The following is a 57,671-nucleotide window of genomic DNA, read 5'->3' on the forward strand; positions in this document are numbered from 1 at the left end:
GCCGTTACCTCACCAACTAGCTAATCAGACGCGGGTCCATCTTGTACCGAAAAAACTTTTCACACTGTACCATGCGGTACTGTGCGCTTATGCGGTATTAGCAGTCGTTTCCAACTGTTGTCCCCCTGTACAAGGTAGGTTACCCACGCGTTACTCACCCGTCCGCCACTCAGTCAATAATCCGTCACCACGAAGGGATCGTAGAAAATTGCTTCGTTCGACTTGCATGTGTTAAGCACGCCGCCAGCGTTCATCCTGAGCCAGGATCAAACTCTCATGTTAAAAGTTTAATTCCGAATCAGTATAAAACTGACTTGTTTACTAATAAAGGTTTCGTTTCATTAAGAAACTTAAATGAATTTCAAGGATACATGTTTTAAAACTTGTATTAATTCAAGGTTTGTTTCACTGTTCAGTTATCAATCTTCGCTTTGTTGTTGCTCTCAGCAGCAACTCGTATATATTATCATGAGAAGCTATCTTTGTCAACAACTTTTTTATTTATTTTTCAAACTTTTCAGGATTTCAAAATTGTTTATACAATTCTTTCAACTTCCTGTTTGTTCTCAGCACTTCGTTTCCCTCAGTGCTCGATTATAATATCACCTAGAACCTACAGTGTCAACAGATATTCTGTGATTTTTTAAAGTAAATCTATTTAGGTCACATACAAGCAATTGTGTGAATTGTACTAATTATTTTTGCAATTTGTTTCTTAAGCCCAAAATGTGGCATTATACACTTATAACTTAACGAGATATAGCATCCACCGCTTCTTTAATATTAGACACACCAACTACTTCTATCCCCTTTATTCCATTTGCCACCGAAAGATTAGAAGCTGGAATAATCGCTTTCTTAAAACCAAGTTTCTTCGCCTCACTTACTCTTTGTTCTGCCATTGCAACAGAACGCACTTCCCCAGACAAGCCAATCTCGCCAAAAACCACAGTGTCTGCATTTATAGCAATTTCTTTTTCACTGGAGTAGATTGCAAGAGCAATAGCCAAATCAATAGCTGGCTCATTAATTCTAATGCCACCTGCAATGTTTACATATATATCAGAACGTCCCAAGAATATACCACAGGATCTATTTGCCTTTGTATCGCGCATTCGTTCCAAAACTGCCACTAAAAGGTTTACTCTATTATAGTCGCAGCCTGTTGCCATACGTCTAGGTATTTCAAAGGCCGTCTTGCTGACAAGAGACTGTATCTCCACTAGAATCGGACGGGTTCCTTCCATAGAACATGTAACAATAGAACCTGTTGCATTTTCTGGTCGACCATCAAGCATGACCGCAGAAGGATTTTTTACCTCATCAAGACCTGTATCTCTCATTTCAAAAACGCCTATTTCATTTGTAGAACCAAAACGATTTTTCACTCCTCTAAGTATTCTATAGGAAGCATGTCTATCTCCCTCAAAGTAAAGAACGGTATCTACCATATGTTCTAGCACTCTTGGGCCAGCAACAGTTCCCTCTTTTGTTACATGACCTACAATAAATACTGCAATTCCTTGAACCTTTGCAATTTCCATCAGCACACTGGTAGACTCTCTTACCTGGGAAACAGAGCCTGGAGCCGAGCCAACAGACTCATTGTACATTGTTTGGATAGAGTCAATTATTAGCACTGTTGGCTTTTCTCTTTCTACCACAAGCTTGATGGTATCAAGATTTGTATCACATAACAGATCAAGCTTATCATTAAAGGCACCTATTCTATCTGCACGAATTTTAATCTGCTGAAGGGATTCCTCACCAGAAACATACATAACATTTATATTTGAAAGACATAATTGTCGACAGGTTTGAAGTAATAAGGTGGACTTACCTATTCCTGGGTCACCTCCCACTAATATCATAGAACCTGGAACTATTCCACCGCCAAGAACTCTGTCAAACTCTTCTATATTTGTAGAGATTCGATGCTCATTGGACGCAGTTACATCTATCAGCTTTGTAGGCTTTACCTCCGACACCTTAGCACGAGCTTTTACTGTGGATTTATCTACCACCTCTTCCACTAGTGAGTTCCAAGCGCCACAGGCTGGGCACTGGCCTGACCATTTTGAAGTTTCATTCCCACATTCCTGACAAAAGAATACTGATACGTTTTTCTTAGCCATTTTGTTCTCCTTATAGAAAAATCTTCCCATTTGAAAATGGGAAGATTGATTAATTACTAAAACTGATATTAAATTCTCTTAACCTGAACCTGAACAGCAACCCCTGGGTCTAACTCAACTGAAAGATTAAGCTTTCCTCCAAGATTTGTCTTCATCTGTCCAGCGTTTGCTCCACCAACTGTGATAGCATATTCTGTCTCTGGTTCGAGCTCCAAGGTAATCATTGCATCTCCCTTACCTTCAACAGAAAAAGAAACGGAATCAGATGAACAAGTAAACTTTTCAACTGCTGTACCTGGAACTGATTCATATACGAACATTCCATTACGCTCCAGCTTTGTGATGTCGGAAAAAGTCTTTACCTTGTACAAATCCCCATCGTGCTTGTAGTCTTCAAGTTTCTTCTTATCAGCCAATGTGTAATCACCAAAGCTGATGGTTCCGTCTGCTTCGCTGCGAATTAACTCGCTAATTACAGCCATCCTTATTCCTCCTATGCTCTGCAAAATGCAGATTGTCTAACGACTATGTTGTTTAATAATTATAGCAAAGGATTTTTATTTTAACAATAAATGGCCTGAATAAAACTAACATTTTTCAAAAACTACAACATCACCTTTGACTTTTGCTTTAACAGAATCAGAGGATTTGATTTTTCCAGCCAATATCTCTTCTGCCATAACATCTTCAAGTGCAGTCTGAATCTTTCTACGGATAGGTCTTGCGCCATACTTATGATCGAAGGATTTTTCCACAATCCATGTCTTAACTGAAGCAGGAATAGAAACAGTGATATCCATCTGCTCCTTACATCTGGCTGCAAATTGCTTAACCTGAAGACCTGCAATTTCCTTCATATCATCTTTATTGAGAGCCCTAAATACAATTGTCTCGTCAATTCGGTTTAAGAACTCTGGCTTGAAGATACGTTTTACTTCTTCCATAACACCATTCTTCATGAATTCGTAGTCTTTGCTAGCATCTTCTTTTGAAGCAAAACCAAGCTTCTTTGGCTCGATAATAGCCTGAGCGCCTGCATTAGAAGTCATGATAATAATTGTGTTTTTAAAGTCAACCTTTCTTCCCTGAGAATCAGTTACATGGCCATCATCCAAAATCTGAAGAAGAACATTGAATACATCAGGGTGAGCCTTTTCTATTTCGTCGAAAAGAATAACTGAGTAAGGATTTCTTCTGACCTTTTCTGAAAGCTGACCACCTTCATCGTAACCAACATATCCAGGAGGTGAACCTATCATTTTAGACACTGAGTGCTTTTCCATGTATTCACTCATATCTACTCGAATCATTGAATTTTCTGTTCCAAAAACTGCTTCAGCTAAAGCCTTAGAAATCTCAGTTTTACCAACACCTGTAGGTCCTAAGAATAAGAAGGAACCAATCGGTCTACCTTTTTCTTTAAGACCCACACGACCACGACGGACAGCTCTAGCAACTGCTGAAACAGCTTCCTCCTGTCCGATTACACGCTTATGTAAGATAGATTCGATTTTTCTAAGTCTAACTGACTCTTGTTCTGTAAGCTTTGCCACTGGAATCTTGGTCCAAAGGGCAACTACATTTGCAACATCGTTTTCTGTAAGGACGGCCGGTTTTGTTTTGCGCTTGCGATTAAGTTTTTTATCCTCAGATTCTTTTTGCGCAACCAAGTCATCCTTTTCTTTTTTAATTGAACTTGCAAGAGCAATATCACCAGCAACAATGGCATTTTCCATTTCTTGAGCAAGCGCTTCTATCTTATTTAAAAGATCATCATCTTTTGTGTTTTTCTTAACAAAGCTAAGCTTTAATGATGCAGCCGCCTCGTCCATTAAATCAATAGCCTTATCTGGCAAAAATCTGTCTGCAATGTATCTCTCTGATAAGGTAACGCAAGCAACAACCGCTTCGTCTGGTATTTCAACACCATGATGTTCCTCATAAAGATTGCGAACACCCTTGAGGATTTCGATAGTCTCCTCAGCTGTAGGTTCTTCAACCATAACAGGCTGGAATCTACGTTCAAGAGCAGCATCCTTTTCTACGTATTTACGATATTCAGTGATAGTGGTAGCACCAAGGATTTGGATTTCCCCACGTGCCATAGCAGGCTTTAAAATGTTTGAAGCATCGATTGCTCCCTCAGCTCCACCTGCACCAATAAGTGTATGAATCTCGTCGATAAAAAGAAGGATATTACCCTCCTCAACAACTTCCGCAATAACTTTTTTGATACGCTCCTCGAATTCACCTCGGTATTTTGAGCCTGCAACCATTCCTGATAAATCCAGTGATAAAACTCTAAGGTCTCTAACAGAATCTGGGACAATTCCCTCAACTATTCTCTGAGCAAGACCTTCAACAATTGCGGTTTTACCAACGCCAGGTTCACCAATAAGACATGGATTATTCTTTCCACGTCTTGATAAAATCTGAATAACTCTTTGAATTTCAGAATCACGACCAACAATAGGGTCTAGCTCTCCCTCTGCAGCCATCTCTGTAAGGTCACGAGAGAATTGGTCTAGATAAGAGGCTTCATTACGGCGACGACCACTGTTCATGGCCTGCATTTCCTCTTTATAGACTGCACCCTCAGCCCCCATTCCTGCAACAAGCTCTGAGAAAAGCTTGTGTGGATTCACATCAAGGGAATTTAAAAGTCTGGCGCCAGAACAATCCTGCATGCGAATCATTGCAAGCAAAAGATGTTCTGTTCCGATTGTTTTTGAATTACATTTATCTGCTTCCTCTGCAGCATGCTCTAAGAGCTGCTCCATTTTAGGTGTATATCCATCTCTATCCTGAAGTGCCACTTCTCCGCCTGGTGAAATCAATTCCTCAACCAGCTTAAGAAGAGCCTCTTTGCTGACACCATTAGATTCCAAAACCTTGGCAGCAAGAGAATTCTCCTGTTCGATAATAGAAATGAGAAGATGCTCTGTTCCAACATAACTATGCTGCAAAGACTTTGAAAGCTTCGATGCACCTGAAATAGCTCGTTTCGCCTGTTTTGAATATTCCATTAGCTTCTCCTTTTATTTATAGGTCGTTAAGATCCATCATATTTAAGCTCGAACTTCTGCGAGCATCATAGTTTGAAACTGTTTCAGCTGGAGAAATAGAAGGTTCTTCCTCAACCTCCTCTTCGTACTCGTCGTAGTCTCCATCCTCGTAATACTCTTCCTCAGCTTCGTCGTAATCCTCTTCCTCTTCTTCATAATCATCGTCATTTTCAGCCTTACGCTTTAAAGGATTTCCAAAAGCGATTGGACGAGGAAGCTTTCTAACAGATTTCTTAGGCGCTGTTGCGAAAACATCACCGTCGAAATCGTCATCTCTATCTCTAGATTTAACAAGTGAATTGATGATTACAAAAACAAGAAGCACACAAAGAACAATAAGTCCCATTATTACCTTGCGATAAGTGTTGAGCTTGTTTATGTAAAGATCTGAGTTGTCATTTGAAGATGTTACACCTGAATCCTCTGAATCTGAAGCTGATGAGCCTGTGCCGATGGCATTAACTAAGCTTTCGTCAACACGAGAAACTGTATTGTTAGCACTGTCGTATACAAACCAACCTGTAGTGCCAGCCTTATTTGTTCCATATAAATAGTAGAACTCGCCACCATCAAGGGTGTATACAGAGGCACTACCGCCAGTAACATCAAGTGCAATATTCTGGAAAGCAGAAGATAATGGTTCCCCTGCATCTGAAAGCATAATTAAATCGTTAGATGCATTAAGCATTAAAAATTGTGATACTGTACCTTCATCAGCATTGTAAGAATAGAAAACACCAGAACCTGCAACGTTGTCAGCTGGCTTTAAATAAAGAAGTGTAACATTTCCATTGACTGGCTCGCTGTAAGTGCTTGAACCAATTGTGATGGTCTTCTTTTCAAAGCCTGAAGGAACTTCTGAGTCAGCGTATCTTTCAGAAACAACATAAGAAACGCCATTGATATCAAAGCCACCATTAGCATTGAGAGTACCAACTGCCCCTGTGGATGGAGCTGCTGCTACCTCAGGAGTCTCTGCTGGAGCCTCTTCAACTGGCTGTTCCACAGGCTCCTCTGCTGCTGTTTCAGCTGGTGCCTCCTCGGCAGGCTTTTCCTCAACAGTGGTCTCTGTGCTGTCAGATGAACCACCACCGATAGTGATGTTAGTGCTGCTGCCAGAGCAAGTTGTAGATGAAATAATAACTGAGGCAGTACCTGCGCTAGCCGCATTGAAAACCACATCACCTGACTTACCTGTGAAGGTGATAAAATTGCCTGAAGCTGTGTAATCCTTACCTGTACAGCTAACAAGATTTAACATGCTGGCTGTGTATTTTACAGTGATAGTGCCTGACTCTGAGGCTGTAACAGACACAGTCACCTTGTCCCCTACGGCAGGAGATTCTTTAGACACTGCAATCATGGTGGTGCCCTGAGCCAACGCAACAATATTCATAGTACAAACACAAAGTGCTATCGCAATAATATTTAAAGTCCTTTTAAACGCTTTATTCATAACAATTACCTTCCATTTCCCGTGAGGGGCTTTAACACAAGAATTTGCTATCAAGCCCAAACTATCACACTATATATAGATAATTTAATTATAGATAAACGTTTATTTATAGTCAACAATTTCGGCAAAGTAAAAGGAGCCAGATGCCACCTGAAAGGCCCGAATAAGAACCCACAATTTTGGTGATATTTTCACCTATATTTATGTCGAAAGCAAATAAAACAAAAAAGAGAATTCCAACAGCAAACAACAGCGCCAATGCGCCAAAGGATAGGATTAATTCTTTATCAAGTCGTTTATTATTCATTATGAACACCTCCATTAAATAAGCTCGTTCTTAACTGATGGAGAAAGTATAAAAGATTTTAGTGTCCATATTTATGGGCAGATTTTCAAGTGAGCCGTTGAGATGGTAAAATTAAGCTAGTAAAAAAGTTTTATAGGGAACGGATTGGATTATGAGTTTTATTATTACAATGTGGGAATGGATTAAAATAATATTTGCAATTGTATTTTCAGTCGGTAGTATTACTTGGGTAATCTACAACTATATCAAAGGTCATAGACTTGGAATTGAAGCACTATGTCAGGTGGATACAACCTTCACTGTAACTTGCACCGTTTGTGATAATACCTACGAGGTTGCTCCTAGAGATTTTTTGAAGATTTCTAGTTTCAGAATTCAAAAAACCAAGTATGTTCAAAAGGGATTTGTAGGAAGTGAGCAGGCATTAGCTCTGCAAAGGTACTGTCCTTGTCCTTATTGCAAAAGAGATGAACTTGCAAAGTTTCACGATGTAGATAAAGTTCAAGAATTGGATAAAGCTGTAGCTTGGCCTATAATGATTAAGTATGCAGCCATAGGATTGTTGCCTCCAATAATCATTGGATCGATTATTATGAGGTTTTAGAAATTAATACTGATATTTATATGCATAATTAAAGCCCCCTATTCAACTGAATAGAGGGCTGTTTTTGTATGCTATGTTTTTCTGTTGAACCAACAAGAAGTTACTATCAATCCACTACATTAGTTTTTCTGTAAGGAGTCTAAAGTAAATTCCTTTTCCCGAAGCAATAGATAAAAAACCAGTTATAACTGCAATAGTAAGCTGAGCAAAATCCACATTGCTATAAATATAAAAATGAGTCGCTACATTTAATAATGCCATGAATGCAGTTGTCAGAATCGCAACAAAAGCTGCATATAGCACTGGCTTTGGCCAAGCACCGAAGAAAACTCCCAGCTTGTTAACAGGTCGCTTGCTTCTTCTCAAAGAATTCTTCCAAACCTTTATCATAACAATGAGCTCTTCAAAATCGTCTGGGGTATTCTTAAAGTTAATGCTCTTCCTTAACATATCAATAGGTGCATTTGGTACAAGCTCTGGTCTAGCATTGAAGGTAAGAATTGCCTCCTGAAAAAGAAGGAGCTTATCTTCTGCTTCCATAGAGCCAGATTCCTCATTGTAAACCTGCTGGAGATTTTCGATAAACACTCTCTGATTGTATGTAAGCTTCATCTTAAGGCGAGCCAAATTGTTTGGGTCCGCCATGAAGCGACTAAATTCTTTATCAATTGTTTCTCTTGTCTTTTCGCTAACTACTATTTTCATGAGTAAAATTTTAATACAACAAGGATGTAAATTCAAATGATATACATCACATTATTTTCCAAGAGGAACGATAGCCAATGTTTTCCCTAACGCAGCAAGAAGCTTTAATACTGTTTCAAGCTGTGGCGAAGATGTTCCTGCTTCTATTCTTGCTATCACAGGCTGTCTAACCCCAGAAAGTTTCTCTAATTCACGTTGACTTATGCCTTTTTCAGTACGAGCTTTAACAAGCTCGCCCATCAAGGCCACACGCAAATCACTCTCTGCAATTTCTTCTGGCGTATATAGTTCATTTCTTACTTCATTCCAGTTTTTAAATTCTTTCATTTGCTTTGCTCCTCTCTAAATAGTCCTCTAACTCTCTTTTTGCTTGTTCAATTTCTCTCTTCGGTGTTTTTTGAGTCTTCTTCATAAACTGATGTAATAACACGAATTTACCATCAACCAATCCTGCGAATAGAATTCTGTTCGCAAGAGGTCTCAACTCCCAAATATCACCATCTAAATGTTTACATATAGGTTCACCAATATATGTTCCATAGACAGACAATGCTTGAATATAATCATTAACTTTATTTGCGTTAATTCTAGCATCTTTGCCCTTTTTCGAAGTTATATCCTTTAAGAACTCATACACCTGAGAATAGCCATTTCTATCTTCATAAAATATTATTTCGTACAATATTAATCCTTTCTTTTATGATAACTTTCTAGTTATCAAACTGTCAACAGTTTATTTGTAATTCATTTATGCATTTATTCTCAATAAATTGGGTAAATCAAAAGAATACCGAAACTTGTACTCAGTTCGGCAATATAAGTTCTACTTAGAATTATAGAATTGCAGTATCAATAGCATTTATACTACTAGCATATATTCCATCTGTCTACTGTCATTTGCTAATAACATTTATGCATTATTAAAAAAGATTTTAGCAAGAATGCATTAGATTAGTACGATGATTATGGTTAAAAAAAGGATTTATCAATATTGTCTATGCTAAAGCCTATGTTATCGTTTGTTTATGATAAAACAATTATAGAGAATATAAAGTTTTATCAACGCAGACGCTATAAGCGCTGATTATTCATAGGCTTTTTGATAATCTAGAATGAGAGCAGAAATCATTTATCAATCAAGCCTATTACAAACAGCGTGCGAGCGTTTCTGATTGATAAATGTCAAAATTGCTTATCGATGCAAAACGAGAGCATGCGCTGTTGAAAATAGTCATTTTGATAAAGTTACTTCTACATCATGACTTCTGGACAGGATTAATCAAACATCAATGTTTATGGCAAGATATTTTACCCAATTACTCTCAAGCGTGCGAGTTTGCACTAGAAAATATGGAAGACAATAAAAAATAGCGTATTGCATTTTGCAATACGCTATTTTTATTTACACCTCATCAGTCACCTACGGTGACAGCATGTCTCGCCTCCCGGCTCGGTCGTTGCTAAACAGGCTCCACTGGAGCCTAGCAACCCTCTAGGGGAAGCCTCCTTTTTATTATACTGCTAAGAAGAACTTGATAAGGAAAAGAGCTGCGATTACATAAGTAAGGCCAGAAACCTCTTTTGCCTTTCCTGTGAAGACCTTAATGAATGTGTATGAAATCATTGCAAGGCCGATGCCGTGTCCGATTGAACCAGAGATTGGCATAGCGATGAGCATGATTGTTACAGGAACACAAACTGAAAGATCATCGAAGTTAACCTTCTTAAGACCTGTCATCATAAGTACACCAACATAGATAAGCGCTGCTGATGTAGCTGCTGCAGGGATAACTGCTGCGATTGGTGCAAGGAACATACAAAGAAGGAAAGCAATACCGCATGTAAGAGCTGTAAGACCTGTACGTCCACCTGCCTCAACACCTGATGCAGACTCGATGAAAGTTGTAACTGTTGAAGTACCTGTGCATGAACCAAAGATTGTACCGATTGAATCTGAAAGAAGAGCTTCCTTCATGTTTGGCATGTTGCCTTCGCGGTCTGTCATACCAGCACGTGAAGCAGTACCAACAAGTGTACCGATTGTATCGAACATATCAATTACACAGAATGTAATAACAAGAGTGATTGCTGTGAACCAACCCATATCAGCAAGACCCTGGAAGTTGAACTTGAAGAGAGTTGTTGATGCCATATCGCCAAAAGCTGGAACGAAAGAAGCACCTGCTAATGAAGCAAATGGATTGTTGCCAAGGAATGCAAAATCGCCAACCCAGTAAATAACTGAAGCTGCAAGCATACCGATGATAACCGCACCCTTAACACCCTTAGATGCAAGAACAACAATAATGAAAAGACCAACAAACATTGTGATTGCCGAAAGAACCATAACTGGGTAAGCAGAACCCATTGTATCCTTTGCATAAGAAGCTGTAAGTGCTCCAAAGAAATCCTTCATAACAAAGAACTGATTGAAGTTCTCATCTGCAATATATACGTTTGAACCAAAACCAATGTTGAGAAGCATAAGACCGATAGCTGGTGAGATACCAAGTCTGATACCAAGTGGAATAGCATCTACAATCTTCTCTCTGACATTTAAAAGAGAAAGGATTAAGAAAACGATACCTTCAATAAGGATAATGCAAAGCATTGCCTGGAAGGACTGAACATAATCCATAGTTGTTGCTGCTACAAGGTTACCAATTACGATTGCCATGAATGAGTTAAGACCCATACCTGGTGCAAGACAGAATGGCTTGTTTGCAAGGAACGCCATTACGAACATTGCCACTGCTGATGAAAGACAAGTTGCAAGGAATACACCATTCCAAAGTGCCTGTCCGCCAGCGCCATAATTAGTAATGATGTTTGGGTTCAATGCAATGATGTAAGCCATTGTCATGAATGTGGTGAGTCCAGCGATGATCTCTGTTTTCACAGTAGTGTTGTTTTCGCTGAGTTTGAAACGATTTTCTAACATAGTTTCCTCCCTTAGTTAAAAGAAAATGTTTTATTTAAAAAGGCTGAAGCCTCTTTATCTCAAGCTTGCTTTGATGAAAGCTGCAAATAATGGGTGTGGCTTGTTTGGACGACTCTTGAATTCTGGATGGAACTGAACACCCACGTGGAACTTGTTTGCAGAAACTTCTACTGCTTCTACAACCTCATCGTTAGGTGATGTACCAGAAATTGTAAGTCCCTTTTCAGTCATAAGCTGTCTGTATGAGTTGTTAAACTCGAATCTATGACGATGACGCTCTGAAATATTGTCTGAGCCATAAGCCTCATAAAGCTTTGTATCTTTACGAACTGCGCAAGGATAAGCACCAAGTCTCATTGTGCCACCTTTTCTAAGAACAGCCATCTGCTCTTCCATAAGGTCGATAACGCAATTCTTTCCTGTGCTGTTAAACTCTCTTGAGTTAGCATCTGCAAGACCACAAACGTTTCTTGCGAACTCGATAGCAGCCACCTGCATGCCAAGACATATTCCAAGATAAGGTATATCATTTTCACGGGCATATTGGCAAGCAGCAATTTTTCCTTCAACACCTCTATCGCCGAAACCACCTGGTACTAAGATACCATCACACATACCAAGTTTTTCTTTAACGTTATCTTTAGTGATATCTTCTGAATCAACCCACTCAACTTCAACATGAGCATTGTTTGCATATCCGCCATGATAGAGAGCTTCACGAACTGAAAGATATGCATCGTGAAGAGCAACATACTTTCCAACGATGGCAATCTTTGTAACCTTCTTAAGACCCTTAATAGTCTTAACCATCTTCTCCCACTCTTCGATATGAGGCTCACGATCTTCAAGACCAAGCTCGCGACAAACCACACTATCAAGGCCGTACTTGTGCATCATAAGTGGTGCTTCATATAAGCAATCAAGTGTGTCGTTTTCAATTACGCAGTCCTTCTTAACATTACAGAAAAGAGAAATCTTATCCTTGATTGACTGCTCAAGAGGATGATCAACTCGACAAACAATAATGTTTGGAGCAATACCAAGTGACTGAAGTTCCTTAACAGAGTGCTGTGTTGGCTTTGACTTGTGTTCCTCTGAGCCTGAAAGCCATGGAACAAGTGTTACATGGATAAACAAGCAATTCTCACGGCCCTTTTCAAGAGAAACCTGACGAATAGCCTCAAGGAATGGCTGAGACTCGATATCACCTGTTGTTCCACCAATTTCTGTAATAAGAACATCGCAATCAGATGTCTCTGCACCCATATAAATGAAACGCTTGATTTCTTCTGTGATGTGAGGAATAACCTGAACAGTCTGTCCAAGGTACTCGCCCTTACGCTCGCGATTGAGAACGTTCCAATATACTCTACCAGAAGTAAGATTTGAATATTTGTTAAGACTTTCGTCGATGAATCGCTCATAGTGACCAAGGTCAAGGTCAGTTTCTGCTCCATCATCTGTAACGAAAACCTCACCATGCTGATATGGACTCATTGTGCCTGGGTCTACGTTCATGTAAGGATCAAGCTTCTGTGAAGCAACCTTATATCCTCTCATTTTAAGTAATCGTCCTAAAGACGCTGCTGTAATACCTTTACCTAAGCCTGATACTACGCCACCTGTAACAAATACGTGTTTTGTCATGATATACCCCTTTGTCTAGTTTAGTACTTGCTTTTTTTCTTTCAAAAAAAGAAGGAGTCGAAAGGTACACCTATAAAAAGGTGCTTTCAACTCCTGAAAATCAAATATGATATTCAACTATAGCGAAACGGGATAGCTGTAACATTTTTCCTCCTGAAATAAAAAAAAGCGTTTTTTTTTATGAGAGATAGGTCTCACAAAAAATGTACGCCTTGTACTTTCAAATATTACAACAGGGCTGAATAAATGTAAAGCAAAAATTTTTTTACACCTCATCAGTCACCTTCGGTGACAGCTTCTCCTCAAGGGGAAGCCTGAAATTTTAACACTTTGTAATTTTTGTTTATTGTATATTTACCTCGTAACAATTATAATATGGAAAGTTGCAAAATTTGCATTTTAATAAGAAGAAAAACACCTGATCCGGCCTTTAAGGCCAGCTTTTTCCTTAGAAAAAGTCAGGTTAGGAGAATTGAGAATTATGGAAAAGAATCTATTTAAACTCGGTATTGATATCGGCTCTACCACTGTAAAAATTGCCGTTATGGATGACGAGAACAATCTGTTATTTTCAGATTATCAGAGACACTTTGCTAATATCCAGCAGACTCTCACAGATTTGTTAACCCAAGCTAAGTCAGCACTTGGTCAGATTGAGGTTCGACCTATGATTACAGGTTCCGGCGGACTCACCCTTGCTAAGCATCTTGGCGTAGAATTTGTACAGGAAGTTATCGCTGTTTCAACAGCTCTCACTCATTATGCTCCACAGACAGATGTTGCCATCGAGCTTGGTGGTGAAGATGCCAAAATCATTTATTTTGAAAATGGTAATGTTGAGCAGCGTATGAATGGTATCTGTGCCGGTGGTACGGGTTCCTTTATTGATCAGATGGCTTCTCTCCTTCAGACAGACGCTCCTGGTCTTAATACATATGCTAAGGATTACAAGGCTATTTATCCAATCGCTGCCCGTTGCGGCGTTTTTGCAAAGACAGATATTCAGCCTCTTATTAACGAAGGTGCTTCAAAGGAAGACCTTTCTGCATCAATTTTCCAGGCTGTAGTTAACCAGACAATTTCTGGTCTTGCATGTGGTAAGCCAATCCGTGGTCATGTTGCTTTCCTTGGTGGTCCTCTTCACTTCTTGGATCAGCTTAGAGAAAGCTTCATTCGTACTCTCAAATTAGATGAAGACCATGCTCTTCTTTTGGACAACTCTCATCTTTTTGCTGCCATCGGTTCTGCCCTTAATTCAAAGGAAGAAAGCCATGTTCCTATGGACGACCTTATTGATAAGCTTTCTGATGGAATTAAGATGGAGTTTGAGGTAGCTCGTCTTGAGCCATTATTTGAATCTGAAGAAGACTTTAGAGCTTTTAAGGATAGACACGCTAAGGCAGAGGTCAAGAAGGGAGATTTAGCAAACTATCATGGCAACGCGTACCTTGGTATTGATGCTGGTTCTACCACTACAAAGCTTGCTGTTGTTGGTGAGGATGGAACACTTCTTTATTCCTTCTACTCAAGCAACAACGGTAGCCCACTTGCTACATCTCTCAAGGCTTTGAAAGAGATTTATTCTATCATGCCTGAGGATACACATATTGTACATTCATGCTCTACAGGTTATGGCGAGGCTCTTTTAAAGGCTGCACTTCAGCTTGATGACGGTGAGGTTGAGACAATCGCTCACTATTATGCAGCTGCATTCTTCAATCCAGATGTTGATTGTATCCTTGACATTGGTGGTCAGGATATGAAATGCATCCGCATTAAGAATGGTGTTGTAGACAGTGTACAGCTTAACGAAGCATGTTCTTCAGGTTGCGGTTCCTTCATCGAAACTTTCGCTAAGTCCCTTGATTTTAGCGTGCAGGATTTCGCAGAGGAAGCACTCTTCGCTCTCAACCCAATCGACCTTGGAACACGCTGTACTGTATTTATGAATTCAAAGGTTAAGCAAGCACAGAAGGAAGGTGCTTCAGTTGCAGACATTTCTTCAGGTCTTGCTTACTCAGTTATAAAGAATGCATTGTTTAAGGTTATTAAGCTTTCTGATGCGTCAGAGCTTGGAACAAACATTGTTGTTCAAGGTGGTACCTTCTACAATGACGCCGTTCTTCGTTCTCTTGAAAAGACTGCAGGTGTGGATGTTGTTCGTCCTGACATTGCAGGTATTATGGGTGCCTTTGGTTGTGCACTTATTGCAAAGGAGCGTTACGAAGAAAATCCTACCACCACTACACTTGGCATCGAAGAGATTAACAACCTTACTTTTGATACAAAGCTTACTCGTTGTCAGGGTTGTGTTAACCACTGTCTCCTTACTATCAACCGTTTCTCTGGTGGACGTTCATTCATCACTGGAAACAGATGTGAAAAGGGTGCTGGCGGAGTTAAAAATAAGGAAAACATTCCAAACCTTTACGATTATAAGTACAACAGATTATTTGATTACGAGCCTCTATCTGAGGAAGAAGCGACACGAGGAACTGTTGGTATTCCTAGAGTTCTTAACCTCTATGAAAACTACCCATTCTGGGCTACCTTCTTCAAGGCTTTGAAATTTAGAGTCGTTTTATCTCCTCGTTCAAACCGAAAGGTTTACGAGCTTGGAATCGAATCTATCCCATCAGAGTCTGAGTGTTACCCAGCAAAGCTTGCTCACGGACACGTTCAGTGGCTCATTAACGAAGGAAACGTTGATTTCATTTACTATCCATGTATTCCATACGAAAGAAACGAGTTCCCAGATTCTAACAACCACTACAACTGTCCTATCGTTACATCCTACGCTGAAAACATCAAGAACAACGTAGATGAAATCACTAGTGGTAAGGTTCGCTTCCTAAATCCATTTATGGCCTTTACTAGCGAAGAAATCCTTGCTGGACAGCTTGTTAAAGTATTTAAAGAAGAATTTAATTTACCAGAATCAGAGGTTAGAGCCGCTGCAAAAGCTGCTTGGACTGAACAGGAACATTTCAGAAATGATATGTATGCTAAGGGTGCTGAGGTTCTTCAGTATCTTAAGGAAACAGGAAAGCACGGTATCGTCCTTGCTGGTCGTCCATATCATGTGGATCCAGAGATTAACCATGGTATTCCTGAGCTTATTAACAGCTATGGCATTGCAGTTCTTACCGAGGATTCCATTTCAAACCTTGGTGAGGTTGAGCGTCCTCTTATTGTTATGGACCAGTGGATGTTCCACTCTCGTATGTATGCTGCAGCAAACTATGTTAAGAAGCATGACAACCTTGATTTGATTCAGCTTAATTCATTTGGTTGCGGCCTTGATGCTGTTACAACAGATCAGGTAGCTGATATCCTTACAAACTCTGGTAAGATTTACACTTGCCTTAAGATTGATGAAGTAAACAACCTTGGTGCTGCAAGAATTCGAGTACGTTCACTTCTTGCTGCTCTTCGTGTTAAGAAAAAGAAAAAGCAGGAACGTAAAATCGTTCCAGCAAACTATAACCGTATCGTATTTACGGAGGAGATGAAGAAGAATTACACAATTCTTTGTCCACAAATGTCTCCTGTCCACTTTGATTTGATTGAGCCAGCCTTTAACGCTGCTGGATACAATCTTGTGGTTCCAGACATCCCAACACGTACTTGCGTAGATGTTGGTCTTAAATATGTAAACAACGATGCTTGTTATCCATCACTTATGGTTGTTGGTCAGCTTATGGCTGCTATCGACACTGGTGAGTTTGACATGAGCCGAACTGCCCTTTTGATTTCTCAGACTGGTGGTGGCTGTCGAGCATCAAACTACATTGGATTCATAAGACGTGCTCTTGCAAAAGCAGGCTATCCAGATGTTCCAGTTATTTCATTAAACCTTAGCGGTTTAGAGAGCAACCCTGGATTTAAGCTTTCACCAAGCTTGATTCAGCACGGTTTATACGCACTCACCTTTGGAGATATCCTTCTTCGTTGTATATACAGAGTTCGTCCTTACGAAGCTGTGCCAGGCTCTACAAATGAGCTTCATGAAAAGTGGAAGGAAAAGATTATTGATTTCATCTCTAATAAAAAGATTCTTTCTCATAGAAAGTTTAAGAAGATGTGTAGAGAGATGATTAGAGACTTTGATAATCTTCCAATTATTGAAGGTTTAACAAAGCCACGTGTTGGTATTGTTGGAGAGATTCTTGTTAAGTTCCTTCCTGCAGCCAACAATCACTTGGCTGATTTGTTAGAGCAAGAAGGTGCTGAAGCTGTTATTCCAGATTTAACAGACTTCCTTCTCTACTGCTTCTACGACGCAACCTTCAAGGAAGAAAATCTTGGTTCAAGCAAGAAGACACGTATTGCTTGTGATATTGGAATCAAGTTCTTTGAATGGCTTAGAAGTGCCGCTAGAGACGAATTTAATAAGTCTAAGCGCTTCACTGCTCCTGCTTATATTCACAATACTGCAGAACAAGCTAAGGATATCGTATCAATCGGTAACCAGACTGGTGAAGGTTGGTTCCTTACAGGTGAAATGCTTGAGCTTATTGAAACCGGTGCAAGCAACATCGTATGTATTCAGCCATTTGGATGCTTACCAAATCACGTTGTTGGAAAGGGTGTTATTAAGAGAATTCGTCATGAGCACCCTAGCGCAAACATTGTAGCCATCGACTACGATCCAGGTGCATCAGAAGTAAACCAGCTTAATAGAATTAAGCTTATGCTTTCTACAGCTAATAAGAATTTAGATAAAAAAGAAGCATAACACAATACTAATAATACAAAGAGCCCACAAGTTACGGCTACAAGCCTTATATCTCTCAGTTCAGCTAACATGCTTCACTTGAGAGATACAAGAGCTTGATGCCTACTTGGGGCTCTTTTTTAGTATATTTTTATATTAGTTGTGATAAAGCTTGTTGCCTTCGTAGCGTGGCTCACAGGTAAGGTGAACACCAAGCTGCTTAAAGACACTAACATCAACTGATGAAAGAATAACTGATGAATGCATTTCTGAACCAACCAGTTCAGGAAGACAATCGTATGCCTTTCTAGCATTTTCACTGCTAATGGCCTCCATTGAAAGAGCAATCAAGAGCTCATTTAAATGAAGATGAGGATTGTGATCTCCTAAATAATTTGTCTTTAGATTCATGATAGGTGTAAGTGTCTCTGGAGAAATCAACTTAATCTCGTCAGGAATACCTGCAAAATGCTTTAGGGCATTCAACATCATAGCTGAAGATGCACCTAACATTTCAGAGGTTTTACCTGTAATAATCTGACCATCAGAAAGCTCTATAGCTGCACATGGTACACCAGTCTGTTCTGCCTTAATGTTAGCAGCTGAAACAACTGGACGATCTGCCACTGAAATGCCTGCTTTTTCCATTAAAAGCTCCAGCTTCTGGATTGCAGAATCGCTTCCTTCGCCCTTACGTCTTGCAACTGCAGCTTCGTAGTAACGGCGAATAATTTCCTGATTAGAGGCGTTTCTACATGCCTCATCATCTATAATGGCATTTCCGGCCATGTTTACACCCATATCTGTAGGTGATTTGTATGGTGACTCTCCTGAAATCTTTTCAAACATTGCCTTAAGCACTGGGAATACTTCAACATCTCTATTGTAGTTTACTACTGTATCTCCATAAGCCTCCAAGTGGAATGGGTCAATCATATTTACATCGTTAAGATCTGCTGTAGCTGCCTCGTAAGCAAGATTTACTGGATGATTTAATGGAAGATTCCAAATTGGGAAAGTCTCGAATTTAGCATATCCAGCTTTTACACCACGCTTTGATTCATGATAAAGCTGAGAAAGACATGTGGCCATCTTACCACTTCCTGGTCCTGGTGCTGTAATAACTACAAGTGGACGTGTTGTCTCGATGTAATCATTCTTTCCAAAACCTTCATCTGAAACAATAAAAGGAATATTAGATGGATAACCTGGAATAATATAGTGTCTAAATACCTTGAGACCTAAAGCCTTAAGTTTCTTCTCATATGCCACTGCTGATGGCTGCTCTGCAAACTGAGTAAGAACAACTGAACCTACGTAAAGGCCATAGCTTGTGAAGGCGTCAATAAGTCTTAATAAATCCATATCGTAAGTTATGCCTATATCTCCACGAACCTTGTTCTTTTCAATGTCGCCTGCCTTTATAGCAATAACTATTTCTGTCTTATCAGCAAGCTCCTTCAGCATTGTGATTTTAGCATCTGGCTTGAAGCCTGGTAAAACGCGGGAAGCGTGATAATCATCAAAAAGCTTTCCTCCAAATTCAAGATAAAGCTTTCCTCCAAACTGATCGATTCGCTCACGAATTCTCTTTGATTGCATCTCAGTGTACTTTTCGTTACTAAATCCTATGTTTCTCATACTTACTTCCTTCTATTAAGCTTATTTAATTTCAATTAGTTAATATTATATTATTATCATTAATCAGGCAAGATAAAAATCAAAAACCACCAGCAAAAGCCGGTGGTTTTATTAAGTGTTCAACATGTTATATATTAGAAGCCACGATGCGATATTCATATGGTTTGAGACAATTTAAAATTTGCTCGTCTTCATCGTAGTTCCCAAAGATTATTCTGTCACCGTAAAATTCCACGTTTTTATTGTAGCTCGAAAGATTACAGTATATGTAAAGCCGTTCTTCCTGTGATTCACGTGTAAAAATATACACATCATTTGGAGAAGCTACCCTTCTATAGGTTCCTTCAGAAAGCCCCTTTGAGTTCTTTCTGAAATCTATCATTTTTTTATAGAAGGATAATATGCTGTTTTCATCCTCAAGCTCTCGTTTTACATTTATGTATGACTTGTTTTCATTAATCTTTAGCCATGGGCTGCCCTCCGTGAAACCTGCATTTTCCGAACTATCCCATTGAACCGGCGTTCTGGCATTATCACGACTGGTTCTAAGTATAATCTTTCTTCTTAAGGAGTGTCCTAAAAACATCTTCTTTAGGGATTGATTAATACTGTAGGATTCTATATCTCGAATATCACGGAGACCTCTAAAATCTCCGTTGGTCATACCTATTTCTTCCCCTTCATATATGAAAGGAATTCCTCTTAAAGATAGGTTTAGACCACACAAAAGCTTTGCGCTCTTTTCCCAATACTCTTTTGTATTTCCAAAATGATTAACTGAACGAATATTGTCGTGGTTCTCCAAATAATTTGATGGAGTTTCCAAAGCGTTTTGCCACTTATCAAGGACCTTAACCAGTTTATAAGGCTTGTATTGTCGCTTAACCCACTTGTTCCATCTGGCATCAACATCCATATGCTCGAAGAAGAAAAGTGTATTCAGCTCATTCCTATCCTCATCACATAGAAGCTTTGCATCCTCTGGAGAAACCATAACTGCTTCACCAATAATAAAAGACTTGTAATTGGACCATACATCCTTGTAGAACCTTTTTAAAAGCTCGTGACACCCTTCAGTGTTAAGGTAGTGCTCTTTTCCCGTGAGGGATAGTCGTCTTTTGCCATTGTCCAATGTATCTTTATAAATTATATTTACCAAGTCACATCTAAATCCAGCAATCCCCTTGTCTAACCAGAAACGCATTATATCTGCTATCTCATTATATACATCAGGATTATGCCAGTTTAAATCTGGCTGTTTATTACTAAAAAGATGTAGATAATAATCTCCGTTTTCAGCTTTTGACCAGGCTGGACCACCAAAAAAAGAATGCCAATTATTAGGCTTTTTATTGCCTGATTGAGTCTTAAAATAATAGTATTCCCTATATTTAGGGTCACCAGCCACAGCCTTCTTAAACCACTCGTGCTCATCTGAGGTGTGGTTGATAGCTAAATCTAATATTATTTTAATACCCATTCTCTTGGCACGGCTTATTAGTCGTTCCATATCTTCCATTGTGCCAAATTCTGGATTTACGCCCTTATAATCAGAAATATCATAGCCATTGTCATAGCCTGGGCTTGGATAAATAGGGCTTAACCAAATAACGTCAACGCCCAACTCCTTAAGATAATGCAATTTAGAAATGATCCCAGGAATATCGCCTATTCCGTCACCATTACTATCGCAAAAAGAACGTGGATAGATTTGATAAACGATAGCATTTTTCCACCATTTTTTTATACTAGCTGTCGCCATACTTTTCCCCCGAACTCCTCCCCTATGACAATAATATAAATTAGCCGAACACGAAATGCAACAATTTCATCACAGTTTAATCACAAAATTTCACGAAAACGATTTAAGTTGTTTGATAATACACATGTAAAATTTTGAATATTAAAAAAACGGCAGACCTTTCCGTCTGCCGTTATAGAAATATGAATTTTAAATACCGGTTATTACCAGTGATTATTTTGCTAACAACATCATAATCTTATTAGAACGTGCTACAAATTCTGTCATAGCCTCTGGAGAAAGTGGAGCATTTGCAATCTTTGCAAGATCATAGAGCTGTGCAGCAAATACTGGAACATTCTCTGAATCCTTGTTGTTGAAGATATACTGAACAAGGTCGTTGTTTGCATTAAGTACAAGTGTCTCTGATGCAGAACCAAACATACCCATATCCATTCCGCCCATAGCATACATCTTCATCATATCCTGCATACGACGACTTTCCTCAGATACAGTAAGCATTGAAGAAACATCCTTGTTCTTGAACTTCTCAACCTTAACCTCAAGGCCTTCGTTACCTAATGCTTTACGAAATACCTCTGTAAGAGTCTCTGTCTCTGATTTAAGCTCATCCTCTGAGGTCTCTTCTACCATTGTATCTGTAACATCTGCATCGATACGGCAGAACTTGTAATTCTCATTACGCTGCTCAAGCTGAGTGATGAATGAGGTATCGATAGCATGGTCAAGAATAACTGCGTTCTGTCCCTGATCTTTGAACATATTTACATACTGTGATTGCTGCTGAAGGTCTGTGACGTAATAAACTGTCTTTCTTGTATCCTCTGGAGCCTTGTTGTCATCAGCATCCTTTGCTTCGTCAACAACCTCAGCCTCAACTGTTTCACCATTTTCGTCAGTAGCTTTTTCCTCTTCCTTAATAAGAAGCTCTGGAAGTGTGATGTAAGCATCGTTAATATCTTTAAATAAGATATAATCGTTCATCTTATCACAGAACTTGTTATCTTTTAAGCAACCAAACTTGATGAATGGTGCAATGTCATCCCAATACTTCTCGTAAGATTCCTTTTCAGTTTTGCACATACCAGTAAGCTTGTCTGCAACCTTCTTTGTGATATACTCAGAAATCTTTGTAACGAAACCATCATTCTGAAGAGCTGAACGAGATACGTTAAGTGGAAGATCTGGGCAATCAATAACACCCTTAAGGAGCATTAAGAACTCTGGAATAACTTCCTTAATGTTGTCAGCGATAAATACCTGGTTGTTATAAAGCTTGATTATGCCTTCAATTGAATCATACTCAGTGTTAATCTTAGGGAAGTATAAAATACCCTTAAGATTGAATGGATAATCCATGTTAAGGTGAATCCAGAAAAGTGGCTCCTTATAATCATGGAATACATCACGATAAAATGCTTTGTAATCCTCATCTGTGCACTCTGATGGAGACTTTGTCCAAAGTGGATGTGTCTCATTGAGAGGAACTGGACGCTTAACAATCTTAAGCTTGTCTTTTGCAGGAGAAACTTCTACCTGCTCCTTCTCTCCATTTTCATTTTCCTTTTCTTCGAATTTTGCTTCCTCATGAATCTCTTCGATGACCTTATCTGTGTCTCTCTTGTCAGCTGCATCGATAGTCTCATATTCCTCTGGAGCATCTTTCTTAGAAAGATAAATCTCTGTAGGCATAAATGAACAGTACTTTGTGATAACCTCACGTGCACGATACTCATTTGCAAACTCGAGGCAGTCTTCATTTAAAAATAAAGTAATCTTTGTTCCGACCTGATCCCAGTCACCATCGCCCATTTCGAACTCTGTACCACCATCACACTCCCAATGAACTGAAGTTGCACCTTCTTTATAAGAAAGTGTGTCAATGTGAACCTCATCTGCAACCATAAATGCAGAATAGAACCCAAGACCAAAATGTCCGATAATCTGGTCTGAATCAGCCTTGTCCTTGTATTTCTCAAGGAAGTCTGTTGCACCTGAGAATGCAATCTGATTAATGTACTCATCTACTTCGTCAGCTGTCATACCAAGACCATTATCGATGAAAGTAAGTGTCTTGTCCTCTGGGCTAACGATGACCTGAATCTTTGCCTTGTAATCAAGTGGAAGAGAATACTCTCCCATCATATCTAGCTTCTTAAGCTTTGTGATGGCATCACAACCATTTGAAATAAGCTCTCTATAAAAAATATCGTGATCTGAATATAACCACTTCTTAATTACTGGAAAAATATTTTCACTTGTAATTGATAAACTACCTTTTTTATTACTCATTATCCTCACTCCTTCTATGTACTACATGCTGTTACACTAACAAGCATAATGATTTCTACACTCAGCTGAAGAAAGCTTCGCTTAAGAAATATTATAGCTTGTTAGTTACAGCATTTATTTCACTAAAAGATATGATAATACTACGGAAAATCAAAGTCAATAAAAAATTAGCACTCTACGCATACGAGTGCTAACAATACTTTAAATACGTTGGTTACAGTCACAAGTCTAATGATTTCTCCGTTCAGCTGAAGAAAGCTTCACTTGAGAAATATTAGAGCTTGTGACTTACCAACTTACTATAATAATAGAGCACCCCACATGTGTGGAGTGCTACGAATATTTCATAACTCAGCTTTCGTATTTACGAATTACGTGCTTTCACGTTTAACTAGGGTAACTGGAAGCAAAGTGCGTTTTGGTACTGTCTTGCCTTCTGAAGCCGCAATAACCATATCTACAGCTGTCTCTGCCATCTCCTTTATAGGCTGGTGGATGGTTGAAATTGGTGGATCAGTGATTTGAGAAATCATAACATCATCAAAGCCTACCAACTTCAAATCCTCAGGAACCTTTCTACCAATCTTCGCGCAGACCTGAAGAACCTGTGCAGCAATTAAATCTGAACTTGCGAATACTCCGTCGATTTCATCGTCAAGCTCCAAGGCTCCTTCCAGCAAATCGTGATAATCTAAACTGTTGTATTGACCAATGCTGGTTTGCATGATTTTGAACTGGACATCATTTTGCTTACATATGTCCTCAAAGCCAAGTGCTCTGTCATCTGCTGGCATCGAATTTTCAGAAACACCACTGACCATCAATAATCGTTTACAACCGCATTCAATCAAATGCTTAGCAGCAAGCTCGCCGCCCTGTCTATTGTCGCATTCAACGGCCGCAGTACCGTTTTCAACGAAACGCTCAACAGTGACAAGAGCAATGTTGCTATCTGTAAATTCTTGCACTGCAACGCTTGCAGAAAAGAGAATAATTCCCGCTACTCTGTTGCTGGTGCACATGTCTAGATACTCTTTTTCTTTATTATTTCTCCCCTTGGTATTACAAAGTATAATCTTATATCCCTTTTTACTAGCAGCATTTTCTATGTTGCTAATCATCTCCGAGAAATAAGGGTGCCTAATGTGAGGTACAATAACCCCAATTGTATTTGTTGTTTTTTTTGAGAGGGATCTGGCAACTTCGTTGGGTTTATAATTGAGCTTATCCATAGCAGCGTATACCTTCTTACGTGTTTCGTCGCTAATATACCCCCTATTGTTTAAAACCCTGGATACAGTTGTGACAGTCAGTCCGCATTCTGCTGCCACGTCTTTAAGTGTCGCCATCAAAATCCTCCTGTTATTTAACTGCTCCCGCTGTAATTCCTTCAACGATATATCTCTGTAAGAAGAGATAAAGGAGAAGGATTGGTAACATTGCAAGCAACAATGCTGCCATAATCAGACCCGTGTCTGTAGAATATGTACCGTAAAATACCTTTGTTGCGATAGGAATAGTATATAATTCCTTGCGTCCAAGTACAAGAGATGGAAGGAGATAATCGTTCCAGAATGCCATAGCATCAATAATTGCTACTGTGGCAATTGTTGGCTTCAAGATTGGGAAAACAATCTGTGAGAAAATCTGCCATTTGTTACATCCATCGATTGTAGCTGCCTCTTCAAGAGAGATAGGTACATTAGTATGAATACTTCCATGGAACATGAAAGTTGCCATTGAAAGTGAAAAACCAATATGCATGAGAATCAATGTAACTCTGTGATTAAGTACTCCGAAGATTCCACCATAAAGTGATACAAGAGGAATCATAAGTACCTGGAATGGAATTACCATTGATGCAATCATAAGAACAAATAAGATCTTATTAGCCTTCCAATTATTTCTAACAATAAGGTAAGCAGTCATTGATGATAAAATGATTGTTCCGATTGTAGAAAGAATTGTGATGAAAAGTGAATTACCAAATGATGGGAAGAAATTCATCTTCTTAATTGCATTTGGGAAATTCTCTAAAGTAAATCCATGTCTACCAATAAGTGCTAAAGGATTTGCTGTGATATCAGCCTTCACCTTGAACACATTGATGATTACCATAATGAAAGGGAATACAAATGCCACAAACAAGATTGAAAGAAAAACAATCATAAGGGCGTGTCTTATTTTTTTATTGCGTGCTGCCTTTTCGTTTTCCATTATGCCTGCACCTCCCCTTTCTTACCAACGTATACTTGAATTCCACCGATTACTGCACAGATGATAAAGAGGATAAGTGCCTCAGCCTGACCTGTACCATAGTTTTTGTTAACAAATGCCTGGTTGTATACGTGCATAGCTGCAAGAGCTGAGCTACCGTATGGATCACCATTTGTTAATGAAAGGTTTACATCGTAAACCATGAAGCATCTTGTGATTGTAAGGAACAAACACTGTACAAAGGATGCTGTCATAAGTGGAATTGATATGTGAATGATTGACTGTGTTCCTGTACAGCCATCAATTTTAGCCGCCTCAATAACATCTTCTGATACACTCATGAAACCTGCAACATAGATAAGCATCATATAACCAGCGTACTGCCAAACAGATACGATGATAAGTGCTGCTATTGCCCCATGCTCTGTTGCAAGGAGTGATTTAGCCTGGCCTGAAGCAATTGAACCTGCAATCGAAACCAAAGCTTTGTTAAATACAAACTTCCAAACATAACCGAGTACGATACCACCGATAAGGTTTGGAACAAAGAAACCTGCTCTAAAGAAATTCTGACCTTTAATTCCGCTTGTTACCATATAAGCAATAATAAAAGCCACTGCATTTACCAAGATAACAGCGATTGCTGAATAGATAAATGTACGTCCAAGAGATGTCCAGTATCCTGCATCACCAAAAGCGTTTACATAATTTGTAAGTCCAACAAATGGCTTATTGCGTGATACACCATCCCAGCTAGTGAATGTAAGATATAAACCATAAATAAAAGGTATAATTACTACGCACGCGAATATCACTGTTGATATACCTGCGAAAAGCAAATACTGCTTTACCTTATAGCTCATTGTATTTGTTTTCATATTTTTCCCTTTCAATATTGCGGGACCCGCTTTTGCAGGTCCCATCAATTAAGCTATTTAAGATTTTCTCGGAGAATGAAAATCATTAAAACTAATTAGTGAGCAATTGGAGTAGCTGTCTTGAAGTAATCTGTAACTTCCTTTGCTACCTCTGCTCTATCAATTGCCTCGTCAAGATACTTCTGCATAATCTCCTGACCTACAACTGTCATGTGATCATCTGGAAGATAGTTGTAGTTAGGGATAAGGTTGTTTGCATCAGCGTATGACTTAACTGAAAGTGAAAGTGGATCAAGTGCTGAAGCATCGATGTTGTCAAATGCTGGAACAAGTGCACACTTTTCTGTAAGGAATGCATTACCTTCTGCATCTGATACTAACCAGTTAAGGAAATCAAGAGCTGCCTGTCTCTGCTCATCAGATGTAGCATCTGAGCTATCAACGAAGATATACTTAGAACCACCACCAACAAGCTTTCCATTAGAACCATCTGATGTGTTCTGTGGAACTGGCATCATACCAAGGTGCTCTGTGTAGTCGTACTGGTTGATTACTGACCAATCCCAGTTACCACCAAACATGAAAGCGATATCGCCCTGAGCGAGCATCATAGATGTCTCTTCACGGTCTGCGTTTGAAGCAGAACCCTTAGCGTAGTTGTACTTAACAAGTGTCTCGAATGTGTCCATAAGTGAGTTGTACTTCTCATTTCCTGCAAGGTCTTCAGAACCTGCAAGGAGACCATTTACGAATGCATCTGGATCAGCCTGCTCTTCGTAAATCTGTGGGAACCAGTGAGCTCCAAGTGACCAGTACTCTGAAAGAATTCCAACTGGCTTTTCCATTCCGCCAGCTACAAGCTTATCAAGAAGCTTCTGGAAATCATCAAGTGTTGCTACTGATGTAGGATCAAAAGATTCGCCTGTGATTTTCTCGATTGCATCTGCGTTGTAGATGATACCTCTTGCCTCTACGCAGAATGGCATACCTGCAAGCTTATCATTAACTGTGATACCAAGTGTTGTGTGACTAGCCCAATCTTCATTTGAAAGATCATAAGCATAATCATCAGCAAGTGAATAAATATCTTTTGCATCAACCATTGTGATTGTGTATGGATCATTTGATGCATACTTTGTAGCAACCTGTGATGCTACTGTTGTGTCTGTGTCAGCGTTGTAAACTTCAACGTGAACTCCAGTAGATGCCTCATACTCTTCAGCCATCTCTTCAAACTGTGTCTGAATCTCTGTCTTTGAGTTAAGGATTGTGATTGAAACCCCTGTGCTCTCTGCACTGCCAGAACCATCTGACCCGCCGCATGCTACAAGTGAAGCTGACATAGCAGCTACCATTGCAAGTGACAATAACTTCTTCTTCATTACAATTAACCCTCCTTCAATAGGTTGTGTGTTGTTTATGTGAAGATATTATCATCGGCATATGTATGTGTCAATCGGTTGACATACATTTTCACCCTCAAAATGAACGATTTGTGAATAGGATGCAAAAACTCATGCTCGTTTTTGTTCACTTTTACTACATAGTTTGAGTGAGTATGATTGTTTGCGCTCATTTATTAGCGTTTAGGCCTAGTTTTTAGACTATTCATATGTTATCCGGATGACATATAATCAGAAACAGTCACTTTGCTAACCGCCTTAATATTAGATACTTACTATACACCTATATATCTATATATAAAAAAAAGAGCTATATCGTATATACGATATAGCTCTGCGCTACGACATAATTAAAATTTCAAAAAAACAAATACTATTACTTATTAAAGATCTACTGAACCAACGCAGTCCTTATTAGCTACATAATAAATCTTGCGCTCTTCTGGCTTGATGTAGATATTAAGCTCCTCAAGAGTTTTACCCTTGTACTCCTTCTTGAAAGCAGCCTGTGCTTTCTTTAAACAATCTGTCTCAGAAAATTCCATTCCCTGATACTGAACTACTGCTGAAGTAGAAACAGCTTTCTTCTTAGCTTTTGCTGCTGTCTTCTTAACTGTCTTTGTAGCAGTCTTCTTTGCAGTTGTTGCTTTCTTAGCTGCAGTCTTCTTTGCTGCTGTAGCTTTCTTAGTAGCTGCTGTAGCTTCCTTCTTAACTTCCTCTACTGCTTTCTTTGTAGCTTCTGTTGCACTAGCTGTTGCAGCCTTTACAGTTGTTGCTGCAGATGCAGCTGACTTTTTAATGTCTTCAACTGTAACCTTTGCCTTTGCATTAGTAACCATTTTTTCACCCTCCTATTTGAGCAATAAAATTATTTGTTTTTTTATTTAAAAATTATTATAGTCATTCTTTGCCGTAATTTCTAGTCTATTGTTGAAATTTTCTACCAAATCAGCAATAAAATAATTATTATAAAAATCTTTTCATAACACATTGCCATGAAGTGAATCTTTTTACAATAAAAAAATAATGAGTATAAACAGAATATATGCAGTAAATTTACATAAAAAAATGACTTCTTGTTAATTACTTTTTTTCTCAAAAAGTAGTTACAAAAAGTCATTAATGTTTTCTTTTTTTATTTTAAATGTTCGTTCAGAGTTTCAAAAAATGATGCTGAATTTAACTCAGAAATATCCTCTGGAAATACAAGCTGATCCCACTGTTTAGTGTTCATGTCAGAGAAATATTTTTCTTCCAGATCAGTAATAATATCATCCAACACTTGCTTACGTCTATTCTCAATAATTACTGCTTTGTTTTCTTCAGATAATTCCTCATTGTACTTATCTAAACATTGGAAAAAGTAGTACCCATCATCTGCTGGAATTGCGTTTGAAACTTCATCTGTATCAAGATTAAAAACTACATCATCTATAGCAGAATCATATACTCCTCTTGGGAAAGTAACCTGATATGTATCCTTCTCTGTGTAGGTAGCTGCAAGTCTTTCAAAGGTATATCCATAGTCTATCATGCCCTGGATTTCTTCTGCCTTTTTTTCGTCAGAAACAAACAGCACAAAGGCTTCCATTACTCTTGCTTCATCCTCTGAAACCTCTTCATCTACAGAGTCCATAAGCTGATTGTAAACCTTGGTTGCAATAGCATATTTTTTGTACATTTTTGTAAGGTCACTTTTGCTTGCTCCAGTGAAAGAACGCTCTGCAGAATTAAGAGAAGAATAATATTCTTTTGCTGCATCTGCACATGCTTTTTCTTCATCCTCTGACAAAGTGATTTCATGTTCATTAGCATAAAGATTTAAAACATAAACTTTTGCCAAATGCTCCATGGTTAAATCCTTGATAGAGCTTTCCATTGTGGAGGTATCAAAATCCTCTGTCCAAAGATTTACTCCATCCACAGAACCATATATATTTTTTTCATTTAGAAGATAAACACGTGCCTCCTTTTTAGAGCACTTCATATCTCCAATTTTAAAGACTGTATTTCGCCCACTGGATGCTTCAAAATAAATTGTCTTATCTTTGTAGGAGCATGCCTGAAAATTAGCAGCAAGTGATATCGTAAATACGATAATTAATAATCGCTTTCTTAATTTCATAACTACCCCTCTACGATAAGATATCTTCCATCGCCAATGGCAAATACTTCTTCTGAAGATAGAATCTCCTCCTCAGACATACCTGTAATATCCATTGCATCTTCAAGATACTCTATTACCTCTTTTTTATTTTTGCATACTGTGGCGCAGACATCCTCAAGGAACTCTGCAGCTTCCTGTTCATCTTCTGCGACTACTTCAGGAAATAATTTAAGCTGGTTCTTTAAAAACACTTCAATTACTTTCTTATCATACATATTCTATACTCCTAGTCCGGCGGTTACGGCTACAAGCCCTAGTATTTCCCCGCTCGACTAACACGTCTCGCTAAGGAAATCTAGGAGCTTGTTACCTACCACCTCATATAACATTTCAAAATTACTATATACGAATTGTCTTATCTAACGCAAAGGAATAAATCAACGTTTCTTTTACGGGTACGTTGTAGGCTTTTTCGATTGCTGATTTATATAGCTGTAATTGCTTCTCATATCTTAGCACTAATTCGGACTCTACGTCTACTCTATCTGTTTTATAGTCCAAAAGTACAATGCCATCATCCTCATCAAAAAAGACATCAATAATTCCCTGAACTAAAATCATTTCATCAGAGGATGATTCATCGTCAAACAGATTCTTTCCATCACTTCCAAAAACAAAAGGTTTCTCTTTATATAGCTTTCCATTTTTAGCAGCTGCTGCCATTCTGATCGCAGTTTCATCCTTTAAAAATTTCTTTAGCTTCATAGGACTAATTCTCTGCTGCTCATCCTCTGAAAGCATATTAAGTCTTTTCATTTCATTCAGCTGAGTGTCAAAGGAATCAGCTAACGCCTCTGCTGCAAAATCGAAGCACTCCATAAATCGATGCATAGCTGTACCGTACAAAGCACCTGCAGGAATCTTGTCCTGTTCCCTCTCAGCTGTAAGAGTTGCCTGACGCATAAAGACAGGAATGTAGGCTTCCTTTTCATGTTGAATAAATGCAGGCGCTGCATCCTCGTTAAACCTGAAAGCATCCTCCATAGCCTGATGTTTAATTTCAGAAACTGAATACTTACTTTTATACTTACTATCTTCTGAGTTAGCATACGTGAAAGATAAGCTTTTTATTACAGGATTATCCTTATCCTGCGCCTCACTCTCCACAATTGCATTTATCTTATCAAAAGTATCCTTCTTCAGGATTTCCTTTTTAACTTCATCTACAAATAATTCTCCGCAGTCAACAATTCTAATTGGAACTGTGGAGCCAGATGTGCGCATTGCTCTGATAATAAGCTCAATAATGGTGGATGCCTTTTCCTTTGTAAGATAACTCAATGTGGAATCTGCGCCTGTGTAGCCTTCTAAAATATCAGGCACAGAAAGCTTGCTGGTAGGCTTTATGGATGCTGTGATTATCAGTTTATCCACCGGTCTGGTAAGAGCAACATAATACTTTCTAAAGTTCTCACCTTTCTCCTTCGCCTGAAGTCTCAGTCTAAACAATTTATGGAAAGCTGCATCTGCCTGAATCTTAGTGATTGGATTTTTATAATTCAAGCTAAGACCATATTCATCATCATAGCAATAACTATCCATATTAGCCTTAGAGCTTGATCCGCATCCACACACAAATACAACAGGGAACTCCAAGCCCTTACTTTTATGAATAGTCATAATTCTTACAGCATCATCATTTTCTCCTACGGTCTTTGCAATACCCAAATCCTCATCATAGGTCTTTAAACTATCTATGTAGGCCACAAACCTAGAAAGCCCCTTATAGCTTGTGCTCTCAAAACTAACAGCTTCATCTACAAGCTTGTTAAGATTTGCCGCACCCATCTTTCCTGTAGGAAGAGCACTTACATATACACCGTAACCAGTGAACTCCAAAAGCTCTTCTATGATTTGATGAATTGGAGTATCCATTGCCTTATCTCTAAATAGATTCAAGGTGTGAAGAAAAGCATCAATATCCTTTGCCTGATGTTTCGCCTTATAATCTAAAAGGCTCTGATATAAAGAAGTGGCATCTGCTCCAGCTTTTATCTGAGCCAAACGATTTGAAGTAAATCCAAACATAGGCGAGTGCAAAACAGCTGCAAGAGGAATGTCATTAAACGGATTGTCGATAACCATCAGCATGGCTAAAACAGTCTCTATTTCCTCTCGTTCAAAGAAGCCTTTTTCTTCTGCCACATACGCAGGGATTCCGCTTTCTGTCAAAGCCTTTATATAATGACTGGCATGACCGGAAACCGCTGACATCAAAATAACAACATCCGAATATTTCATTGGACGAAGCTGTCTTTCCCCATCTGCCTTATAGCTAACCTGAAAACCATCTGTCATAAGCTCCTTGATTCGCTTTGCAACCACAAGAGCTTCTAAGGTATCCCGGTTATCAATATCAAGTTCCTTCATATCATCTGGGTTTTGAGTGGCAATAATAACCTCTGACTGATAATCCTTAGTGTCACCTTTGAAGGTTTTATCTCCCACCTTTAAGGCTGCTCTATCATCATATTCAACTCCACCCATATCAGGTTGCATTAACGGCCTGAATACTTCGTTACAATAGTTTAAAACCTCTCCACGGCTTCTGAAATTATTGTCCAAATCAATTCGAATAGACGTATCAGCTTTAGCATCTGTAGGATAGGAATTAAGCTTGTCAATAAAAAGCTGTGGACTGGCCTGTCTGAAGGCATAAATAGACTGCTTTACATCACCTACGGTGAAATAATTATTGCCAGAGCAAATGGCAGTAAGAATTTGTTCCTGAAGCTCATTAGAATCCTGATACTCATCTACCATTATCTCTTTAAAATGATTAGAGAGCTCCTTTGCCACCTCTGTGGGTTCATGTTCCTTCGAATTTTTATCTCGAAGAATCTCAAGGGCCATGTGCTCTATATCATTAAAGGTAAATATATTCTTCTTATTTTTTTCTTCTGAAAGCCTGTTGGTATATTCCTTGGCAAAGTCTATCAAAGCAGTTGCCTGACGTTTTACAAAAAGAAGGGTCTGAAGCAAATCCTCTGGAGACTCCACATAAAAGGCATCCTTAAGCTTTTTAATCTCATCCTTATATTCATCTCGAAGCGCCTTGGCTCTAGCTGCATCATCAGGACTTAGATTTGTCTTGTTGCGAGGATAGGTATTGAAATGACAGTTACTTAATGCAAAATACTTATCCTTAAAGGACTGTGCCTGAAGCACACCAACAATCTGTGCCATTTCAGGGCCAAATATATTAGTGATGTAAGGACAACTCTGGTCCTCATAAAGTGCCATTATCTTCTCTATCCTATTAGGATAATCCTTTAAAATATCATCTGTTCTTTGTTTAATCAGACCAACAAAATCTGATTGCTCCAATTCCTCCACTGAATCAATATCGTATATACGAAGTGAATTATCAAACCACTCCTGTACCCATGGAAAGCTTGAGGCTTTTTCATAGAGTGAAAGCACCATATCCTTTAGGGCACCTGTTCTATTTCTATCTATATATGCGTCAGCCAGAAGATTAAAATTCTCATCCTCCGACTCCAATCGTTCTGAAAGAAGATCCTTAAAAACTTCATCCTCAAGGAGCTTCATTTCTCCTGTAGTGGCAATTCTAAAGGATGGATCCCTGTCAATGGCATAGAAATAGTTTTTAACCACCCAGCTACAAAAACTATCAATTGTTCTGATATGGGCGCTATGAATCAAGGTAGCCTGAGAACGAATTCTGGCATCAGCACCTTTTTCCATAACAGCCTTATCTATAGCCTGACGGATTCTATCCTTCATCTCTGCAGCCGCAGCTTTGGTGAAGGTCACCACAAGAATTTCATCCACATTTATACCATGTTTTTCATCAAGTATTTGAGAGATGATTCGTTCAACCAACACAAAGGTTTTTCCACTACCTGCAGCGGCGCTAACAAGCATATTTTTACCTCTGGTGTCGCGAACTGATTCCTGCTCTTTAGTTAGCCCCACTAGCCTCATCTCCTTCCTGGTCTAATTTCTCATCTTGATTAAGAGCCTGTTTCATAAGCTCAATTATCTCATCATTTTTTGAGCTACCAAGCTCCTGTAACTCTTTTTTGTTGAAGCCTTCTGCATCCTCATTAAAATGACAAATGCTTTTGTAACCGCAATACTGACATGCATCAATTTTATTCTTTACTTTAACAGGTTCACAATCAAACTCACCTGCCAAAATCTTCTTCGCAGTATTTGCTGCAGTTTGCATACTATAATCAATAACCGTTTGCATATCTGATCTTGCTACAGCATTTGTTCGAGATGACAATGCCCCCTTTGTTGTGACCTCATAAGGAACTATAGAGGACTTTAAAGTCTGCTCTTCCTCAAGGCCAACGGTGGCATCGTTTGCTCTTAAATCATTTTCATCTGATGATAATAACCCTTCCATCTTGTTGGTACGAAGACGCATCTCTTTAAGATCTGCTTCAGTGTAACCATCGTTTTTAATAAACTCGTTGGTCATCTTGTAGTAAAGCATTGCTGCTGGATGTAAAGTGGCACTTGGATATTTATCCTTCAGCTTGTCAATAACAACCCCCATGTAAATAGGAAGCTGCATAGAAATACCATAATAGCATTCTGCAAGACTAAGTTGTCGCCCACTGGATTTGTAATCGATAATTCTTACAGCTTTATCCTCAGAATCTGTTAAATCAATTCTATCCACTTTGCCTGTAAAATCAGCCACTATTTCCTTTGTGATAGGATCCACAATTTGAGACTGAATATTCTCCTCAAAAAAGGCAGGCTCAAACTCTCCTCGACGAACCTGTGTAGTAATTACATCTATGGTGTAGTGAAGAGTTTTCTTCATAGTGTTAACAATATATTTTTGTGTGCTGTCCTCCAGGGTTTGAACCTTTGGCATAGCTTCAAAGGTCTGACTGATAGCTGTTGTAATATAAGAATCCTGCTCTTTCTTCGTAACCGTCTTCCAAGACTTATTGTCCTCTTTCAAACTATCTGAATATCGCTGCAAAGCCTCATGACAGAAATTTCCTAAATCTATATTCGAAAGCTCAAATTCTTCTCTCTCCTGAAGCTTTAATATGTACCGTAAAAAATATTTATAGGCGCATTCATTATAAAGCTCAAACTTTGAAACTGAGCCTGATACAGTTTCATCAGAATGAAAGGCCTCGTTTACAGCTAGCATTATATCTTTAGAAACCGCTTCCTTTTCATGTTCAAAAAAGGCAGCTTTAATTATCTGCTCAAGATCTACCTCCTCATCCTGTTTTGCCCAAGTCAACAAACTATTTAAAAGTGTAAGCTCCTGTTCAGAAAGATTATCCATTCCAAATAAAACCGCCTTGCTTAAAAGTGTAATCATAAAATCAACGGCACTTTTCTTTGAAAGCAATCTGTCATGTCCCTGAAATTCTTCTATTTCTTCTAGCTTTATAGAAGGGAATAGCTGCTTTATTATTCCGGTTAAGTAGGACGGATTCACTCCCTTTCCCTCACCGTCAACACGTGGCAAGGTCAGGTATAGTTTTTGGTTTGGCTTGGTTAGCATCAGATACAAATAAAACTTTTGTCTAAAGGCTCTTTGTCTATCTGATGGCGCAAGTTCAAAGCCTGCATTTAGAAGCTGTTCTCTCTCTAACTGTGAAAGAATACCGCCATTTTCCACCTTCATTGGGATGGCATCATCAGAGGCACCTATACAAAACAGTACTTTAATATTTGCAAGTCTGGTACGTTCAATATCACCTACAATTACACTATCATTTGCAGGAGGAATAACACCTATAGTAGCTGCTGATAATCCTGCTTTGTAAATATCATGGAACTCCTCTAAGTCCATAACCTCATCATCCAAAATAGAAACCATCTTGTCCAAAATATTCATAATAACTGGATAAATCTGGCTGTATTCTTTGGCTTTTATAGAATTAGCACTGTCCTCATACTCTTGTCCCCTTTTGTTAATCTTACTTTCAAAATCAAAGGTGACTATAAGCTGGTACAGAGCTGTTGCAAGCTGTCGTACAGAAGACTTTTTTCCAACTGCCTTATCAAACTCCATAAAGGAACCAATAAAGCGATTTCGAATATCATTTACACGAAGCATGTCTTCATCCTTGGAAAAAGAATTTGCTCTAATTGCAAAAGGATGAAAGTATTTATTGGCTCCACGAATTCCTGTGGCAATAAGATAATTCTCCAGATAGTCAATATCCTCTGTTGAAAGATCTGTAAGACCAGTTTTTAAGAACCTAATGACATCTTCTCGTCTGAAATTTCTGTTCCAAATATCAAAAATAGAATCAATTGCTTCACACATTGGGTGGAACAATATTTCAGTTTTAGCATCAATAAAGTACGGAATTTTATAGTCGCTCCAAATAGCAGTCAATAGATATCTATACTGTTCAAGATTTGGAGCTACTACCGCTATATCCTTATAACGCATTCCATCCCTGACAAGCTTATTAATTGTAATGGCAATGTATTTTAATTCCTGTCTAGGGCTACGCAGGCTTACCATCTTAATGGACTGATCTGGGTTCTGCCCCTGAAAGGATTTTTTTTCGTCTCTAAATATGTTTTGCTCCAAAAATTGAAGGGCATCATTGGAAGACAACCAACCATTATGGCTATCTATAAAAACCGGCTCATTAATCTCGACCTTAACCTTCTTTGCAAGCTGCTCCATTTTGAGAGCAAATTCTGAGGACATGGCAAAAAGCTCGTCCTCTGCCTGGGTTTGAAACAGGGCTGTGTTTTCATCTGCTGTAATAGTAACAGCAACCTCATCACAAATTTTCAGCATATGCTCCACCAGCTGATATTGGATTGGTGTAAAACCTGTAAATCCATCTAACACAACAGTAGAGCCTAGCACTATATTGGAATCATCCAGCATAGAATTTAAAGTAGAAAGGATGGACTCTGTTGTGACATATTTTCCATCAATAAACTCCAGGAAGGCTCTGTATAAAACCAGCAAATCCGAAGCTCTCTCCTTAAAACTTCTGGACATAGTAGGTGTATCTATCATCTCCTGAAGACGCTCAGGAGTTATGTTGTACTGAGTCATCTCTGAAATAAGAGACTTCACTTGTGTAATGTAGTTTATTCTTTTGATATTCCCCTTTAGGGCTCCCATTTCATCCAGATGATTTTCCACAAGCTTTCTAATAACCAAGGATTTTCCTGTATCATCCAAAACAGCATGAACCGCTGCTCCAAGTTCCTCAAAAACACGATATGCCAATCGGTTAAAGGATAAAACATCGATGTTCATGATACAGTGATTTGGATGCATGGAAACTAAAAGCCTCTGAGTAGACATAGTGTACTGCTCAGGGACTATTATTAAGAAATTCTTATCTTTATTCTCTATAGATTCCTTGATTATTCTATTGTAAATGCTGGTGGACTTTCCGCTGCCGGAACTTCCTACTATCAAACTTAGTGACATAAAATACTCCTAAAACGTCAATAAAGGCACCCGGTTACGGGTGCCCGTATATTATTGTGGGAACATGCCTCGAAGCATTGTCGCCATAGAACCTGTTCTTGAACGCTTATATGGCTTTCCTTTCAGATAAAGCTCTGCAACGTTTATGGTGTTTAACTCCGTAACAGGAATTTCATAAGGATTCTTATCTAGCACCGCCAGGTCGCAGCTCTTTCCCATCTCAAGGGTACCTCGCTCTTTTTCGTCAAAGCAAGAATATGCACCATTGTAGGTGGCCATTCTAAGAGCCTCATAAACTGAAACTGATTGTTCAGGATTCTTGTTGTTGCAGGCGTCATGAATCCATCTGATAGGATCTGGATCTGATGCAGGCGCATCTGAATTAAAGCACACAAGGATACCCATATCATTTATCTTTTTCAAAGGATTAATATTTTTAACCCTTTCGGCTGAAAGCAACCCTTCAAAGAACTCATAGGCACCATCAATATGTGATAACAAGGATGGCTGAACAGATATCATTATGTGATACTTTTGACATACCTTCAAGGCCTTTTCTGTTGGAAGACAACCATGAATAATAATATGTCTGTGATCATATCTAGGATAATCCTCCAAAGCCATTGAGATAGCATTAACAGCCTGTTCAAAGGCAGCATCTCCAACGGCATGAAGAGCAATCTGATATCCCGCTCTATTTGCATTTATACAGAATTTCTGCACCTCTGCATCTGTATAGTAAGATACACCCTTGTTACTCTCAGTGGTGTAGTCATCATTAAGAGATGCATCCTTGTTGGTAAAGGTACCATCCAGATTACCAAATACAACCCTTGTCATATCTTTTTTGGCTATCTTATCAACATTGGAACACTGATATGCTACCTTCACCTGCATACCATTATCAAGACCCTTGGCTACAGAACGTTCCATATCAAAATCGTAATCGCGAACGAAGCCCATTCCACTGGCAGAACAAATCAGACCAACTCCCTTGCTGGCAAGGAAGTCTGAGGTTACAACCATGGAATCTATAACCTTTTTGGTAGACATGCCATGGGTGATGAATTCACAGGCAGCCATAAAAGCCTCCTGGGTGAGCTCACCTGTCTCAAAATTGTACCCCCTAAGATTTGACACCTTGGACTTGATAGCATCAAGGAAAATGCTATTGGCAACACCTGAATGAGCATCATGCTTAATGATAAAAGCTGGCTTATCAGGACAAGCTGCATCCATCTGCTCCTTTAAAATCAAATGCCCTTCTAGAACAGCATACTCTGTGGCACCAAAACCTACTATAATGTTTTCTCTAGTGTTTTCAGCATATTCCTTAAGCTGTTCGAGGATCTTTGCATTGGAATCTGTGTCGTTTATAGGAAACATTCTGTGCAATACAGAGAATCCCGAATAATGCATATGTGTATCTGCGAAAGCGGGAATCAATACATTGTTGCCTAATTCTATTGGTGGAACTACCTCGTATTGAGTAGGAAGGGTTTTACCGATATAGGCTATTCTTCCCTCTCGCTCAACTAAATAATTAGCTACAGAATTATTTGCATCACATGTAAGAATTGTTCCGTGAAATACCTGCATCTACGCCCCTCCAAAATAGCTTAATGCTATTCTTCTTCTTTATACATTTTCTTCATTGGTCTATAAATATGTCTTGGAATACCGTCAACCATGATTGGAGAAACATCCCCCTGAATCAATGGCTTTGCATAGGTAATGAAAGCCTCTGTTACATAGGTTCCGTCATGGGTAATCCAATTACGTGGCACAAGCTTTTCGTCATTTGCAATCTTGTGAACATCCTTAACCTCTGTACCGCACTGGTATGGATCATCAGAATGACGAGTAAGAGTAACCATCTTTCCTGTGTCTCCCTCATCTGCAGCAAGAACTGCAGCACCACCAACCTGATAAGCCTCCAAAATATCGATACGTGAAGCAAGATGTGAGCCAGCTCTCTGTAAAGTTGAAAGCTCGATTGCTCTAGTCTTGCAGCCAACCTCAGCAGCAATGTAGTTGCAAAGGTAAGCAGCTGTACCTGTAAGCTGTTTATGATTGAATGCATCTACGAATTCAACATTATGTCCAAGCTCGCATACATATTTTCCATCCTTTGTGTGAATACCCTCAGAGATACATACAACAACAGATGGCTGAGTCTTCAAAAGCTTTACGACTCTCTCTTTAAACTTTTCAATATCAAATGGAACTTCTGGCAAATAAATCAAATCTGGCCCTTCACAATCTTCGCCCTTTGCAAGAATCGAAGCACCTGTAAGCCATCCAGCATTACGTCCCATGATTTCAACAATTGTAACAAGTCCCTTGCTATACTCAAGGCAATAGCTATCACGAATAATCTCTTTTACAGAGGTACCAATATACTTAGCAGCACTACCATAGCCTGGTGTGTGATCTGTAAGAGCCAAGTCGTTGTCGATAGTCTTTGGGCATCCTATAAATCTGATATTAGAGCCAGTGAGAATAGCATAATCAGAAAGCTTTTTGATGGTGTCCATGGAATCATTTCCACCGATATAAATCAAAGCTTCAATATTGAGTTTGTTAAGAATTGCGAAGATTTTCTCGTAAGTTTCCATATCCTCGTGGATTTCTGGAAGCTTAAAGCGGCATGAGCCTAAGTAAGCAGCTGGAGTACGTTTTAAAAGCTCAACATCCAAATCATTCTTGATAAAATCGGAAAGATCAATGTATTGCTCTTCCATAAGTCCCTTGATACCATGAAGCATTCCGTAAACCTTACCTGCTCCACGATCCTTTGCTGTCCTAAAAACTCCTGCCAAAGAAGAGTTGATTGCGGCGGTCGGTCCGCCTGATTGTCCCACAATTACGTTACCTGTCATTACATCTTACCTCCCAATACATAAATTTAATTATTGCGCCTAGTTTAAACAAACCAATAACGCTTATAAACTTATTCTCTTTCATAACTCAGCAAGAAAATAAATTGTTAACTAAAAATCCTCCTCAGGTAAATCTCTAAAATACCCTGCTATAATATCGCCTATACACCAAATTGCCCCGCCGACAGTGGAGGCGATAAAAATCTTAAAAACATTAATCAGTATCATTCCCGCTGAAAGTGTACCGCTAGTAAACCCCGTAATCAACCAGTACACCGGCCTAACGAACAACATATATCCGCCAATGTATAATCCTAAAACCGTGCCAAGAATGCTAAATAGCACAGCCATGGCTCTTTTTGCATTCTTTTTCATAAATTACTCCCTGAATTTTATATATTAAAATGGTAGCATAAGAAGGCCAAAAACGCTACAAAAAAGCCAAAAACATATAATTCCAATGAAAATTGCAATTAATGCTCCTGCTATAACGTCTTTGATAAAATGAACGCCACCTACCACTCTAATAACTGCTAAAGCAATTCCCATTACAATCAGCAACACTCCCATAGGAAGGCTGACTTGGAAAAATGCCATAGCAACTATAAAAATAGAGAAAACATGTCTGCTTGGGAAGCTTTTTCCTTTAGTATCTTTATCAAGAGCTGGAGTGAAACCGTACACCTCGTAAGGTCTAGGTGCACTCATAACCTTTCTGAAAAGGCTTACAACTATAAAGGAAATGCCTGGAATCAACAGGCTTCGATAAAGTAGAGTAGCCCCTTGTGTCGGAATGGTATATACACCATAAACAAGGAGCCCAAGATATAATAAAACTGTAATATAAGTAATGGCCTTGTCCAGCACCTTTAGTACTGAAACAAGACCATTATTATTTTTTATTCTAGCTGATAAATCCGCGTAAGATATCATATATTATGCACCTAGTAAAATAGTATTTGAAGAATGTACTTTAACAGCATCTTCGAACATATGCTGAACAGAAGGAATATCCTTGCCCATTGAAAAAGCCATTTCCTCATAAAGCTTTCTGCCGGCTACGCTTAAGATTTTCTCATCAATAGCCATAACCTTTTTTCCAGCTTCAATACGCTGCCATTTTCTGATTAAAACAGTCTTAACCACTCTGGCAAGAGATTCTGGTGTAAACTCACCCATAACCTCTTTAAATCTTTCCTGGAGCATTCTGTCGTTTGGTTCTTCGATACACTGAATATCGTCGATGTTGTCAAGGATTTTAGCAAATCTAGCCTCTTCTGCTACTGGACGTAACTTAACTGTCGAGCCTATAATTGGAGTAAAAACTTTGGCACCTGCCTTAAATACAGGTGACATGCAGTAGTAGGTCTTTCTCGAACCTTTGCCCATAAGCTCCATGTCATCGATATCTTCGATCTGACACACACCACTTCCCTCATGAACCAAATAATCGCCTACTTGATATTCCATTTTTCACCATCCTTCTAATTGCTAAACAACACGTACCTCCACAACTTCAATCTCCCACAAAGTAGTTATATTATATCACGTTTTTTCTATTTTTTTAGCCTTCTAGACACAAAAAATTCACATTTGTTAATAATACACACGGCTTCCCTCGTTTTGCGTTGGCATTTAGTAAAAAATAACAATATATTCTGACAGTTTCATTTCACTTATTCCCCCACCTTCATTTATTCTATTTCTACATAACAAAGACCTCTCGTGTCCAGCGCCCCTCCTGCCGCCGCCCTCTCCTTGGTTTCTGACACTATCACAAAACACTGATTTTCTAATTCCTGCTTTTCGCTTTCTTATTAGTGGTTGTCCTTTATATTCTTTGCACTTTGTGCACTACAGTATGTACTGCTCAGACACACACTATATATAAATAATTCTCTATCAGACTATATACAGATTAAGTGTCTGATTTTGTAATGAACCTAGTGGAATAGCAAATGAGTTTTGATAGATATGGGCAGACCGAGCCAAGGACGGCGAGGTCAAGGAAAGTTGAACACGGATGTGAATCTTGACTGGTGCCCATATCTACAAAACTCACTTGCTTAATTCCACTTGGTGAATGGAGTATGAAGACACTTAATCTGTATATAGTCTGATAGGAGAATTAATTAAGCCTACTTGTGTCTGAGCTATACATACAGTAGCTTCAAAGTGCAAAACCAAATAAAGGACAACCACAAAAGCTCAAATTGCAGGAATAAGAAAATCTAGTGTTTTGTTCAAATGATGTCAGAAACCAAGGAGAGGGCGGCGGCAAGTGGGGCGCTGGACACGAAAGATATGAGTAAATATGGAAATAGAATAAATGAATGGGGGAAATATTCAGAAATAAAAAAGGCCCGACTGTGAGCCGGGTTATGTCATTTAAAGTAGTCATCTATCTAGGACTGCTGTTGCCAACAGCCTCAAGCGTTCAACCTTGCGCTGGCGGGCCGCGTACGCGCATTTTAGAACTTGCTTCGGATGGGGTTTACATGGCTACCGCTGTTACCAGAGGTACGGTGGTCTCTTACACCGCCTTTCCACCCTTACCTGGAAAAACCAGGCGGTATATTTCTGTTGCACTATCCTTGGAGTTACCTCCACCGGCCGTTAGCCGGCATCCTCGCCCTGTGAAGCCCGGACTTTCCTCTCCCTAGGCACTACACCTAGGCAGCGACTACTCATCGGACCTTTAAATATTAAGTTTATATCCTAAAGGATACATGAACCTCCAATGAACTCACGAACCAGAGAGTTGTTTGGAATAACCTCTGGAGCCATTGGAAGGAAATAATCCAAAAGCTTGATGAGACGTTTGGCCTCAGCATACATTGGATGATCTGGCTCAATTGCATAAAGCAACGGGTCGACATACAATTTTAACACAGCCATCTCATAAATCAAGGCCGTATTGAAAATATAATCAGCATGTTCCTGGAATGGGAAGATATTTTTCTCTTCTCCTCTTCGAACAGAATCCCACATTGCGATAGTTTCTGCTGCTGTGGTAGCTCTGGTTCTGGCATCTCTAACAATTCGACGAATTAATCTTCCATCTGCTGTAGAAAGCGGATTGTGTTCATCAATCGAAAGCTGTGTGAGGGCAGATAAATAAATCTTGTATTTTGACTCTGCTGGAAGTGACGAGCTCATTCTGTCGTTCAGTCCATGAATACCTTCAATAACAAGAATATCGTTTTTTCCCAGCTGCATGTAGTGGTCATTGTACTCACGCTTTCCAATCTTGAAATTAAAGTTTGGAAGCAATACACGTTCACCCTTTAAAAGCTTGACCATGCATTCGTTGAAATATGGAATATCAAGACCTTCGATAGCCTCAAAATCCTTTTCTCCATATTCATCAATCGGCATCTGATCACGATTCAAATAGAAGTCATCAAGTGGTAATGGATGAGGAACGCATCCCAAAGCTCTCAATTGGGCAGAAAGCTTGTGAGAAAAGGTGGTCTTTCCTGACGAGGATGGGCCCGCCATCATTACAAACTTTACTTCCTTATTGGCAGCTATAATGCTAGCTAGCTCGCCGATATTCCGTTCCATAATAGCTTCCTGAGAAAGAACAATGTCTCTAATTCTGCCATTAGCTATAGCCTCATTTAAGGCACCAACAGTAGGCACTCCCATGGTGCGTCCAAATTCAGAAGCTTGTTGCTGAACATTAAATAGCTTAATTGGCTTTTTAAAGGTTGCGACTTCTCTTGTGTTGATGCCAGGTAAGCTTCCATCTGGGTACATGAGCATAAAGCCATTTTCAAATTTTATTAAATCAAAATATCTAAGATACTTGGTAGATGGCACCATGTATCCGTAAAAGTAATCAATACAGCCATCCAGATCGTAAACATTAATATTTGAGCTTGTACGATATTTAAGAAGCTGCTCCTTGTCCTTCATATTGAAGCTATGGAACATTTCCTTTGCCTGAGTAGTTTTTATAGAATATTTTTTTAACGGAATATCCTTTTCTACCAAGCCAAGCATTATCTTTTTAAGCTCTGCAAGGTCATCTTCTGTGATTTCACCAACACCCTCCAAGGTACAGAAATCGCCTTGTCCCAGAGAATGCTCAACTCTAAGGTATGGGTTAGCTGGAAGTGGATACACATCCATAAGAGCTCTCTGAAGAAGGAAAACAACGCTTCGTCTGTAAGCCCTACGTCCATCCTTATCAGCTGTGGTTAAAAATTCAACACTAGCCACACCAGTAACAGCCTTGTTTAATTCTGTAAGACTCCCCTTATACTTTGCTAGAACAATGTCATCCTTGTAGTCAGGCTGATGTTTAGCAGCAATATCTACTAATCTTGTGCCATCCTCATAGGTTTCCTCGTTGCCGCCAATGATTACTTTTGCCATAGTGCCTTCTCCTCCTACAGTGAATTTTTAATCTGGTTAATAATATCAAGCTGAGTTCTAAGCTCCTGACACCTTTTAACTGTAGCAGGTTTGCCGGATGCTTCCCCCTTCTCTAGCTTGTTAAGAATTCCGCTATATTCACTTTCGTTTTTATTCAAAAGCTTTATTAAAAGCTCTGGCTTTTTTTCTATGACTTTAGGACCATATTCCAATTGAGCATCGGTATAATTAACTCTCTCACTTTGGTCCTGTCTGTAAGATATCTTAATAATAGGATATATCTTATTTTCTTCAGAAACAAGGTCTTCATCCTCAATAACGAAACCTTCGTCCATTAAGCTCTTGCGAAGCTGGTAATATTCTGATTGAGGTTCAATTATCAAACAATCCGCTGCCTTTGCTGTGGCAAGACCATTTTTGATAATCCTCTCTATCAAAACTCCACCCATTCCGCAGATACAAATCACATCCGCTTCACCAGGTTCAAGCTTGGCAAGACCGTCTGAAAGTCTGAGCTGACAAGTATCTTTATATCCTGCAGCCATAACATTTTCCTTGGCTTTGTTTAAAGGCCCCTTGTTTACGTCCATGGCAATTACTTTTTCTGCCTTAGCGTTTTCGAGCAATGCTATGCTCAAATATCCATGGTCGCATCCCACATCTGCAACGGTGCCACAATGTGGAATCATGTTATATACAATCTGTAATCTAGGAGATAATTTTATCATTTAATTATGTATAATCCTTGAATCAAAATAGAAAACAGCCATGCGAATCACCGTAAGCAATAGGCATGGCTTGTTTAATTTACTGGTCTAAATAGTCCTTAAGCTTGCGGCTGCGGCTTGGGTGACGAAGCTTGCGAAGAGCCTTAGCCTCAATCTGACGGATACGCTCACGAGTAACGTTAAATTCCTTACCTACCTCTTCAAGGGTACGAGCCTTGCCATCCTCAAGACCAAATCTGAGGATAAGAACACGCTGCTCACGCTCTGTAAGAGTATCGAGAACCTCGTGAAGCTGTTCCTTTAAAAGAGTGAAGGTAGCTGCCTCAGCTGGAACTGGTACGTTCTCATCTGGAAGGAAATCTCCAAGGTGGCTATCTTCCTCCTCACCGATAGGTGTCTCAAGAGAAACTGGCTCCTGAGAAATCTTAAGGATTTCATGAACTCTGTCTACAGTAATACCCATTGCTGCAGCGATTTCCTCTGGAGTCGGTTCACGGCCGTACTCCTGTAATAACTGTCTAGAAACTCTAATGAGTTTGTTGATTGTCTCAACCATATGAACAGGGATACGAATTGTACGAGCCTGATCTGCGATAGCACGTGTGATAGCCTGACGAATCCACCATGTAGCATATGTAGAGAACTTGTAACCCTTGTGGTAATCAAACTTTTCAACTGCCTTCATAAGACCAAGGTTACCTTCCTGTATAAGATCAAGGAAAAGCATACCACGTCCAACGTAACGCTTTGCAATAGAAACTACGAGACGAAGGTTTGCCTCAGCAAGCTTGTTCTTTGCTTCCTGATCACCTTCTTCCATACGCTGAGCAAGCTCAACCTCTTCTTCTGCTGAAAGAAGTGGTACCTTACCAATTTCCTTAAGGTACATACGAACAGGATCTTCAATGCTGACTGAGTCAGGCACTGACATATCAATATCTTCTAAATCCTCGTCATCACTTGCAAGTAAAAGTGCATCTGATGGGCCAGATGAGAAGTTTACATCGATGCCCTTTTTATCAAGGTATGTAAGGATGCGCTCCATCTGCTTTGCATCGATTTTATAATCCTTTAAGAACTCTGAAATTTCGTAATCTTCAAGGATATTCTTCTGTGTCTTTGCGATTTTGATAAGCTCAGCTACCTTTGAATCAAGCTCATCATTGCCAAAAGAATCGATATCATCGTCATCATCGTCATCTGTTCTGTCAACGGATGTTTTAGCACCAACTGATGCTAAGAATTCGTCAACATCATCGTCATCTTCTGTCTCATCAATGTTGTCAAAGTCATGCTCGTTGAACTCAAGATCTTCAGCAGAGATTTCCTCAAGATCACCAAAGTCAACATCCTTGTCTTCAACTTCAGTATCTTCTGCTTCTTCCGCATCCTCAGCCTCTGCTAAGAAAGCTTCAGCAGCAGCGTTCAAGTCTCCGTTTTCGATTAATTCATCAACTTTCTTCTTTGCCATTTTTGTTCCTTTCTGTTTTTAAGATTATGCTAATGCTAAGTCTAAACGCTCCAAGCGTTGTAGTGTCTTTTTTCCCTCAACTAGACTCTTTAAATCAGCTCCATTTTTCTGAGCCTGCTCCAGCGAGTTCTTTTTTATTCTAAGCAAAGTCTCTTTTAAGGCCTTGCTAAGATCACTATTGTCTGTAAGTTCACCAACTGTGGTGTTGAAGAGAGCTGCAACAGTTTTTCTGTCTTCCTCTTCCATAAATATATCAACTATTCTGGCGGTATCAACGGCCTGATTGTTTGATAACGCTGCAAACACTTCTGTGGCAACGGTTTTATATACTCCATCCTCAAAATCCTCAGGCGCAACATAGGCTGAAATCTTAGGATATATATCAGGTGATTCCACCAACCATGTAAGCAGCAGCCTTTGAGACATTTTCATGCCATCATCCTTTGGCTTTTGCTGTTTTTTCTGATAGTCAGAATGCTCGCCTGGCTCTCGCTTGGCTGTAATGCCCTGCTGTCCAAGCTCAAGTATATACTTTGCCAAAGCATCCTTTGGAATATTGAACTTAGCGGCTACGGATTCAGTGTAATTTTCCCTTTCAAGCTGAGTTGGGAATTCCATAACTATCATCCTAGCTGCTTCCTTTTGGAAATCTGACTTTTTCTCCGGGTCAGTCATATCATAGCGATTTTGAAGCATTCGAACCTGATACATAAAACTGTTCTCAGCATTCTGTATACGCTTTTCGTATTCCTCTGCCCCAAGATTCTTTATGAACTCATCTGGATCCTTGTAAGGCTTCATATCAATGATACGACAAGATATTCCAGCGTTCTTTAATATTGGAATGGCTCTAAGGGCCGCCTTCTGCCCCGCCCCATCTGAATCGTAGCTAAGATAAACATCCTTAACATAACGCTTCAGCATGCCAGCATGACCTTCAGTCAAAGCAGTTCCAAGAGAAGCTACTGCATTATCAAAGCCAGCCTGATGAAGAGCTATAACATCCATGTATCCTTCGCAAAGGATAAACTGTTCTCGACGAGTTTTCCTTGCAAAGTACAAGCCAAATAGTGTTTTGGACTTGTTGAAAATCTCTGTTTCAGGAGAGTTAAGATATTTAGGCTCTCCCTCTCCCATCACTCGACCACCGAAAGCAACAACCTTGCCATTGGCATCAAATATTGGAAACATTGCTCGGTTCCAAAACTTGTCATGGCCACCACGCTTTTCATCGATGGTGATGAGGCCGCAGTCCTTAAGGATGTCATCCTCATATCCCTTTTCTCGAAGATATCTATAAAGAGAATCTGAATATTTGTTAGTGCATCCAAGTCCGAACTTGTGCATGGTATCTGGAGTAAGCTCTCGCTTTGTGAAGTACTCCAAAGCCTGCTTTCCCGCGTCGGAACGAAGCATTTTATAATAGAAGGCTGCCGCTTCCTTATTGATTTCAAACAAACGGCTTCGTCTGTCCGCTCTTTGCTTTTCCTGATAGGTCATTTCACGCTGAGGAAGCTCCACGCCACATTTAGGCGCCAGTTCCTCCACCGCTTCCTTAAAGGTCATATTTTCATATGCCATTAGAAAGCTAAAAACATTTCCTCCAGCTCCGCAACCAAAGCAGTAATACATCTGCTTTTGTGGGCTTACGGAAAATGAGCCTGTTTTTTCATTATGAAAGGGACACAAGCCAAAATATTGACTGCCCTTTTTTTGTAAATTCACATATCTAGAAATAACATCGACGATGTCTGTCCTTGAACGAACCTCCTCGATGATTTCATCTGAATAATAGGCCATTGTTCTCCCTAATTAAAATCCATCTACTACCCATGCCTTTGGCATGAAAAATTCATTAAACTTGGTGATACAATACTGGTCTGTCATACCAGAAATGTAATCACAAATGATGCGTTCCTGAGTCTCGCCTTCATCTTCCATTGCTCTATATCGAGGAGGAATCTCATTAAAGTGAACGGTATAGTATTCATAAAGCTCACGAATCATTCTCTTTGCCTTAACCTCTTCCACCTTTGCCACAGAATCCTTGTATACATTGGCAAATAAGAAGGAACGCAAATCTGACATTGCCTCTTCGATTTCTGGAGACATCTTTATCACAGGGCTATCTTTGCTTTCGATAATAACGTCGTGAATAAGAGTGTCTAAACGAACAGCTGTGGTCATTCCAAGAGTCTTTCTGATTTCCATTGGAATGTCATCTTCTGTAAGAATCTGAGCTCTGATTGCATCATCAATATCGCTGTTTACGTAAGCAATTTTATCTGAAAGACGGACAATCTGTCCCTCTGGAGTGGCTGGATGTCCGCTGGTTTTGTGATTACGGATTCCATCTCGAACCTCCCAAGTAAGATTAAGACCTTGTCCACCTTTTTCAAGCTTTTCAACTATACGGACACTTTGTTCAGAGTGCAAAAAGCCAACGGAACACATTTCATTAAGCTGAGCCTCTCCGGCATGACCAAATGGTGTGTGTCCTAAATCATGTCCTAATGCAATAGCTTCTACCAAATCCTCATTAAGTCTCAACGCCTTTGCAATAGTACGCGCATTTTGTGAAACTTCAAGTGTATGTGATAATCTGGTTCTGTAATGATCTCCCTGAGGAGTGAGAAAAACTTGAGTTTTGTTCTTCAAGCGGCGAAACGCCTTGCTATGAAGAATTCGATCTCTATCCCTTTGAAATAAAGGTCTGATATCACACTGTGGCTCATCCTTTTCACGGCCACGTGAATTCTGGCTGAGAGTGGCATAAGGACTAAGTGTCTCCTTTTCCATCTGCTCAATCATTTCTCTAATTGTGCCCATTTTAGCCTCCCAATTTTGCAACAAACGACACTTCTATAAAACAAATTCCGCAAAAAAAAAGGATATCCTTTTTTTGAATAAAAAAAGTTACTATTCACAGTAAAATAATATTTAAAACTAATTCTGTCCAAATTTATTTGGTAAGGAATTATTTTAAATATTACTTTTACTGGAATCAGTGGCTCCATCCTCAATGAACAATGTTAGGTGCTTTAGCACCGAGAAAGAACTCTGAAAGAGTTCCATTGTGAATGAGATGGAGCAACTGTGAATAGTAACTTTTTTACTGGGACTTGATTCTCGCCTCCCGGTCATGAAATTGAGTTAATTCTATTTCCTGCATAAAAAACATAGCGCCAGGCATCTGCCTGACGCTATATTTTTATGCAGGAAATGGGACTTGAACCCACACGATATTGCTACCACAGGCACCTGAAGCCTGCGCGTCTGCCAATTCCGCCATTCCTGCGAACAAGTAGTATTCTAAGGAATTGACAGTGTTATGTCAAGTGAGTTCAAGTCAAATATTATGTTTATTTTCTGGTTACTCCATCACCATAAATTGTAGTCCAATCATTCTTCATAGAAATTGGTACCCAATTAAATTCTTGGCAAAGACCGTACATCTTTTCTGCTGAAGAAAGCTTTCCGTTCTCTCGTACAGTGTCATCACAACAAACCATAAAAGCAAGGCTCCTGTACTTATTATTGCTTGTTACGTACTCTGCCATGCTAGAGTCACCAGTGCTATTTCCAAAAGAAAGAACTGGCTGCTGGCCTATTTCCTGAGCAATGACTGAAACCTTGTTCATCTTAAGATTCTTTACAACGAAATTACCGCCAAGTACAAGATTATCCTTTTCTGTAAAAACATAGTCCAAGCCATCTGCATCTGCCTGGTTATTTGAAACGATTGTCTCGTCGGAACCAATAATATTTCTTGGAAGGATTGGTAATTTCCCCATTACTAAGCCACGGACAATAAGTCTATCAGTTCCACTAACAATATAAGTTGTAAATCCATTGGACTGAAGATATCGAATTAACTCTACCATAGGTTTGTAGAATGCATCGCCCTTAGTCATACCTTTATATCCGTTAGCTGGTGTATTTCTATATTTAATAATATAAGCTGTGAACTCATCCACGGTCATTCCTGAAAAAGCAGATGCTACTGCCTTGCCGTGATCATTGTCCATTCCAGCAGGATATTTACCAGTCTTTGCGAACTCGATAACCTTGTTTGCTACCTCTTTCTCAAAATCAGTTGCTTTATACTTGTAGGTTGGGTCTTCGAGAACACGATGCTGCAAAAGCATATGATCAAAATATACAGGATCTGTCTCACAAAATAAGGTACCATCCAAATCAAAAACTGCCACTCTATCCTGAATAGGAATGAAATTTGGGCTTGCCTCGTTAGTGATATCATTCATATAATCTACCAAAGCAGCCTTAGAGGCTGAGCCTTCTGTCCAAAGTGACAATGGGTCACCTTCTGCTTTCGCATTAATTGAGAACGAGAATGTGCTTATTGTAATTACTGCACATAATGCTAAAACTTTAATTGCTTTAATACTCTTTTCAACTGTGTTCATATTTACCCCCTGATTTTCTCTAGATTTGATTTGTACATGTGGCAGTATAAGGAACGAATTATCACAAGAATGTCACACAATTGTGTCCTTGTGGTTATTAAAATCCTCCTATACTAGAGTCCATCAGGTCTCCCCAAAATACAATTGTTAATTTTCACAAAACATTAAGTCGAACATTAAGCTATCTGACAATTCTATGATAAATAGTATTTTTATCTTGCAATTTACAAATCCCAAGCTATAATAGTATATAACAACAGAGAAATAGTATTTAATATTTCAGAAAGGGAGGTACAGTCCACCAAAACATTAATTTAGTAATTGAAATGGTTTTATTAAAATCTAGTGATTGGAGGTACGGTCCACCAGAGGATTAAGTTTTAAAACCAAAGTTATTTGTTAAAATCTAGGGAATGGAGGTATAGTCCACCAGAGATTTAAGATTTTTAACACGCGACAATTTCATTACGAGGTCCATCACTGATTAAAAGTTTTCAAATGGACAGCAACAATGAAAAATAAAGCTGAATGAGAGGTATAGACCATTGGGATCGAATTTCAGGGGCGGCATCAGCTAGGAATCAAGGGATTTCGAGTTGGTGTCGCCCGTTTTTTGTGTCTATTCTTATATCAGTTTTAAATATTAAAAGGCATTTCTGTAATTGCAGCATATTCCCTTCTGTAAAGCCCATAATCCTCTATCTTGTTTTGGTGATATTTTTCATAATCTCCAAAAATCTGCTTAGCCTCATCAATAGGTAACCACACAGGCTTATAGTCAGCTAGTTTTTCAGCTTCTGTAAGATTAAGCTTACCAGTATCTTCCACAAAATCACAGATATAATAATGATTAAAATGCTGCCATACATCAAATAACTCTTCTATCTCCAGATAGTAGTCCTTTGGTTTTACTATAATGCCGGTCTCCTCAAGAAGTTCACGGGCGCAACATTCCTCTAAAGATTCATCCCCTTCTACTCCTCCACCTGGAATCATATATTTACCATTTTTTTCTTCATAGCTTAAAAGAATTTTTCCATCCTTTATAACAATCCCTCTGCAGGCGTGTCTTATTATATCCGCATGACCTAAGTAGTCATCATTTAATAATTGTATTTTCTTCATGTGTCCCCCTATCTACTTATAAAGTAATAAATGCTGCCTGACCACCGCGATTTGCACCCATTATTCTATGTGAAAAGAACAAATCTGGATGGCATCTGGTGCAATAGTCAGTGATTTCAATATGTTCAGCAAGAATCCCAGCTTCTAAAAGAGTTAATCTACATGCCTCCCACAAGTCTAGCATATATTTATCCTTGTCGTCAGGATTAAATATAGATTTGCTAAGTATTTTAGCCTTATGCTCTTCACCAAATACTTTTTCAAACTCTGCTGCAACATCATCGCTTACCTCATAGCAGTTTTTGCAAATACTTGGCCCGATACCGCATAAAATATCCTCTGGATTTGAACCAAAGGCTTCTGTCATTTTTTCTACGGTGACTTTACCAATTTTACCCACTGTCCCCTTCCAACCAGAATGAGATAAAGCAACCACCTGCTTTGCTGGATCATAGAAGAATAATGGGACACAGTCTGCATGTGCTGTAACTAATGGCATGTCCTTTACATTTGTTATAATGCCGTCCACATCCTTATAAGGAAGTAACTTTGTGATTCCATTACCTGCATCCTTTTCTTCAACAACAATTACATTCGCTGTGTGAGTCTGCATGGAAAAGCACATGCGTTCATATTTCATGTCAAGTGCTTTGCACATTCGTTTGTAGTTTTCATGTATGTTATCGACATTATCTTCGCTGTTAGTACGCAAGTTTAAGGATTCAAACACTCCCTCACTTACACCCCCTAGTCTTGTAGAAAATGCATGCTTCACTCCAGCTTTTTTAAGCGAATCGAATGTCATATATGTAACGCCATTATTAATTTCTCTATTCATTAGTTCTTCTGAGCTCCTTTACCATCTCAATAATCTCGAACCACATCATATATTAACATAAAAGAGACGCAGCTACTAATAGTAACCACGCCTCTTTTTCTTACTTATATTTTAGAAGAACCAATACCACATTATATTATTGAACAAATAGTTTGAATACCAATTGTAATAACTGCTGGCATATGTTGGATACCAGTATGTATTACGATATGAATGTCTTCTAATTGGAGCATTGTCCTCTACAACATACTTGCTTAAGTCAGGACAGATACCATCAGAATCACCTGTTCCATGCCAATAGTTTGGACTGGTAGTTTCGCCTGTGCCCATGATGCACTTTCCTGTCACAAGATTGCGGTCTGTTCTATATGACAAAGTGATGTTTCCATTAATTGGCTGAGTCTCTTTTTCAAAACTGTAGCCACCTTCAAGGTACGCTCTATCTGTATCGATTGTTCCTCTTCCTGAAACAGCAGCTCCACCACCGAGGATGTCACGATTGCCTGTGAGGTTCATACCGAATCCACCAACAGCGATTACTTTTCCATCGCCATAGATAGTTCCATTATTAAGAGTGATTGCGTCTCCACCCATAGAAGAAAGCTGAGACTCACCACCACCGAATACTGCAATAACTGAACCATCAGGTACGATTAATTTGCCTTTTACAGCAAGGCCCTTCTGACCCACTCCATAATCAGCAGCTTCATCGCCTTTGATATAAACATTTCCTTTAACATAAACAGTTCCGTTAGTAACTACCACTGGGTTGCTGTTATTGCGATTAATATCATCTCTTGCTGAATAATTTGTATGAGAAACGATTCTTGCATTTTCCAATGTAGAACCATTCATCATTCTAATCTGGCCATTGATTACTGAGCCGTGGGTAAAGCCTGCACCCTCTCCATAATCAATATAATCTACAGAAAGAGTTCCACCTTTGCTAACCTCCAAGATTCCTTCAATAGTAGACTGTCTCAATGATAACTTTCCACCATTTTCTACAACAATTTTTACACCGCTGTGAACACGAGTGTTAAGCATTGTAAGATTACAGCCTCTAGGAATAACAAGAGTCTGTGAAGGCACCTCACCATTTGTAAGGGAGATTACTGCGCCAAGCTCAGCATATGTTCCAGTTGTATGACTTCCATACCATGCCTTGATATCCTTTGGAACTGTAACAACATCAGCACCTAAATCGCTTATATACCATGGCTTCTGGTCATAGATATATTTACCATCACTTGTCTGAGTAGCGTTGTCATAGTTAAGAACATCAACAAGCTTTCCATCCAGCTCATAAACAGTGAAATTTACATCATTACTAATTGCCACTCGATTTTCTGTATCAGTAAACTGAACCGAAATTTTATAGTCACCTGCCTGCTCAGGCTTTCCTGTAATTGCAACGGTGCCGTCCCATACATTGTAGCCCACCTCTACTCCTGGGCATTCTGGCTCAACAATAATCTTAGTTTTTGAATGATCTGGATTGATTTTGACTGCATCCTCTGAATTCTCAAAATAGCTAAGTGGATGCCAGCTGTCCTCAGGAACTGAATCTCTGTCTACATCTTTATCAACCAATGCAGCCTCAAGCTTTACAGCATTAGCTCCAGTGGAAACATAAGAAACAGTTGTAGCGCTGGAAACAGCATCAATATCTTCCTCTCCAACCATCTTATGTTCAAAGTTACCCACAAGTCTTATGAAGAGATTCTTATTATCTTCTACTACAACAGGCTCATCAATTGAAGGTTCTTCTGATGCAGTTCCATTTACATTGATTGTAAAACTTTCATCGTAAGACCACATGCCATGATAATCTGCCTTAAGATTAACTGTGACTGTTCCAGCAGAAACGGCCTTTATTTCTGCAGTAGTGTATTTATCCCATGAATTACCATCATCAGTTGACTCGATGCTAATGATTCCATCATTATCTGTTGTCCACTGGATTTCATAGTCACTGTAACCATAAGCTCGCTCGCCTTGGAGAATAGCGGTATCTCCAACTTCAAGAGTGATACTTTCATGATTCTTGATGACTCCCTGTTCTGCTGCTGAAACTGACAATGCACATACTGGGGTCATGCAAAGCATTGAAACCGTGCCAGCAATTGCAACGCTTGATTTAAACAGCTTTAAAACCTTTCTTTTCATATATTTCCTCTTCCCTGATGCTGTTAATTTTTTACTCATTATGAATAATATGCATCAACTAAGTTAGTATATTATAACCTTGGGAAGTTATCAATAACCAAAGTGTTATGTAACTTACCCTTGAGTATAAAAAAAGAACCAAATTAAATCGGTTCTTTCGTTATTGTTATCGTGGTTTTCTTGCCACTAAGTGCATTCTAAATTTCTCACACGCTTCTAGTTTTTCTATCTCAAGCTGCGAATTACTACAAAACTCTTTAATCTCGCCTAATGAATATGCCTTCACATCTCCATGGCCAATTAAGTTTGCGATTGGCATTTCTGTGTGATTCATAAACCAAAGTACAATACTTGGAGCTGTGTAATCCTGAAGGATTAATCTTCCTCCTGGTCTCAGGACCCTCTTAACGCTATTAAAGAAGTCCTGAGGATTTGGATAATGATGAAAACTATTGGAACAAATTATTACATCAAAGGAATTATCCTCAAAAGGTAAATTCTCACAATCGCCTACTACCCAATCTACACCCCTAAGATTTTTGGCCTTAGCGACCTCTATCATCCTTGGAGTGATATCTAAGCCTGTGTAATGCTTTGTAGAGTCCTTTTCATGTAAAAGAGAAATCATTGGCCCTGTTCCACAACCACAGTCTAGTAAATCCTGATAATCTTCTTTTTCAAGCTCTGCTGCAATATATGGATAATCATCCTTACACATTTCATATATACCAGCCTGATCAAACTCGTATGTATCTGCCGCCTTGGTAAACTCTTTAATTGTTAAATCCTTATATTCTTCAGCTGTTCTCATAAAAAAATCCTTCTTCCCATTATCTATTTCTAATCTTTCTAACATTACGATTCATCAAGTGCCTTCCAAGATTTCTATAAGCAAACTCTTTAATACAGGACATTTCCTGATGATGTTCCATAAGTAAATCATCTGGACAATCATATACTCCAAAATCCTGATTAATCCCTTCGCTTTGGATATATGTATTGTTTCTATCAAAATCAATTATAGGATTTCTAAAATCCTTTACAGCTACTCCATAACCGCAAAATGCACCTGTGCATTCAGGATTTTTTTCCTGAAGTTTATTGAGATAGGCCTTGTCTAAAATAAATGCCTCAAGCTCATACCACTGATTCTCAAAATATACTTCCACCCAACTATGAAAAACATTCTTAGGAGCTCTCTTATACACAAAGCCTGTCATAGCACCTTTCTGAAGCTTCTTATCAATTGTAAATCCGTGAACTCTGCAGGGAATCCCACAACTTCTGAGCAAAGCCATAAAAAGAGTCCCCTTTGTGTTACACTGTCCATATCCATCAGAAAGCACCTTTGATGCAGGTATACTATCGTCAACATTGTAGCCAAAGAGTATTTCATCTCTTACAAAATTATAAATAGCCTTGATACGCTCAAATTCTCCTAGATTTTTCCATCCTCTTTCTTCAACAAGATTCTGAATTAACGCATTTGAATAATTAAGCATAGACGTTTCTTTTAAATATCTTTCCATGCTGTCTCCCTCAAACTGCATAATCTCTATGCCTCTCTTGCCAATTGAACCATCTGATTCCAGCCCTCTTTAGCCTCTTTTACTATCGGAAAAACTGGGTAACAATGGAACATTCCTTTTCCTACAATCATATTGTAGCTAACACCATATCGTTTCATTACCCTCTCAAATGATGGGGCACAGGCATATAAAGTTTCATCAGAACCATATATAAAAGTTACCGGTGGGCAATTTGTAAAATCACCTTTCTGTAGCCAAATCATATATTCCGGAACTGAATTATCACCATGCTTCATAATATCTATAGCTCGTTTCATATAATCCGCTGGAACCATGATATCCTTTTTATCAAGTTCTACCATCCGATTCCATTCTTCTTCTGAATTTACACAAGTTCCTGGCGAAAGAGCAATGATATGTGCTGGCATTGGAACATCATTATGTCCATCATTAATATATGCCACCAAACCCAGAGCTAGGTTTCCTCCCGAAGAAGAGCCAAGTATACTTATATTATTTTCATCATAATCCTTAAGCATTACCTTATATGTTTCATGTATCATTTCATAGGCTTTTGAAATTGGATAATCTAAACATAAAGGATAATAAGGTATGTATACGTCTAAACCTGTTTCCTTTGCAAATTTAAGTGCCTTTTTTACCGAACCAGCTCTAGGCGCTATAACCATGCCACCACCTATGATAAACATATTGGCTCTATTTACTTTTTTCTTGTGAATCAATTTTAAAACTGTACATCCC

41 protein-coding genes, 1 tRNA gene, 1 rRNA gene and 1 other RNA gene (1 of these 44 running past the window's edge) are annotated in these 57,671 nt (G+C 39.0%); 2 read left to right on the plus strand and 42 right to left on the minus strand.

Annotated elements, in window-relative coordinates; genetic code table 11:
• From BLR54_RS07805 to BLR54_RS07830, 6 genes are all read right to left on the minus strand, one after another.
• A 16S ribosomal RNA gene (locus tag BLR54_RS07805) occupies nt 1-282 on the minus strand; the annotation flags it as partial.
• Nucleotides 283-749: 467 nt separating this feature from the next.
• The gene (radA, locus tag BLR54_RS07810; protein WP_090419185.1) at nt 750-2,135 is read right to left on the minus strand and encodes a DNA repair protein RadA; all 1,386 of its coding nucleotides are present in this window, start codon (nt 2,133-2,135) and stop codon (nt 750-752) included.
• A 68-nt stretch (nt 2,136-2,203) separates the two neighbouring features.
• On the minus strand, nt 2,204-2,617 hold the full coding sequence (locus BLR54_RS07815; RefSeq protein ID WP_090419188.1) for an endosialidase: 414 nt from the start codon (nt 2,615-2,617) through the stop codon (nt 2,204-2,206).
• A 105-nt stretch (nt 2,618-2,722) separates the two neighbouring features.
• A complete protein-coding gene (locus tag BLR54_RS07820; protein ID WP_090419191.1) occupies nt 2,723-5,161 on the minus strand; it encodes an ATP-dependent Clp protease ATP-binding subunit in 2,439 nt (812 codons plus the stop codon).
• A gap of 16 nt (nt 5,162-5,177) precedes the next feature.
• Nucleotides 5,178-6,656 (minus strand): hypothetical protein, encoded by a 1,479-nt coding sequence (locus BLR54_RS07825; RefSeq protein WP_090419194.1) that lies wholly within the window; start codon nt 6,654-6,656, stop codon nt 5,178-5,180.
• A 112-nt stretch (nt 6,657-6,768) separates the two neighbouring features.
• Nucleotides 6,769-6,963: a hypothetical protein gene (locus tag BLR54_RS07830; RefSeq protein ID WP_090419196.1), complete on the minus strand. Its 195-nt coding sequence runs from the start codon at nt 6,961-6,963 to the stop codon at nt 6,769-6,771.
• Between the two features lie 151 nt (nt 6,964-7,114).
• On the opposite strand from BLR54_RS07830, the gene BLR54_RS07835 reads away from it, so the two are divergent.
• Nucleotides 7,115-7,567: a hypothetical protein gene (locus BLR54_RS07835; protein WP_090419199.1), complete on the plus strand. Its 453-nt coding sequence runs from the start codon at nt 7,115-7,117 to the stop codon at nt 7,565-7,567.
• A 114-nt stretch (nt 7,568-7,681) separates the two neighbouring features.
• Here the strand turns inward: BLR54_RS07835 and BLR54_RS07840 are convergent, their stop codons facing one another.
• From BLR54_RS07840 to BLR54_RS07860, 5 genes are all read right to left on the minus strand, one after another.
• Nucleotides 7,682-8,272, minus strand: a complete 591-nt coding sequence (locus tag BLR54_RS07840; protein ID WP_143008412.1) for a hypothetical protein — start codon at nt 8,270-8,272, stop codon at nt 7,682-7,684.
• A gap of 51 nt (nt 8,273-8,323) precedes the next feature.
• Entirely contained in the window at nt 8,324-8,599 is a 276-nt protein-coding gene (locus BLR54_RS07845; protein ID WP_090419204.1) for a helix-turn-helix domain-containing protein, read from the minus strand.
• Complete coding sequence (locus BLR54_RS07850; RefSeq protein ID WP_090419207.1) at nt 8,586-8,954, minus strand: type II toxin-antitoxin system RelE/ParE family toxin; 369 nt, start codon at nt 8,952-8,954, stop codon at nt 8,586-8,588. The genes BLR54_RS07845 and BLR54_RS07850 overlap by 14 nt, the downstream gene beginning before the upstream one ends.
• Nucleotides 8,955-9,785: 831 nt before the next feature.
• Nucleotides 9,786-11,213 (minus strand): NCS2 family permease, encoded by a 1,428-nt coding sequence (locus BLR54_RS07855; protein ID WP_090419210.1) that lies wholly within the window; start codon nt 11,211-11,213, stop codon nt 9,786-9,788.
• Between the two features lie 54 nt (nt 11,214-11,267).
• Nucleotides 11,268-12,860 (minus strand): CTP synthase, encoded by a 1,593-nt coding sequence (locus BLR54_RS07860; protein ID WP_090419212.1) that lies wholly within the window; start codon nt 12,858-12,860, stop codon nt 11,268-11,270.
• A 481-nt stretch (nt 12,861-13,341) separates the two neighbouring features.
• On the opposite strand from BLR54_RS07860, the gene BLR54_RS07865 reads away from it, so the two are divergent.
• Complete coding sequence (locus BLR54_RS07865) at nt 13,342-17,598, plus strand: 2-hydroxyacyl-CoA dehydratase (RefSeq protein WP_090419215.1); 4,257 nt, start codon at nt 13,342-13,344, stop codon at nt 17,596-17,598.
• Nucleotides 17,599-17,733: 135 nt separating this feature from the next.
• On the opposite strand, the gene BLR54_RS07870 is transcribed toward BLR54_RS07865, so the two are convergent.
• The 31 genes from BLR54_RS07870 to BLR54_RS08020 form a co-directional block, all read right to left on the minus strand.
• The gene (locus BLR54_RS07870) at nt 17,734-19,218 is read right to left on the minus strand and encodes a DUF1846 domain-containing protein (protein ID WP_090419218.1); all 1,485 of its coding nucleotides are present in this window, start codon (nt 19,216-19,218) and stop codon (nt 17,734-17,736) included.
• A 127-nt stretch (nt 19,219-19,345) separates the two neighbouring features.
• Nucleotides 19,346-20,980 (minus strand): glycoside hydrolase family 13 protein, encoded by a 1,635-nt coding sequence (locus tag BLR54_RS07875; protein ID WP_090419221.1) that lies wholly within the window; start codon nt 20,978-20,980, stop codon nt 19,346-19,348.
• Nucleotides 20,981-21,193: 213 nt separating this feature from the next.
• Entirely contained in the window at nt 21,194-23,272 is a 2,079-nt protein-coding gene (htpG, locus tag BLR54_RS07880) for a molecular chaperone HtpG (RefSeq protein WP_090419224.1), read from the minus strand.
• 371 nt (nt 23,273-23,643) lie between these two features.
• The gene (locus BLR54_RS07885; RefSeq protein WP_090419227.1) at nt 23,644-24,621 is read right to left on the minus strand and encodes a LacI family DNA-binding transcriptional regulator; all 978 of its coding nucleotides are present in this window, start codon (nt 24,619-24,621) and stop codon (nt 23,644-23,646) included.
• A gap of 13 nt (nt 24,622-24,634) precedes the next feature.
• On the minus strand, nt 24,635-25,489 hold the full coding sequence (locus BLR54_RS07890; RefSeq protein WP_090419230.1) for a carbohydrate ABC transporter permease: 855 nt from the start codon (nt 25,487-25,489) through the stop codon (nt 24,635-24,637).
• Nucleotides 25,489-26,367, minus strand: coding sequence for a carbohydrate ABC transporter permease (locus tag BLR54_RS07895; protein ID WP_090419233.1), 879 nt, complete (start codon nt 26,365-26,367; stop codon nt 25,489-25,491). The genes BLR54_RS07890 and BLR54_RS07895 overlap by 1 nt, the downstream gene beginning before the upstream one ends.
• 95 nt (nt 26,368-26,462) lie before the next feature.
• Nucleotides 26,463-27,749, minus strand: a complete 1,287-nt coding sequence (locus BLR54_RS07900; protein WP_090419237.1) for an ABC transporter substrate-binding protein — start codon at nt 27,747-27,749, stop codon at nt 26,463-26,465.
• Between the two features lie 404 nt (nt 27,750-28,153).
• Nucleotides 28,154-28,609 carry a DUF6465 family protein gene (locus BLR54_RS07905; protein WP_090419240.1) on the minus strand — a complete coding sequence of 152 codons (456 nt, stop codon included), beginning with the start codon at nt 28,607-28,609 and terminating at the stop codon, nt 28,154-28,156.
• A gap of 296 nt (nt 28,610-28,905) precedes the next feature.
• Entirely contained in the window at nt 28,906-29,895 is a 990-nt protein-coding gene (locus BLR54_RS07910) for a peptidylprolyl isomerase (protein WP_090419243.1), read from the minus strand.
• 2 nt (nt 29,896-29,897) lie between these two features.
• A complete protein-coding gene (locus BLR54_RS07915; protein ID WP_090419246.1) occupies nt 29,898-30,152 on the minus strand; it encodes a glyoxalase in 255 nt (84 codons plus the stop codon).
• Nucleotides 30,153-30,276: 124 nt separating this feature from the next.
• Complete coding sequence (addA, locus tag BLR54_RS07920) at nt 30,277-33,876, minus strand: helicase-exonuclease AddAB subunit AddA (RefSeq protein WP_176761893.1); 3,600 nt, start codon at nt 33,874-33,876, stop codon at nt 30,277-30,279.
• Entirely contained in the window at nt 33,863-37,357 is a 3,495-nt protein-coding gene (locus BLR54_RS07925; protein ID WP_090419254.1) for a PD-(D/E)XK nuclease family protein, read from the minus strand. The genes addA and BLR54_RS07925 overlap by 14 nt, the downstream gene beginning before the upstream one ends.
• 51 nt (nt 37,358-37,408) lie before the next feature.
• A complete protein-coding gene (locus tag BLR54_RS07930; protein ID WP_090419257.1) occupies nt 37,409-38,956 on the minus strand; it encodes an amidohydrolase in 1,548 nt (515 codons plus the stop codon).
• A gap of 26 nt (nt 38,957-38,982) precedes the next feature.
• Nucleotides 38,983-40,239 (minus strand): 6-phosphofructokinase, encoded by a 1,257-nt coding sequence (locus BLR54_RS07935; protein ID WP_090419260.1) that lies wholly within the window; start codon nt 40,237-40,239, stop codon nt 38,983-38,985.
• Nucleotides 40,240-40,350: 111 nt separating this feature from the next.
• Nucleotides 40,351-40,614, minus strand: a complete 264-nt coding sequence (locus tag BLR54_RS07940; RefSeq protein WP_090419263.1) for a hypothetical protein — start codon at nt 40,612-40,614, stop codon at nt 40,351-40,353.
• 24 nt (nt 40,615-40,638) lie between these two features.
• The gene (locus BLR54_RS07945; protein WP_090419265.1) at nt 40,639-41,172 is read right to left on the minus strand and encodes a phosphatase PAP2 family protein; all 534 of its coding nucleotides are present in this window, start codon (nt 41,170-41,172) and stop codon (nt 40,639-40,641) included.
• A 3-nt stretch (nt 41,173-41,175) separates the two neighbouring features.
• Entirely contained in the window at nt 41,176-41,709 is a 534-nt protein-coding gene (locus BLR54_RS07950) for a CarD family transcriptional regulator (RefSeq protein ID WP_090419267.1), read from the minus strand.
• Between the two features lie 884 nt (nt 41,710-42,593).
• Nucleotides 42,594-42,938: RNase P RNA component class A (rnpB, locus tag BLR54_RS07955), an RNA gene on the minus strand.
• 19 nt (nt 42,939-42,957) lie between these two features.
• Nucleotides 42,958-44,622: a nucleoside kinase gene (locus BLR54_RS07960; RefSeq protein WP_090419270.1), complete on the minus strand. Its 1,665-nt coding sequence runs from the start codon at nt 44,620-44,622 to the stop codon at nt 42,958-42,960.
• Nucleotides 44,623-44,636: 14 nt separating this feature from the next.
• Nucleotides 44,637-45,350: a tRNA (adenine(22)-N(1))-methyltransferase gene (locus tag BLR54_RS07965; protein WP_090419273.1), complete on the minus strand. Its 714-nt coding sequence runs from the start codon at nt 45,348-45,350 to the stop codon at nt 44,637-44,639.
• 79 nt (nt 45,351-45,429) lie between these two features.
• On the minus strand, nt 45,430-46,530 hold the full coding sequence (rpoD, locus tag BLR54_RS07970) for an RNA polymerase sigma factor RpoD (RefSeq protein ID WP_090419688.1): 1,101 nt from the start codon (nt 46,528-46,530) through the stop codon (nt 45,430-45,432).
• A gap of 315 nt (nt 46,531-46,845) precedes the next feature.
• On the minus strand, nt 46,846-48,621 hold the full coding sequence (dnaG, locus tag BLR54_RS07975) for a DNA primase (RefSeq protein WP_090419276.1): 1,776 nt from the start codon (nt 48,619-48,621) through the stop codon (nt 46,846-46,848).
• 12 nt (nt 48,622-48,633) lie between these two features.
• The gene (locus tag BLR54_RS07980; protein WP_090419279.1) at nt 48,634-49,650 is read right to left on the minus strand and encodes a deoxyguanosinetriphosphate triphosphohydrolase; all 1,017 of its coding nucleotides are present in this window, start codon (nt 49,648-49,650) and stop codon (nt 48,634-48,636) included.
• Between the two features lie 385 nt (nt 49,651-50,035).
• A tRNA-Leu gene (locus BLR54_RS07985) sits at nt 50,036-50,119 on the minus strand.
• Nucleotides 50,120-50,183: 64 nt separating this feature from the next.
• On the minus strand, nt 50,184-51,248 hold the full coding sequence (locus BLR54_RS07990) for a haloacid dehalogenase-like hydrolase (protein ID WP_090419282.1): 1,065 nt from the start codon (nt 51,246-51,248) through the stop codon (nt 50,184-50,186).
• A gap of 636 nt (nt 51,249-51,884) precedes the next feature.
• Complete coding sequence (locus tag BLR54_RS07995; RefSeq protein ID WP_090419285.1) at nt 51,885-52,373, minus strand: NUDIX hydrolase; 489 nt, start codon at nt 52,371-52,373, stop codon at nt 51,885-51,887.
• Between the two features lie 16 nt (nt 52,374-52,389).
• The gene (gene pgeF / locus BLR54_RS08000; RefSeq protein ID WP_090419288.1) at nt 52,390-53,211 is read right to left on the minus strand and encodes a peptidoglycan editing factor PgeF; all 822 of its coding nucleotides are present in this window, start codon (nt 53,209-53,211) and stop codon (nt 52,390-52,392) included.
• Nucleotides 53,212-53,322: 111 nt separating this feature from the next.
• Nucleotides 53,323-55,380 (minus strand): hypothetical protein, encoded by a 2,058-nt coding sequence (locus BLR54_RS08005; protein ID WP_090419293.1) that lies wholly within the window; start codon nt 55,378-55,380, stop codon nt 53,323-53,325.
• Nucleotides 55,381-55,546: 166 nt separating this feature from the next.
• Nucleotides 55,547-56,236 (minus strand): class I SAM-dependent methyltransferase, encoded by a 690-nt coding sequence (locus tag BLR54_RS08010; RefSeq protein ID WP_330388162.1) that lies wholly within the window; start codon nt 56,234-56,236, stop codon nt 55,547-55,549.
• Nucleotides 56,211-56,909 carry a transglutaminase-like domain-containing protein gene (locus tag BLR54_RS08015; RefSeq protein WP_090419694.1) on the minus strand — a complete coding sequence of 233 codons (699 nt, stop codon included), beginning with the start codon at nt 56,907-56,909 and terminating at the stop codon, nt 56,211-56,213. The genes BLR54_RS08010 and BLR54_RS08015 overlap by 26 nt, the downstream gene beginning before the upstream one ends.
• A gap of 26 nt (nt 56,910-56,935) precedes the next feature.
• Nucleotides 56,936-57,671 carry the 3' portion of an alpha/beta hydrolase gene (locus tag BLR54_RS08020; RefSeq protein WP_090419299.1) on the minus strand. 173 nt of this gene lie beyond the right edge of the window, so the window shows 736 of its 909 coding nt (coding positions 174-909); its start codon lies off the right edge, out of view; it ends in the stop codon at nt 56,936-56,938.

The organism is Pseudobutyrivibrio sp. YE44 (genome assembly GCF_900104335.1).
In the GTDB taxonomy this organism is placed as follows: domain Bacteria; phylum Bacillota; class Clostridia; order Lachnospirales; family Lachnospiraceae; genus Pseudobutyrivibrio.

Excerpts from the sequence above, each read along its gene's own strand:
- radA (WP_090419185.1), bottom strand. The coding sequence starts at position 2,135 with ATGGCTAAGAAAAACGTATCAGTATTCTTTTGTCAGGAATGTGGGAAT.
- BLR54_RS07815 (WP_090419188.1), bottom strand. The coding sequence starts at position 2,617 with ATGGCTGTAATTAGCGAGTTAATTCGCAGCGAAGCAGACGGAACCATC.
- BLR54_RS07820 (WP_090419191.1), bottom strand. The coding sequence starts at position 5,161 with ATGGAATATTCAAAACAGGCGAAACGAGCTATTTCAGGTGCATCGAAG.
- BLR54_RS07825 (WP_090419194.1), bottom strand. The coding sequence starts at position 6,656 with ATGAATAAAGCGTTTAAAAGGACTTTAAATATTATTGCGATAGCACTT.
- BLR54_RS07830 (WP_090419196.1), bottom strand. The coding sequence starts at position 6,963 with ATGAATAATAAACGACTTGATAAAGAATTAATCCTATCCTTTGGCGCA.
- BLR54_RS07835 (WP_090419199.1), top strand. The coding sequence starts at position 7,115 with ATGAGTTTTATTATTACAATGTGGGAATGGATTAAAATAATATTTGCA.
- BLR54_RS07840 (WP_143008412.1), bottom strand. The coding sequence starts at position 8,272 with ATGAAAATAGTAGTTAGCGAAAAGACAAGAGAAACAATTGATAAAGAA.
- BLR54_RS07845 (WP_090419204.1), bottom strand. The coding sequence starts at position 8,599 with ATGAAAGAATTTAAAAACTGGAATGAAGTAAGAAATGAACTATATACG.
- BLR54_RS07855 (WP_090419210.1), bottom strand. The coding sequence starts at position 11,213 with ATGTTAGAAAATCGTTTCAAACTCAGCGAAAACAACACTACTGTGAAA.
- BLR54_RS07860 (WP_090419212.1), bottom strand. The coding sequence starts at position 12,860 with ATGACAAAACACGTATTTGTTACAGGTGGCGTAGTATCAGGCTTAGGT.
- BLR54_RS07865 (WP_090419215.1), top strand. The coding sequence starts at position 13,342 with ATGGAAAAGAATCTATTTAAACTCGGTATTGATATCGGCTCTACCACT.
- BLR54_RS07870 (WP_090419218.1), bottom strand. The coding sequence starts at position 19,218 with ATGAGAAACATAGGATTTAGTAACGAAAAGTACACTGAGATGCAATCA.
- BLR54_RS07875 (WP_090419221.1), bottom strand. The coding sequence starts at position 20,980 with ATGGCGACAGCTAGTATAAAAAAATGGTGGAAAAATGCTATCGTTTAT.
- htpG (WP_090419224.1), bottom strand. The coding sequence starts at position 23,272 with ATGAGTAATAAAAAAGGTAGTTTATCAATTACAAGTGAAAATATTTTT.
- BLR54_RS07885 (WP_090419227.1), bottom strand. The coding sequence starts at position 24,621 with ATGGCGACACTTAAAGACGTGGCAGCAGAATGCGGACTGACTGTCACA.
- BLR54_RS07890 (WP_090419230.1), bottom strand. The coding sequence starts at position 25,489 with ATGGAAAACGAAAAGGCAGCACGCAATAAAAAAATAAGACACGCCCTT.
- BLR54_RS07895 (WP_090419233.1), bottom strand. The coding sequence starts at position 26,367 with ATGAAAACAAATACAATGAGCTATAAGGTAAAGCAGTATTTGCTTTTC.
- BLR54_RS07900 (WP_090419237.1), bottom strand. The coding sequence starts at position 27,749 with ATGAAGAAGAAGTTATTGTCACTTGCAATGGTAGCTGCTATGTCAGCT.
- BLR54_RS07905 (WP_090419240.1), bottom strand. The coding sequence starts at position 28,609 with ATGGTTACTAATGCAAAGGCAAAGGTTACAGTTGAAGACATTAAAAAG.
- BLR54_RS07910 (WP_090419243.1), bottom strand. The coding sequence starts at position 29,895 with ATGAAATTAAGAAAGCGATTATTAATTATCGTATTTACGATATCACTT.
- BLR54_RS07915 (WP_090419246.1), bottom strand. The coding sequence starts at position 30,152 with ATGTATGATAAGAAAGTAATTGAAGTGTTTTTAAAGAACCAGCTTAAA.
- BLR54_RS07925 (WP_090419254.1), bottom strand. The coding sequence starts at position 37,357 with ATGTCACTAAGTTTGATAGTAGGAAGTTCCGGCAGCGGAAAGTCCACC.
- BLR54_RS07930 (WP_090419257.1), bottom strand. The coding sequence starts at position 38,956 with ATGCAGGTATTTCACGGAACAATTCTTACATGTGATGCAAATAATTCT.
- BLR54_RS07935 (WP_090419260.1), bottom strand. The coding sequence starts at position 40,239 with ATGACAGGTAACGTAATTGTGGGACAATCAGGCGGACCGACCGCCGCA.
- BLR54_RS07940 (WP_090419263.1), bottom strand. The coding sequence starts at position 40,614 with ATGAAAAAGAATGCAAAAAGAGCCATGGCTGTGCTATTTAGCATTCTT.
- BLR54_RS07945 (WP_090419265.1), bottom strand. The coding sequence starts at position 41,172 with ATGATATCTTACGCGGATTTATCAGCTAGAATAAAAAATAATAATGGT.
- BLR54_RS07950 (WP_090419267.1), bottom strand. The coding sequence starts at position 41,709 with ATGGAATATCAAGTAGGCGATTATTTGGTTCATGAGGGAAGTGGTGTG.
- BLR54_RS07960 (WP_090419270.1), bottom strand. The coding sequence starts at position 44,622 with ATGGCAAAAGTAATCATTGGCGGCAACGAGGAAACCTATGAGGATGGC.
- BLR54_RS07965 (WP_090419273.1), bottom strand. The coding sequence starts at position 45,350 with ATGATAAAATTATCTCCTAGATTACAGATTGTATATAACATGATTCCA.
- dnaG (WP_090419276.1), bottom strand. The coding sequence starts at position 48,621 with ATGGCCTATTATTCAGATGAAATCATCGAGGAGGTTCGTTCAAGGACA.
- BLR54_RS07980 (WP_090419279.1), bottom strand. The coding sequence starts at position 49,650 with ATGGGCACAATTAGAGAAATGATTGAGCAGATGGAAAAGGAGACACTT.
- BLR54_RS07990 (WP_090419282.1), bottom strand. The coding sequence starts at position 51,248 with ATGAACACAGTTGAAAAGAGTATTAAAGCAATTAAAGTTTTAGCATTA.
- BLR54_RS07995 (WP_090419285.1), bottom strand. The coding sequence starts at position 52,373 with ATGAAGAAAATACAATTATTAAATGATGACTACTTAGGTCATGCGGAT.
- pgeF (WP_090419288.1), bottom strand. The coding sequence starts at position 53,211 with ATGAATAGAGAAATTAATAATGGCGTTACATATATGACATTCGATTCG.
- BLR54_RS08005 (WP_090419293.1), bottom strand. The coding sequence starts at position 55,380 with ATGAAAAGAAAGGTTTTAAAGCTGTTTAAATCAAGCGTTGCAATTGCT.
- BLR54_RS08010 (WP_330388162.1), bottom strand. The coding sequence starts at position 56,236 with ATGTTAGAAAGATTAGAAATAGATAATGGGAAGAAGGATTTTTTTATG.
- BLR54_RS08015 (WP_090419694.1), bottom strand. The coding sequence starts at position 56,909 with ATGGAAAGATATTTAAAAGAAACGTCTATGCTTAATTATTCAAATGCG.